Below are 57,005 nucleotides of genomic sequence, written 5' to 3' on the forward strand. Positions count from 1 at the left end.
CGGGCCTGGATCAAGAACAAATCCTGCAAACCCGCAACACTTCCTCAGGAAACCCTCAAGAAAACCGCAGCACCATCGGTGGGGGCCGTGCCGATATACGTTGATTCAATGTGAATCACAGCTGTAGAGTGAGTACGTCGAAAGGGGAACAGCCGTGATCGTGATGGACAATGATCTTGCAGCTCTGCATCGTGGTGCCCTGCAGCGTCAGGCCCGCCAGCGGGTGGACCTGCTTGATGAACTGCGCGCAGTTCACAACGCCTCCTCGCGCGGCATGAACCAGCGCGAGATCGCCGAAGTTCTGGTGACCAGCCAGGCAAAGGTGCACCGGATGCTGAAAGCCATCGAGCGACGTCCGGACGTTCTTTCGGCAGGAGCGCCTGAGGAAATCATCCTTCGGGCGTTTGCGTACGACACCCCCAGGTTGGAGTTGCTCGAACGGTTGAAGTCCCTGAGCTACACGGACGGCGAGGACGCCCCGTACCCGCATGAAGGTCGTATCCCGGGCACATGGGACCAAGTGGTGGGAGCGTTCGCGCAGGACCTCCTGACCGAGCGGGAGTTCAATGAGGTCAGGGCGGCTGTTGGCCGCTGAACGGGGTGCCGTTCACGCGGCACTGACTGAGTTGTACGCCCCGGGCAATGAACTGGAGCGGGCTCCGGATGTTCTGCTGGCCTACTTTGACGACGCCGCCGTGGTTCGGCTGGCGAAGGCCTTCATGGCGCGGCAGCAGGACGTCATGACGGCCGGACGCGCTGTTGTTGTCGCTGCCGGCCCGCCGGGTGCTGGCAAGACTGAAGCGCTGAAAACCCTCGACCTGCGCGGGTATCGCCTCATCGACCCTGATGATGCCAAGGACATGATCCTGGACGACGCCGAACGCCACGGCTTGCTGAGCTACCGGCACAATTACACGCTGCCTGACGGTGAACCGGTGGGGGTGCGGGAGCTGGCCTCCCATGTCCACTCCATCTCTACCAGAACGACCAACTTGGTTCGGCAGATGGCCCTGGCCGCCGGCGAGAACGTTATCATCGATGGCACGTTGTCATGGGAGAAGCTGCCAGACCAGTACATCGACGAGCTCTTCATGTCCCGATACGGGCAAGTCGATGTCGTCGATGTCGAAACCACCCGGGATAGTGCGGTCGAACGGGCCCGCCAGCGCTGGTGGGCCGGCCGCCTGAATGATCCCGTGATGGGCGGACGGTTCGTCCCCGACACCGTTATTGAGCACTGCTACGCCTCCGGTGCCGAGTCCATCTGTGCAGCCAACGCACTGAGGCTGGCACAGATGGCCGCAGATACTGTTGGCCGCGGCACGCTGCGCCGCTTCGACGTCGACCAAACCACTGGTGAGGTCCACGCCAGCAACGTCACCACCTTCGAGTAGCCCCTCCGGCCGTGGCCCAGGCTCCTAAGGCAGGTAGCCCCCGACCGCAGCCGCCCGGGTTGGGGTAATCGAGCAGTTTCGGAGAAGCCCGCAGCCTAGGCCCAGTCGTAGCGTTTTGGTATCGGATAACGACACCAACTGAGGAGACGGGCACATGGCTGGGACAGCAACTGCGGGCAAGAGCAAGTCCTACGAGGGCTTCACGGAGGATGAGCGCGCCGCAATGAAGGAGCGGGCGCAGGAACTCAAGAAATCTCCGCGCAAGAGGGCAAGCGCAGCTGACGGCGAGGCGGATGTGATGGCCAAGATTGCGGAGATGCCGGAGTCCGACAAGGTCATGGCTGAGCGCCTGCACGCCCTTGTCAAGGAACATGCTCCGGAGCTGGCTCCGAGGACCTGGTACGGGATGCCGGCCTACGCCAAGGACGGCAAGAACATTGTCTTCTTCAAGAGTGCGGACAAGTTCAAGTCACGATATGCGACGCTCGGCTTCGAGGAAAACGCCATGCTCGACGACGGGGAGATGTGGCCCACGTCCTTTGCGCTCAAGGAAATCACGCCGGACGTGGAAGCCAGGATCGTGGAGCTGATTAAGAGGGCGCTCGGTCAATAGGTCGGGTCCGGGTTGGGGGTTGGCGGAACGGGACCAGGGTCGGGAACCGGCGAAGGTCCCGGAGTGGGGTTGGGGTCCGGAATAGGGCTCGGAGGAAACGGCGTGGTGGGGTCCGGTGGTGGAGGAACGGGACCGGGATCCGGCGGGAACGGCTCGGGCTCGTGGGTCGGGGGCAACGTCATGATCTCTCCTCTGCGTACTGTGAATGTTGCTCGGGGTAGATAACAGCAGCCTAAACACGGGCCCTCCGATGCGCCACCACTTGGAGGTGGGAAGCACTTTAAAAACTTTTCTACTTTCGCGTAACCCTTTCGGGTGCCCGGACGATTACGTCAGTGAAAGGGCCGAGTTGGAATTTGTCCCCCATCATCTTCCAGCTCGGCTCTTCCATGTCCGGGAGTTACCGCGGCTTGGGGAGTTTCTCCTTTGGCTGGCCCGGCTGAGCAGCTACCCTTGGTGAGGTCGTCCGTTGTGAAAGGCGGATGACCTGGCTCCCAGCCTGGACCAGCCGCCGATCGAAAGTCCCAATTCTGTGACCGACGCATTGACCGACGAAGCGCTTCACGCACTCCAAGGCAATAACGCGGAACTGTTCAGCGCCGTTTACCAGGCGTATGCAGGCCAGGTCTTGGGATATTTGACGGCCAAGGGCGTCGCTGATCCGGAAGCAACCACGCAGGATGTTTTCCTTGCCGTCCTGCCCCGGTTGGATGGGATCAGCGGCGGTGTAAACGGCCTGAGAACCTTTATCTTCTCGGTAGCCCACGCCCGCATGGTGGACGAGCACCGGAAGGAAAGCCGGGCTCCGGATCACCACGAGTTTGAACCTGAGCGGGACGCAAGGGAATCGAGCTCTGCTGAAGCCGAAGCCATGCTCCGGGTCGCGCCCTACGAAGTGATGGCGCTCCTGGAACTCCTGGGCGAAGAGCAGCGGGAAGTCCTGACGCTTCGCATCGTGGCAGGCCTGACCGTGGAGCAGGTGGCCGGGATCATGGGGAAATCCGCCGGTGCAGTGAAACAGCTGCAACGGCGTGCGCTTATTACCCTCCGTGAGCATTCGGCAGTAAAGGAATACGTGTCGTCGTGACATTCAAGGATTTGGAACGCGGGAAGTTGGTGGACGAGCTCCTGCTCGACGCCGATCTTGGCGACGCCCCGGACCTTCGGCAAGCGCTTCTGGCGGTGGGCAATTTCGCCGATGCAGCCGCACCTGAGCCCGGCGAAGAGTTGGCAGCCATGCTCGCCGGACCGTACGATGACGTTTCCAAGCGCCGTTGGCGGCACAAGCACCGTACTGCGGTGGTTGGCGTTGCCGTGGTTGCGGCCATGGGACTCGGGGTAAGTGGCGTCGCCGCAGCGAGCTCCGGATTCACCCGGAGTCCATCTTTCGAGGGACTCTGGGAGGGCCTTGCTTCCCAGAGGGCTGCAAAGACTCCTGTCTTGCTCACCCCGGATGCCCCCAAGGTGGGCACCGTGCCTGCTCCATCTGCCGATCCCGCGGCGATCCCGCTGGACGTGCAGCAAGGCCAGCCGGTTCAAGCAAGCCAGCCCGTTCAACCCAGCCAGGTTCTGGTGGCCGGCAACCAGGATCCTGTCCCGGCGCAGGTGCCGACAGCGGCACCGCAACCAGCCCCACAAAACCCGCAACCAGCCCCACAAAACCCGCAACCAGCCCCACAAAACCCGGGCACCGCCGTCGTACCGGCGGCGCCTGCCTTGGTCGCCGTTTCCGGCCCGGCTGCGCCCAAGCCCGCCCCCCTGCCGCAGAACCAGCCCGTCGCGCCCGGCCTGGCCCTTGCTCCAGTTGCCGAACAGCTGCCCGTGGGGCAGCTGAAAGCCCAGGCCGCAAAATTGAAGCAGCCCAAGAAGCCGGTGGAACGTTAGGGACTGCCACGGGCATCAGCCGTGATTCCTGCGCGTCGCCGGCATTAAGCTGGGCTCATGATGCATGTCAACGATCCTGCCGTCGTCGAGCGGTTGATGCGGACAAAAGGTACGTGGGCCGTGGTTGGCCTGAGCAACAACGAATGGCGCTCAGCCTATGACGTTTCGTTGTATGTGCGGGACAAGATGGGCATGGAGATCATCCCCGTCAATCTCAAGGGCGAGGACGTGCACGGCGAGAAGGGCTACAAAAGCCTGGCCGACATTCCCGCCGAAAAGCACCCGATCGACGTCGTGGATTGCTTCGTCAATTCCGAGCGTGTAGGTGCCGTCATTGACCAGGCCATTGCCGTCGGGGCCAAGGCGGTCTGGCTGCAGCTTGGCGTGTTTGACGACGACGCCACACAGCGCGCCCGGGACGCGGGCCTGGACGTCGTGGTCAACTCGTGCCCGGCACGTGAAGGCTGGCATTACGGCCTGTGATCCGTCGTCGTTTTCTTCTGCTAGATTGCTGCTGACTCATCTCTCTAGCCCCGGGGGAAAGCCGTGTGTGGCGACCATTCTGCAGTGCCCTTTTCCGTTCCCAGCAGAAGGGCCGCCTTCGGTATTTTGGCCGCTTCGGTGGTGGCCGGCCTGACTGCCTGCACGCCGGCTGCAGGGGCGGAAAGTTCGACGGCGGACCCCGCTCCCAGCGATGCGGCAGCATCCACTGCCTCGCCTTCAGCGACGCCCACCCCGTCTCCAACGCCGACCGCGACCAAGCGGATCCGGCGGACGTTCATTCCGGATTTCCAGCTGCCACCGATCACCGGTGGCCTGGCGCCGGTGATTACCAAGATCCCCACCAAGCACCCCGTGGTGTTCCTGACCATCGATGACGGGAACATCAAAACCCCGGAGTCGGTCAAGCTCATGGCCGAGTACGACTACCCGGCTTCCCTGTTCCTGACCAAGGACACCATTGCGGACAACCCGGCGTTCTTCAAGGCGTTCAAGGCCCAGGGCAGCCTGGTGGAAAACCACACGGTGACCCACAACATCAATATGGTGCGGCAGTGGGGATACCAGCAGCAGCTCAACGACCTGGTGGGCATGCAGGAGTACGCCCTCCAGCAATACGGTCGTCGGCCCACCCTCTTCCGTCCGCCAGGGGGCGCCTATTCCACTGTGATGCGACAAGCCGTTGCGGACGCGGGAATGAAAGCGATCATCACCTGGGAAGCCAAAGCAAACGCGGGAAAAATGGACTACCAGGTGGGCAACTCGCTCCGTCCCGGCGATATAGTGCTCATGCATTTCAGGGCTGAGTTCGCCGCCGACCTCGCTGCTTTCCGGGCGGCACAACTGGCCGCGGGGCTGGAAGTTGTGTTGCTTGAGGATTTCCTGGGGGTGGCATAGGAGTGTCTGCGGCGCCAACAAGCCAGTAGGCTCCCTCCATGGACGTTTCCCAGCTCCGTGAAATCTGCCTTGGTTTTCCGGGCGCCTTCGAGGACTTTCCGTTTGGTCCTGAGACGTCCGTGTTCAAAGTGCGCGCGGCCGTAGCCGGTGGTGCCAGGCACGAAGCGAAGATGTTTGCGCTCTCCGCCATGGACCCTGGCAACTGGTCCGTGAGCCTGAAATGCGAACCTGCACTCGCCGAGCAGCTGAGGGCCGCACATCCGGAGATCACTGGCGCTTGGCACCTGAACAAGACCCATTGGAACGGCGTCCGCCTGGATGGCGCCCTGCCGGATGACATGGTCAGGGACATGGTGGAGGACTCCTATGACCTGGTCGTGGCCACCCTGAGCCGAAAGCAACAGGAACAACTCGGGTGGGCCCGGCTGGCACGTCCGAAGGGAAGCTGACACGCCTCCATCGACCCCTCCCCTCGGCGCTGACATGGGACTAGATTGATACTGCGTACCTTGGGACCTCAGCCGGTGGCTGGTCAGGAGCGGTGTGATGCTGGATAAGAAGACGCGGGACCATCTGCGAGTTGTCCTGCGAGTGCACTGAGTCGAAAAACCATGTTCAAAGCCCCGGAACATGCCACCATTGCTGCGAGTGAGCGAAGCAAGCAATGGATGATTGCTTTGCGCACTGCCTCGAAAGTGTTTCCGCGCGGTAAAGGGTGCCTCACGGCGGCAGCTTTAGTGCCGGTCGCCGTCGAAAATCCAGCGGAAAGACAGGGAACTTGGCACTCCAGGGCGCTGGCGCGCCAGACCGGGACCGAGTGTGGCAAGACCCTCGCGGAGGGCCCATGAAAAGATCACGCTTTGACAAATCTTGATCGAAACTGCGGAGAAATATTGATTTTCGATCATCTGTGGTGAAGTATGTCACACGAAGGTTGGTGCTGCCAGAGCGTCAGCCCAGACTGTCCGACTGGACGGCCCCAGCCGCCAGAGTCGGCCTTACGAGTCACAAAAGGGGTATTGAAATGACCATTCAGCACCAGTCCGTCGGCCGCCGTGGATTCCTGCGCGGAGCACTCGCAGCAGCCGTACTCGTGCCCATGGGGGGAACCATTGCATCCTGCGCTGCCGGAGGCGGCAGCACGACCACCGGCCCCACCGGCACCGTCTCTGACACCAACCCGTTCGGAATGGCGGACAAGGCCACTCTGGATGCCGTGATCTTCAAAGGCGGTTACGGCATCGACTACGTCGATTTCGCCGGCAAAATCTTTGAAAAGACGCACTCGGGCTCCACCGCCAAGATAGCCCCGTCCACGGATATCGCCCAGGAACTCCAGCCCCGCTTCGTCGGCGGAAACCCGCCGGACCTGATCGACAACTCCGGCGCCAAGGCCATCGGCTTCAGCACGATCCTGGCCCAGCTGGAAGACCTGACCCCCGTGGTGGAGGCGAAGAACCTCGAAGGAAAGGTCATCAAGGACACCCTGTACACAGGCGTCCTGGCTCCGGGTACTTTCGATGGCAAGCTCGCAGCCCTTAACTACGTGCTCACCGTCTACGCTGTCTGGTACTCCGATTCCCTGCTCAAGGAAAACGGTTGGACCGTTCCGAAGACGTGGGATGAAATGTACACGCTCGGCGAGCAGGCGAAGGCCAAGGGCAAGTACCTGTTCGTGTGGGGCAAGGAAGCCGCCACCTATTACCAGGAACTCGCCATCGCCTCGGCCATCAAGGAAGGCGGGGACGAGGTCCGCCTCGGGCTCGAAAACCTCAAGGAGGGTTGCTGGTCCCACCCGGCCATCCAGTCTGTTTTCACGGCACTGGACAAGATCGTCAAGGCAGGGTTCTTCAAGCCGGGCGGCTCGGGCACCCAGTTCACGGCTGCACAGGCACAGTGGAGCAACGCCCAGGAGGCAGTGTTCTACCCGTCGGGTTCCTGGATCGAAAACGAGATGAAGGATCAAACCAAGGCCGGCTTCAACATGATGGGCGCCCCGGCCCCGTCGGTCACTGCCAGCCCCAAGATGCCGTACACCGCTATCCACAGCGCCGCGGGCGAGCCCTACATTGTCCCGTCCCAAGGCAAGAACGCTGCCGGTGGCAAGGAAATGCTCCGCATCATGCTGTCCAAGGAAGCTGCCACGAACTTCGCCAAGACCAAGTTGGCACCGACCATCGTCAAGGACACCGTCCCGGCCGACGGCTTCGGTTCCACCGCCTTGGTGTCGCAGACCAAGATGCTGGGCGATGCCGGCGACAACGTCTACACCTGGAACTTCATTGACCTCTACGGGACCAACAAGGACCAGCTGGTTGTCTGGAACACCTTCCTGGACGGCAAGTCGGACGTCGCAACCCTGACGTCCGCCCTTCAGAACATCACCGACAAGGTCCGCAACGACAGCTCGGTCAAGAAGATCGAAGTGAAGTGACCGTAGTGAAAACACAGCAGAGCCGGAACGACGACGGCATGGCCGCCGTCGTTCCGGCGATGGCGCCACCGCAGCTGGTCAAGAGGCGGCGGAAGCCGCTGACCTGGGACAAAATCAGTTTCTTCGCGGTATTCCTCGGGCTGCCCCTGGCTATTTACCTCTTGTTCGTGATCTGGCCCTTCATCCAGGCGTTCGGCTATTCGCTGACCGACTGGTCCGGCTTCTCGCCAACGCAGAACTTCATTGGCTTGGAGAATTACACCAAGATCTTCACGGACGACATCTTCATGAAGGCCATGGGGAACAACATCCTCCTGGTCATCTTCCTGCCGATCATCACCATCATCCTGAGTCTCATCCTGGCGTCCTTGGTGACGGTGGGCGGCAGTAGCAAGGGCCAGATCAAAGGCCTTCGGAACTCCAGCTTCTACCGTGTCGTCTCGTTCTTCCCGTACACGATTCCCGCGATTGCCATCGGCATTATGTGGGGGCAAATCTACGATCCCTCGGGCGGCCTCCTGAACGGCATCCTCACCGGGCTGGGCCTGGACCAGTTCAAGGATTTCGCCTGGTTGGGTGATAAGAACACTGCCATGATCGCCACGATGTTCGTGATCGTGTGGGGCTTCGTTGGCTTTTACATGGTCCTCTTCGTGGCGGGCATCAAGGGCATCCCCGCTGAGATTTTCGAGGCCGCAAGGATCGACGGTGCGGGACGCTTCCGCACTGCAGTGTCCATCACCATTCCCTTGATCCGTGACAACATCCAGACTGCCTACATCTACATGGGCATCCTGGCTCTGGACGCCTTTGTCTACATGGCGGCGTTGAACTCCGGCGGCGGCCCAGACAATTCCACGCTGGTCATGGCGCAGCAACTGTTCTTCACGGCCTTCAGCAAGGGGCAGTTCGGCCTCGCCAGTGCCATGGGCGTGGTCCTTGCCATTGCAACGCTGATCTTCTCGGGATTGGTATTCGTGGTCAATCGGCTCACTGGCGGCGATAAGGATGTGAGCTTCTAATGACCACCAAAGTCGAAACCCCGGAGCGGAAGTCCCTGCACTTCCAGCCGAGGACCCCTGCGACATCGACGGGCGACAAGGTAGTCGGAGCGGTGTCACACACCGCGCTGACCATCTGGACGCTCATCGTGATCCTGCCACTCCTGTGGACGTTCATGTCCTCGTTCAAGACCTCCAGCGAGATCTTTGCCTCGCCCTTCGCGTTGCCCGGGGAATGGAAGCTGGACAACTACGTCAAAGCATGGAGCGAGGCGGGCATTGGAAGTGCCTTCCTGAACTCGGTGATCGTTGTGGCCGTGGCGCTGGTGATCGTGATGGTGCTGGGTGCCATGTGTGCCTATGTGCTGGCCCGTTACACTTTCCCGGGCAGCAGGGCCATCTACTACCTGATGCTCGCCGGCCTGACCTTCCCGATCTTCCTGGCCATGGTGCCGTTGTTCTTCGTCCTCAAGAACATGGGCCTGCTGAACACCTTGCCGGGCCTGATCCTGGTGTACGTGGGCTTCGCCCTGCCGTTCACGGTGTTCTTCCTGTTCTCCTTCTTCAAGTCGCTGCCCCATGAAATTACCGAGGCTGCGGCATTGGACGGGGCAGGGGAGTGGCGGACGTTCTTCCAGGTCATGTTGCCAATGGCCAAGCCGGGCCTCGCCTCGGTCGCCATCTTCAACTTCCTGGGCCTGTGGAACCAGTTCCTCATCCCGGTGTCCATCAACGCGGCCGGTCCCCGTGTCCTGTCCCAGGAACTGGCAGCCTTCGCGGGCCAGATGGGGTACGCCGTCGACTACGGCGCACTCTTCGCGGCAGTGAGCGTCACTGTCATTCCAGTGTTGATCGTCTACGTGATCTTCCAGCGCCAGCTGCAGGGCTCGGTCACGCAAGGCACCTCGAAGTAGTACAACTGCGCTAAAAAACAGCGTTCGACGGCGGTCCGCACCTTGGGTGCGGGCCGCCGTCGCGCGTTGATTTACCATGGGCTGATGTTCGAACCCTGCCTGCTGCGCGACGATGTCACCATGCGTCTGCTGCGTCCTACTGACGCCGCCGCCCTCGCGGCCGCGTATGTGCGCAACCGCGACCATCTTGCTTCCTGGGAGCCGGTGCGCCCGGAGGAGTACTTCACCGAGGAGTGGCAGGCTGCCGACATTGCCAAGCGCTTGGCTGCCCACGAGGCAGGGGAGCAGTTCCCGTTGGCGTTGGCGGCAGGCGACGAGATTGTTGGCAGATTCAATCTGGCCGGTATTGTTCGTGGTCCGTTCCAGAGCGGCGGGCTGGGGTACTGGGTTGACAAGAACTACGCCGGCGGCGGGTTGGCGAGTGCCGCTGTCAGGGTGATCGTGGAGACGTCGCGGAGCGAGCTGGGGCTCCATCGACTGGAAGCCGGAACCCTCCTGCACAACGTTGCCTCCCAACGGGTGCTGGTGAAGGCTGGTTTCCGGAAGATCGGCATGGCGCCGAACTACCTCCAGATCGCCGGGGCCTGGCAGGACCACAACCTCTACCAGATCATCCTGCACGACTAAGCATCCTTAGCTTTCTGACAGGATGGTAGGGAACCGTAGTGCAACGAAAGGCAGCAACCGTGATCTTTATTGTGGTCAAGTTCAACGTCAAGCCCGACTGGTCCGACCGCTGGCTGGAGCTGGTGGGCGATTTCACCGAGGCCACACGCGCCGAGCCGGGCAACCTGTGGTTCGACTGGTCCCGCAGCGTGGACAACCCCAACGAGTTCGTCCTGGTGGAAGCCTTCCAGGATGACGCCGCCGAGGCCCACGTCAACAGCGCGCACTTCAAGAAGGCCATGGCCGACATGCCCCAGGCCCTCGCCGAGACGCCGCACATCATCAGCCGCCAGATCGAAGGCAGCGGCTGGGACCGCATGGGTGAGCTGACCGTCGAGGCGTAGGGCGTACAGTCACGACCCACTTTGAACTCGAAACGCCCCCGACGCGCCCTGGTATGGGCGTGCCGGGGGCGTTCGTGCGCCAAAGTTGGTGGTGGAGGCGCAGGCCCCTGGATCGACGCCCACCTGGACTCCACGCGATGGGCGGTCATCGGGTACTAGTCCTCGCTGTGCAGCTCCCGCTGACGCGCGCTGAGCAGCTCAAACTCAGGCCGGGCGGCGACGAACCGTTCAACGGCGTCGAGCATTTGCTGAAGGTGCGCGTGATCGGGAGCCACCAGCGCGACGCCGATCATGGCCCGGCGATGCTGGTCCTGCAGTCCGGTCTCGGCCGCAGAGACCTCGAACCGGCGCTTGAGTTCGGCCACCAATGGGCGCACCAGAGAGCGCTTCTCCTTGAGGCTGTGAACGTCGCCCAGCAGGACGTCGAATTCGATCCACCCGATCCACATAAACCCCATTCAACAGCAACGCGGGGTCACTTAAGGCCCATGTCAGGGGCTTTTATGGGCCATAAGTGACCCCGCGTTGCGTCTTGACGGAATCTTGAGCAAACGCAGCAAGACGTCTTGAGTTCGGCCCGGCAGTGTCTATGAGGTTGGCCCAAAAAGGCCCTTGACTCATCCGCTGCTAGTTACCCAGGACTGACATCGTGACCCAAAGCCCTGCCAGAACCCTTGCCCGATCCCGCACCGCCACCGTCCTGCTGGCGTGCGCCGCGACCCTCGCCGTTTCCGCCGTGACCGCCCCAATGGCTGCAGCCGACACCGGGCAAGGAGCCGTGATCAAGCCGTCATCCAGTGTCTCGGCGATGGCAGGACAGGTGGAGCAAACTGTTGTGGTGCCGGTGACCGCGGGACTGGAACCCACACGGATCAAGGGCAGCATCGTGGTGTCCGGGAAGCCGGAAGGGACGGTCCGCGCAACCGTCAACGGCAGGGTCATCCTGGAAGCCAACGCTGCAGCCACTGTTGCCCTGGACCAGGCAGTCAGCAACGCAGATGTCGTCAACCAGCAACTGACCGTGGGCCTGCAGTTCATTCCCGCCACGCAGACCATGTGTGTCGTCTCCAATGCGACGGCCACCCTTAACAACCTTGCCGTCGACTTCTCCGGAACCGCGAAGGTTCCCACAACGGTGGGTGAGTTCTTCCCGGCGTCCGTGCCCGCCGTCGTGCTTCCCGTCCCGGCGGATCCGGGCACGGATGTTTCCGCGGCGGTCATGACGGCCTCGGCCGCGATGGCTCACCGCTACCCGGACGCCTCCATCAGCGTCGTCCCGGAAAGCGGACTTGCCGCCCGCGCCGCGGGTTTTCCAGCAGGAAGCCGGGTGCTGAGCGTGGTGGGCGACCAAGGTGGAACGAGCACCACGTTGGCCACTGTGGCAGGCCTCCCGCAGCTCATCCTCAGCGGCCACGACGACGAACTACGCACCGCCGCACGTGCGCTGGCCAGCGACAAAACGGCGCTCGCGGTGACCTCGTCCGTGACCGGTCTGACATCCGCCTTGCCTGCTACGCCGGGACTGACGCGAAGCCTCAAAGACCTCGGAAGTACCACTTTGAAGCTGGCCGGTTACGGCACCCCGGAGTCCTACGTCGGCGTTAGCCAGTCGCAGTTCGGCGGGCCGGTCCAGTCGGTGAAGGTGCAGCTCAAAGGGACCCACACGGCTGTCCCCGCGAATGGCCAGGCCCAGCTTTCGGTCTTCTGGAACGATTACCTGCTGAGTTCCAAGAACCTCGACGGCGGTGACAGCTTCTCGCTGGAAGCCGAGGTCCCTGCCGGGCAGCTTCAGGCGAACAACGGCCTCCGGATCCGGCTCGCGGCACTGCCTGCGGGAGGCGATTGCACAGGACCTGCCGGTGTGATGCCCATGGAGGTCACCCTGGACACTGCCGGCAGCACGCTGACCGCCGTCCGGGGTGGTTCCCTGAAGGCCGGGTTCGCCCGCTTCCCCCAGGCACTGGGGCAGAGCGTTCCCGTGGCCTTCGGTGACGGGAACGCACAGGCAAACACCGTCAATGCGGCCACGCTCATCGCATCGATGCAGAAGGAGAGCGCCACACTTCTGGATACCCGGGTGGTGGGTCTGGATGCCCTTGCCGGCTCCAGTGAGTCCGGGCTGGTGGTCGGTGCCACAGGTGAAGTGGCCAAAAAGCTCTCCGCACCGCTGCGGCTGGCTGAGTTCCGCACCATCGCACCGGACGACGTCGAATACGGCGTGGGCACCTCGGCCCCGTTCGGCGTGTTGGAAGCGTTCGAACAGGGCGGCCGCGACCTGTTGCTTCTCGGTGCCTGGGCTCCGGATGGAAACCCGGCAGCAGCTGCTTTGCAGGCCTCGCTGACCTCGCACATCAGCGGTGTTGAAGGTGGTTGGGCGTCGTTGTCGCGCAACCTGCTGGTCACGCAGCCCTCGGGCACACCGGTCCTTTTGGAAAGCAACGTGGTGGTCCCACAAAAGGCGGTAACGGACGACTACCGCCCCTACGCCTGGTGGATCGGTGCCGCCGTGCTGGTTCTGGGCCTCGCGTTCGCCGTGCGGACCGTTCTCCTGCGGCGTCGTGCCAAGGAAGCCCACGCCTACGTGGACGCCGAGGTGAAAGCAACCGAGCCGGGCCATGGCAACTGACCTTGCCACGAGCCGCCGGGCTGCCCATCGGAAGCCCGCGCTGCAGTCCCTGACAACGCGGCTCACGTGGGGCTGGGACAGGCTGGGTGCCCCGGTAAACGGCCGGAAGGTGCCCGGTACCCGGATCGTGGCGGCGGTGTCCGCAGTCGTTGGGTACCTCGCCTGCCTGTACACCATTGGCCACGGGACCAACCTGGATTACTCCGACGCCCAGAGCCACCTGACCATTGCCCGGCGCATCTTCGACAGCAAAGCGCCCGGCTTTGAGCAGCTCGGCACCGTGTGGCTGCCTATGCCGCACCTTCTCCTGGCGCCGTTCGTGCTGAACATGTGGTTGTTCAGCTCAGGGTGGGCCGCCGGGCTGTTGGGCATTCTGGCCCTCTCCGGCACGGCCACCGGGTTGTACTTGATCGCAGCCCGCCTCGGCCTGGACAGGGCCGGGCGCCTGGCAACCACACTGGTGGTTCTGGCCAATCCTGCGGTCCTCTACGTTTACACGACGGCGCTGACAGAGCCCGTGCTGATCATGTGCATTGTGGGAGGCATGGCAGGGCTGGCACACTGGGCCACCAGTCGTCGCCGGATGAGTGCCGGTGAGCTGGCGGTTTTCGCGGGTATCCCGTCGGCGGCGGCCGTGTTGTCCCGTTACGAGGGATGGGCGCTGGTGATGACGGGGACGCTGTTCGTGCTGATCGTCTCCAAGCGACGCACCGGACAATGGCGTGAGGCCTTCACCATGGCCGGCGGCTACGTGATGATTCCTGCTGCGGCGGTGCTTTGGTGGCTTTCCTACAACTGGGCCATCTACGGCAACCCGCTGGAATTCATGTTCGGGCAGTACTCCGCTTACGCGCAGCAGAAAAACATCACCGACGGCGGTCTGTTGCCTACCAAGGGAAACCTGGGACTGACGCTGACTACTTTCCACTGGTCGTTGGTGGAGACCGCCGGTGTGGTGGTCCTCGCGCTGGCGGTGTGCGGCGCCGTCGTCCTGGTCCTGAGGCGGGGCTTCGCCAACAGCACCCTCCTGGTAGCGGTGACCGGCAGCGCCTACGCCTTTGCCTTGTTGAGCCTGTTCCTGGGCCAAACCGCCATCAACAACGACCATTCTCTGCCGACCACGTGGTGGAACAACCGCTTCGCACTGACGGCGCTGCCCCTGGTGGCCATCCTGGTGGCTGTGTTCGTGCATGAACTGGCGCGGCCCATCAGGCTCCGGCCGTGGCTGATCGGGGGCTTGCTGGCCGCATTGGTGGCGCAGAACGTGTGGTGGAGCGACGATCCCACAGGCCGGCTCGCGGTCCTTGCCGAAGGCCGGATGTCCGCTGAATCGACCACCAATTCCACCGCCGCCGCCCGCTGGCTGAACGAACACTACGAATCGGGAGGCATCCTGATGGACGAGAGTGCGCGGGGGAACGCGGTGCTTCCCGTCATGGGCATCCCGCTCAAGGAAATCTACAACAGGGCCTCGGGGGATTACTTCGCTCCGGCGCTGGAGGATCCGGCCAGGTATGCCAAGTGGGTCTTCGTCAACGTTGAGGCCGGTACGGGGGCAAAGGACTCCGGACCCACCGACCTCGTCTACCAGGCCATCCTCAAGAACCCGTCCTTCGGCGTGCGCTATTCCGTGGCGTTTTCCACGCCCACGCACCGGATCTATGAAAGGTCCTTCGATTCATGACGCCCCTTTCCCAAGCCAACGGGCAACTCAACCGGCAGTCCATCGGCCAGACACTGCTGGCCGCCGGCCTGGTGACGCCTGAGCAACTGCAGCGGGCACTGGACCGTGCCGCGAGCGAAGGTGGCCTGCTGGGACGGCACCTGATCCTGGAAGCCGGTTTGGACCGCCGTCGAATTTATGAAGTCCTGGCGCGGCAGTGGGACGCGCCGCTGGTCGACCTGGTTGCCGAGCCGACCGATGACGGTTTGATGGAACAGCTCAACTTCAGCGAACTTGGCGAACCGCAGTGGTTGCCATGGCGGTTCGACGACGGCGTCCTCACCGTGGCCACGGCCGTCGCCCCGTCCGAGCGCATCGCCGCGGAAGCGGCCGCGAAGTTCGGGGCGACCGACGTCGAATTCCGCACCACCACGGACTGGGACATCAACCAGTCCATCCAGCGTTCCTTCCGGCGGCACCTCCTGTACGAATCCGCCGAGCGCCTGGCCGAGGAAAGGCCGGGGGAGTCGGCCCGTATCGCGCTGACGCCATGGCAGCGGTACCTTCCGGTGGTCCTTGTTGCAGCGATCATGGTGGGCTTCGTGATCTCCCCACTGACGGCGGTCATTGTCCTGCTGACGGCCGCGAACCTCGTTTTCCTGATCAGCATCGCGTTCAAATCCTTGGCCAGTCTTCGGAGGCCTTTCGACAAACTTCACGAGGCAGCCGTGGTCCGGGCCCGGAACAGGGAGCGTGCGCGGCGAGGGCTTCCGCCCGTGGCAGCCGAACGGATTCCCAATTCCGAGCTGCCCGTCTACACCATCCTGGTTCCCGTGTTCCGTGAAGCGAACATCATCGACAAACTCCTGACGAACCTCGGGCAGCTGGACTACCCCAGGTCAAAGCTGGACGTCCTGGTCCTGCTGGAAGAAGACGACGCCGAGACCATCGCCGCAGCCAAGGCATCCAGGCCGCCGGAGTACGTACGCATCCTCATCGTTCCCAGGGGCGAGCCACAGACGAAGCCCCGGGCGTGCAACTACGGACTGACCTTCGCCCGGGGCGAGTACGTGGTGATCTACGACGCCGAGGACCGGCCGGACCCGGGGCAGCTGCGGGCGTCCATTGCGGCCTTCAAACAGGACGAGTTCGAGCGGCAGCACCTGAACCCCAACCGCAAACCCCTGATCTGCGTCCAGGCTGCGCTGAACTACTTCAACGCGGACCAGAACGTCCTCACCAGAATGTTCACCATCGAGTACACCCACTGGTTCGATTCGATGCTGCCGGGCCTGGACAACTCCGGGATTCCGCTGCCCTTGGGCGGCACTTCCAACCACTTCGTCACCGCACTCCTCAAGGAAGTCGGCGCGTGGGATCCGTGGAACGTGACCGAAGACGCGGACCTTGGGCTCAGGGCGGCCGTGGACGGTTACCGCGTTGGCGTCATCAACTCCACCACCTGGGAGGAAGCCTGTTCCCAGGTTCCTGCCTGGATCAAGCAACGCACCCGTTGGATCAAGGGCTACATGATCACCTCTGCCGTGAACACCAGGAACTCCTTGAGGTACATGAAGAGCACGGGCGTGGCCGGAACCATCGGCTTCCTGGGGCTGATCCTCGGCACACCCCTGGCCTTCCTTGCCTATCCACTGGTGGTCGGTTTTACTGTGGTGACCTACATCGGGTACGACATCGTAGGGCTGGTGCTGCCGGAGTGGTTGCTGGCCGGAGGAGTGGTGTCCATGCTGTTCGGCAACGCCATGATGATCATCGTTTCCGGGGTGACTACCCTGCACAGGCACGGCTGGCGCATCGCCATCTTCGCTTTGCTGAACCCGTTTTACTGGGTGCTCCACTCGGTGGCGGCGTGGCGCGCAGCGTGGCAGATGCTTACGAGCCCCCACAAATGGGAGAAGACCCCGCATGGGCTGGACGCGGAATTCCACGACGACGGCCACTGGGTGGCGTAATCAACGCACCTGATCTTGAGCAAATCTTGAGCAAATGCCGCACAGAGGTTGAGTAAGCAGCGCCACACTGAATCCAAAGCCGACGGATGACCAGCTGAGGGGGTTGGACACGGTGCTCGATTCGTTTTCGGTAAGAGTTGCCCTGGGCGTGGTCACTGTGACTCTCCTGGTGTTGTTCTGCACCTCCTTCCGCCGCACCCGCTCGCCGTATGCCGGATGGTGGAGCCTGGCTCTCCTGGAGTTCATGGCCGGCAACGCAGCCTTCCTGCTCAACGGGACTCCCCACCAGCAATGGGCCAACCCTGCCGGAAACGTCCTGGTGGTGGCCGGAGCTTTCAGCGTGTGGGCCGGAGCCCGCTCCCTGAGGAACCTCAAGACAGCCCGGTGGCAGTTGGTTGCAGCGCCGGCGGTCACTGCCGTGGCATCCGTCCTCGAAAACCCCGCCACCAACGTCTGGTCCGGCGGTTTCGTGTACCTGGGCATGATGACCGCGGGAATAGCCTTGGCTGCGCGGGACCTATGGCTGATCAAGGCTTCGCACTCGCAAGTCCACAAGGCGTTGTCACTCGCTGCGGGTCTGCTCGCCGTCTATTACCTGGGCCGCTGGGCCGTCTATGCGGTGGAAGGGCCAGGCAGCGAAACCTTTCGGAGCTACTTTGGTCCCGGACCCTCGGGTTTGGTCTCTCTGGTGCTGCTGGTGACGGTGTCGTTCAGCATGACCGCCCTGACCAGTGACCAGCTCATCAAGGGATTGAAGGAACGGGCTGACCGGGACCACCTGACAGGCCTACTCAACCGAGGCACCTTCCTTGAGCTGGCCACCACGGAACTCAACCGGCTGCACTCCACAGGATCGGGCGCCGCCGTGGTGCTGGCTGATCTTGACCACTTCAAGGCCGTCAATGACGAATACGGGCATGGTGCGGGGGACGAAGCGTTGAAAGCCTTCGCCGGAGCCTGCGCCGAATCGGTCAGGTCCACGGACCTCATTGGACGGTACGGCGGAGAGGAATTCATCCTTTTCCTGCCGGGAGCCACCCAGGACCGTGCCGAGAGCATCGCCGTCGAAATCAGCCGCCGGATCGCGGGCATGCGCACGCCGGAGGGTGTCCGGTTCCCCACCATCAGCTACGGGGTGACATCCAGCATCTCTTCGGGAGCCGATCTGCACTTCATGATCGAGGTAGCTGACGCAGCACTTTACAGTGCCAAGGCACAAGGACGAAACAGGATTGTAGGAGCCGACCGCCTCGAGGCGGCCACTATTGCGGATGAGGCACGATCATGACCGTTAACGAACTGACCACCAGGATCCAGGTCCAGCACAACCAGGAATTGTCCGTGTTCAGGCGGGACATCACCAGTGCCCCCTATAAAGCCGGAACGGCCACCTCCTTGAATGCGGACCGGCGCTCGGTGCGGATGGGTCCGGTCCAGTCCGTGGAAGATGGAAACGCCAACCTGACCATCGTGGCCGACGTCGAAGGGCTGGCCTGGTTCACGGCGGACAAGGGCCTCCTGGGCAGCTGCATCACGCTTTCCATTGCCGGCCACCGGCGCAACACCGGCACACGCGTCCACCTTCCTTTGGCTGAATGCGATGCCTGGATCGAGGCGATCTTCGGCGGATCGTGGATCAGCCATGTGTACCGTATGGGGACCATGGCCAAGCCCGACGGCCGGCTGGACATCGCCTCCTACCGCTTGTTCCTGGACGAGCACCGAAACCCCGTTCCCAAGCCCCAGTCCGTAGCCGACATGTCGCTGCGCAGCCTGGATGAATCGTGACCAGCACCGTGCCGCCCGGGCTGGTTTCCACCGATGACGATCCACGAATACGCCGCCTGGAACGGCAGGTCCGGGCGCTCATGGAGGAACTCCACCACGTCCGGAAAGAACAACGCCACGATGCCCTCACCGACTCCCTGACGGGCGTGGGTAATCGGCTCGCCTTGGCACGCGCCTTCAGGGAGGCCACGGAGGCCGCAGCCAAAGGCGGCGCCCCGCCCGCATTGATCCTCCTGAACCTGGACGGCTTCACGTCCCTGAAGAACTCGGCAGGCCACGCGGCGGCGGACCAGGTTCTGGTCACCGTCGCCATGCGCATCCGGTCGGCAGTCCGGGAGAACGACGTCGTCACCCGCCTGGGTGGCGACGATTTCGCTGTTTTGATGCCCGCCACCCCGCAAACCCGGGCCACCGCCGTCGGGAACCGCATCATGGCCGCGCTGGAACCGAACATCGATCTCGGCAACAACAGCGTCCAGTGCGCCGCCAGCATGGGTTTGCGCGTTGCGGAACCGCACCACACCCTGGAGGATTTGCTCCAGGAGGCCGGCTTCGCCCTGGAGGAATCCAAGGCCGAGGGCAGGAACAAGCTCAAATTGTTTAATCCGGTGACCCTCCACTTCCGGCAGCTGCAGCGCCAGATTGTGGGCGACCTCCGGGAAGGGATCCGGTCGGACCAGTTGGTCCTTTACTACCAGCCCATCGTGGACCTTGGCACGGGCAAGCTTGAAGGTTGCGAAGCCCTGGTCCGATGGAATCACCCGATCCATGGCCTGATCATGCCGGATCAGTTCATTCCCGTTGCTGAGGCTACCGGGTTGATCGCAGAACTGGGCCGGTGGGTCCTGCGCACAGCCATGCGCCAGCTCCGTCAGTGGCGGAACAACCCGGCAACGCTGCAGCCGGCTTTTTCCATGCGCATCAACGTCTCAGCCGCGGACCTTCAAAGCCTCGAGTTCGTGGACGACGTGCGCGATGTGCTGATGGAAGAAGGACTGTCCCCGGATTCCCTGGTGCTGGAGCTTACTGAAAGCGCCATCATCCGGAACAACGAGCTTGACCGTTACACCCTGATGAGCCTGCACAGGCTGGGGGTAGGCCTTGAGATCGACGACTTCGGCGCAGGGTATTCCTCGATGGGCTACCTGCGGAAACTGCCGGTGGACCGGGTGAAGGTGGACCGGCAGTTCGTGAAGGACCTGGCGAATGACCCTTCCCAACTGGAGTTCGTGGCAGCGATACAGCAGGTCATTCGTTCGTGCGGGCTCGAGGGTGTCTGGGAAGGAATCGAGACCGCCCAGGAGGCAGAGTTGCTCAGGAGCATCGGCTGCACCAGCGGACAAGGCTATTACTTCGGCAAGCCCGTGCCGGGCCCGGAGTTCACCGGGCTGCTGGAAACCAACCGTAGCTGGCCCGCTTAAACAAACAACGCGGGGTCACTTATGGCCCATCCCGGAGGGATTTACCGGCCATAAGTGACCCCGCGTTGCTTCAGGAGCTAGCCGAAGTACTTCGGCAGGGTTGCTTCGTGGGCTTCGCGGAGGGCATCCAGCGAGAGCTCGTCCACGCCGTTGATCTCCAGCTTTCCACCGGCAGCGTCAACAACGCCGATCCGGAGGTGGGCGAAGCCGCGGGCCGTGCACATGTCCTTGAAGCGGACTTCCTCGGAGCGCGGCACGGACACGATCGCCCGGGCCTGGGACTCGGAGAACAGCGCCGTGAACAGGTCCACGCCGTCGCGCTCCATGAGTTCCTCAAGGGCGATGCGGGCGCCGACGCCGTAACGGAGCGAGGACTCGACCAGGGCAGCCGCGAGGCCACCTTCGGAGAGGTCGTGCGCTGCGTCAACCATGCCGTCGCGGGAAGCGTTGATCAGGATCTGGCCCAGTTCACGCTCCGCTGCGAGGTCGACCTTCGGCGGCAGGCCGCCGAGGTGTCCGCGCAGGTTGGACCACTCCGAGCCGTCCAGCTCAGCTGCCGTGGTACCGAGCAGGTAGATGGCCTGGCCATCTTCGCGCCAGCCCGACGGCGTACGGCGGGCGACGTCGTCAAGCTTGCCCAGGACTGCCACGACAGGGGAGGGGTGGATCGGCGTGGTGCCGGTCTGGTTGTACAGGGAAACGTTGCCGCCCGTGACAGGGATGCCGAGTTCCATGCAGGCGTCCGAGAGGCCACGGATGGCCTCGGCCAGCTGCCACATGACATCCGGGTCCTCGGGGGAGCCGAAGTTCAGGCAGTCGCTGACGGCCATCGGCACAGCGCCGGAGGTGGCGACGTTGCGGTAGGCCTCGGCCAGGGCAAGCTGTGCACCCTGGTAGGGCTCGAGGTAGGTGTAGCGGCCGTTGGCGTCGGTGGCCAGGGCAACACCCAGGCCGGTTTCTTCGTCAACGCGCACCACGCCGGCGTCGTCCGGGAACGCCATGGCAGTGTTGCCGCCAACGTAGCGGTCGTACTGCTTGGTGATCCAGGACTTGCTGCACATGTTCGGCGATGCAACGAGTTCGGTCACGGCTGCTGCCAGTTCGGACGGAGCCGACGGGCGGCCTGCGTCCTCGACGGAACCGGTGAAGGAGTTCGACTGGACCGAGTCCTGCCACTCCGGGCGTGCGAACGGACGGTCGTAGACCGGGCCGTCGTGCGCTACGGTGCGGGGGTCGACGTCGACAATTACTTCGCCTTCCCAGGTGATGATGAGGCGGCCGGTGTCGGTGACTTCACCCAACCAGGAGTACTCAACGGCCCACTTGTCCATGACGGCTTCGAAGGCTTCGATGTTCTCCGGGGTGACCACGGCCATCATGCGTTCCTGCGACTCGGACATGAGGATTTCGCCCGGAGTCAGCGTGGGGTCGCGCAGAAGCACGGAGGTCAGTTCAACCTGCATGCCGCCGTCACCGTTGGAAGCGAGCTCGGACGTGGCGCAGGAGATGCCTGCCGCGCCGAGGTCCTGGATGCCTTCAACCAAAGAGCCCTTGAAGAGCTCCAGGCAGCATTCGATGAGGACCTTCTCAGCGAAGGGGTCGCCCACCTGGACTGCGGGGCGCTTGGAGGGCTTGGTGTCGTCGAAGGACTCCGAAGCCAGCACCGAAGCGCCGCCGATGCCGTCGCCACCGGTGCGTGCACCGAAGAGGACCACCTTGTTGCCCTTGCCGGAAGCGTTGGCCAGGCGGATGTCCTCGTGACGCATGACGCCCACGGCCAGCGCGTTAACCAGCGGGTTGCCCTGGTAGACGGAATCGAAGACCATTTCGCCGCCGATGTTCGGCAGGCCGAGGCAGTTGCCGTAGCCACCGATGCCGGCAACGGCACCGTGCATGACGCGTGCGGTGTCCGGGTGGTCGATGGCGCCGAAGCGCAGCGGGTCCATCACGGCAACCGGGCGGGCGCCCATGGAGATGATGTCGCGGACGATGCCGCCGATGCCGGTCGCCGCACCCTGGTAAGGCTCAACGAACGACGGCGAGTTGTGGGACTCGATCTTGAACGTCACGGCCCAGCCGTCGCCCAGGTTGGTCACGCCGGCGTTTTCGCCGATGCCCACCAGCATGTCCTTCTTCATTTCCTCGGTGACCTTCTCGCCGAACTGGCGGAGGTGGTTCTTGGAGGACTTGTAGGAGCAGTGCTCGCTCCACATGACCGAGTACATGGCCAGTTCGGCACCGGTGGGGCGGCGGCCAAGGACCTTGACGATCTCGTCGAATTCGTTCTGCTTCAAGCCCAGCTCGGCCCAGGGAAGTTCCGTGTCCGGGGTCTTGGCAGCGTGCTCAACGGTGTCGATGTTGAACTTCTTGGTGGTTTCCGTGGTCACTTGTCGCCTCCCACAATCTTGGTCAAAACGGAGGTGAAGAAACCGAGGCCGTCGGTGTCGCGGGGAGCACCATCGAGCGACTCGGGACCGAAGCCGGCTTCAACAGCGTGCTCGGGGTGCGGCATGAGGCCCACGACGTTGCCGGCGGCATTGGAGATACCGGCGATGTCGCGGCGGGAGCCGTTCGGGTTGAAGCCCACGTAGCGGAACACCACGCGGCCCTCAGCCTCAAGGGCATCCAGGGTCTTCTCGTCGGCGATGTACTGGCCGTCCTGGTTCTTCAGCGGCACGATGATTTCCTGGCCATCGGCGTAGTCCACGGTCCAGGCGGTGTTGGCGTTTTCCACGCGCAGCGTCTGGTCGCGGCAGATGAACTTCAGGTGGTCGTTCTTGATCATGGAACCGGGCAGCAGGTGCGACTCGGTCAGGATCTGGAAGCCGTTGCAGATGCCCAGGACAGGCAGCTTGGCGTCGGAGTTGGCGGCGTCGATGATCTTGGACATCAGCGGCGCGAAACGCGAGATGGCGCCGGCGCGGAGGTAGTCGCCGTAGGAGAAACCACCGGGGATGATGACAGCGTCAACGTCGCCGAGGTTTTCGTCCGCGTGCCAGAGCGACACCGCCGTGCCACCGGCAAGACGCACTGCACGTGCGGCGTCGCGGTCGTCAAGGGTGCCGGGGAAGGTGACGACGCCGATCTTGGCGCCTGCCAATCGGGGCTCCGCGGCGACGGCCACGGCCTCGCCAATCAAGGGGATGGAAGTCATATCAGGCCTCAACGACCTCGACGTTGACGACATCCTCGATCACCGGGTTGGACAGGAGGGTCTCGGCTGCTTCGCGGGCCTGGGCCAGGATAGCGTCGGTCACCTCGCCGTCGACGGTCAGTTCGAAGCGCTTGCCCTGGCGGACTGCGCTGAAGCTGTTGAAGCCGAGGCGGGGCAGTGCACCCACGATGGCCTTCCCCTGGGGGTCCAGAATCTCGGGCTTGGGCATGACGTCAACGACGATCCGGGGCATCCGGTAACTCCTGTGCGTGAGTTGGGTGAACCTTAAATAAGGCTGCCGCGGAGGTGCCGTCTCACGCCGTTCAGCCGCGTTCAAACATCGTGATCAACACAGGGTTGACCGCGGTTGTGAACAGCATTGTTTGAACGGCATGAGGGCGCTCCGCGAGCTTGCACAACCATTCTACCGGGAGGTGCGCTCATACCCTATTCAGCATGATTCTGCGAGGACACCCCGCCGTCGCGCCGGAAATTGGGACATTTTGAATGCCCGACGGCGGCCCTTGGGGGCGGCTGTCGGCGCTGGCCGCGCAGGGCTCGCGTCACTAGGATTGGCCCATGGCTGAGAAACCGAAATCGATGGTGCTGGGCGTCGTGGCCGCTGCCGTTTTTGCGGGCTTGGGCCGCATGGTGATCCAAAAGATCAAGGCTGACCTGGCTGCCCGCGATCACCGGGTCACCGCCCCTTTGGATGCGGAGACTCGGGCGAAAATCAGCGAGGCCCTGCGCGGGCCCCGATGAGCACTGCGACAGCCTGGGAATAGCGCACGTACAAATGCGCTATTCCAACCGGTTAAACACCGCGAATCCGGCGTATTTTGGAGTTACATGCGGGGGTTCACCCCCCTGGTAAGACCAAGAAAACCAGGAGGAACGATGACCGATCACATTGCAGAAGTATCCGCCTGCAGCGTTGGCAGTTGCGGATTCAACCACGACGGCTGTACAGCTTTTGGAATCACCATTGGCGGTACCCAGGACCACGCTTCCTGCGCAACGTTCATTGACACCAATGCCATGGGCGGACTTCCCAAGGTCTTGGCCCACGTTGGCGCCTGCCAGCGGTCCGAGTGCGTCCACAACAACAACCTCATGTGCGAGGCCCACGATGTCAGGGTTGGGCCGGGCCGTGAAGCCGCCGACTGCCTGACCTACGAGCACGCCTGATTCTTCCGACAACCCGAAAGCGGGCCCGCCCTCCTGAGGAGGACGGGCCCGCTTTTTGGTGCGGGTGCTACTTCTCGGCCGACGCGGACGTGGTGTCCTTGGGGTTGTCGGCCTCCTTCATTTCCTGCTCTGCCGTGGCCTGGATCAATGCCAGCAGCTCAGGGTCGAGGCCCGGCGCAAACTCTTCCTTGCGTTCGGGGGACATGGTCATGGGGAAGCCGTCCGGCATTGTCTCGGTGCTGAGCTCGGTTCCGTCGTTGGACGGCGAAGCTCCGCGGTAGAGCTTGCCCGCTTCGCTGAGGTTGTCAGCGCTGAAGGTGTACTGGATGCTCTGAAGCCCCAGGTCCAGGAGTTTCTTCACTTCCGGGAACTGTTCAGCATTGGTTTTCGGGATGGGGAGCACCTTGCCCCAATTTACGCCCAGGCTTTCCAATGCCTTGGCATAGGCATTCTCGTGCGCTTGGTCGCGGACAATCAGGTACGCGATGGTTGAGCGCGCCGTCTTGTTTTCCGTCATTTCATAGATGCGGCACTTCTGGAGCCGGCCCGTGGATTCGAGCATCAGGTTGTACAGCAGATCCAGAACCAGGTTGCCGCTGTTGTAGACATAGGAGCCACTCCACGGATTTCCCGCCGCATCCACGGGCAGCGCGCCTTGGGCTCCCACGAGGTAGTGGTGGATGTTGCTGGTATCGAGGGCGATGTTCAGGGGAGTTGCGCCACCGGCCCCGGGCTGGTCCACGGGGTCGTTCTTCTTGCCTTGATAGCGGGGTGAGCCATCAAGAAGCTGTGCAATGGTGGTTCCAATGAGCTCCACGTGGCTGATCTCTTCGGTACCGATGCCCTGGAGGAGGTCCTTGTAGGGCTTTGATGCGGGATCGCCGCGGAAGTTCATGCTTTGGAACAGGTACTGCATCATGGTCCGCATTTCGCCGAACTGCCCGCCCAGGCCTTCCTGGAGGGCGTTGGCTGCAGCGGGGTCTGGCTCGTCAGCGGCGATTTCGTTGATGAGAAGTTGGGTGTGCAGATACATTGCGATTCCTCACGGTGTTCATGCTGCGTCCGTGGGATGGAAACCCACTGCTGGCCACCCCGGAGTGCCTACCATAAGCATGCTTACTATATGGGCGCAAGGGATATTCGCTACCCGGCCACTTGGTTCGTCAGTGGCTTTCCTTCCTTCAGCGCATTGACGTTGGCCGTGACCAACGGACCTGCACCCTTGGGCCGGTTGCCCGCAACGTGGGGCGTGATGATCAGGTTCGGAGCGGTCCACAGCTCCGAATCGGCGGGCAGTGGCTCCACCTTGGTCACGTCCAGGGCGGCAGCGCGCAACCGTCCCTCCCGCAAAGCCGCGAGCAGCGCGTCCTCGTCCACAGTGGCACCGCGGCCCACATTGACGAACACCGCGCTCGCCGGGAGCTGACGCAGAACCTCTTCATTGAGGGCGTCGGCGGTTTCCGGGGTTGCGGGCAGGATCGAAATCAGCACATCCGTGGATCCCAGGACTTCGTGGAACTCATCTGCCGCCACCATCGGGAAACCGTAGCGTTCGCCCTTGGAACTTGCGACGCCGGTGACCTTCGCCCCCAGTGCGGCCAGCAGGGGAGCCAGCCGCCCCGCGATGGAACCGAAGCCCCAGATGGTGACCTTGGCGCCGTCGAGCGTGTAGAGCTGTTCGGTGGCGGGATCGGACTGGGCTGTGTTGTACGGCTGGTTCCACGTGGCGGCTTTTTGGGATTCCAGGAGGGCGTCCAAGCGCCGGACAGCTGCCAAAACCAGGGCGAGGGCGTGTTCCGCCACGGGTCCGTCGTGAAGCGAGCGGCCCGAGGTAATGGCCACGGAGTCGGCGAACCCGGCGGCCAAGACGGAGTCCGGTCCTGCCGCGAGAGTTTGGACCAACCGCAGGGAGGGCATCTCCTTGGCGGCGCCGGCGAGGTTCTCCGTGGTGTTGCGCCAGACCACCAGGACTTCCGCGTCACGGTGCGCGCTGGGGATGGGCTGGTCCACCTGGTACACCACGATGTCCTCTCCTGAAGCGTCGAGGCTGGCGAGGTCGAGGTCGATGGTGTCCGGGACGAGGATTTTCACTGCGGCTCCATGGGTTCGAGGCGGTTTTGGCTCTGTCCCGAGGCTACAGCTTTGCCGGGCCCCGAGCTTTCCCGTGCTTCATCCCTAGCAATGTGACGCCGAGCACCCTATGGTTGTAGGACGTTCGACGTAGCACGTAATACGAACGTCCTGCTTGTATTCGAGAAAGGACCCTGGATTTGAGATCCTCATCCCCCGCACCGCTCGCCCGCTTGGTAGTGGCCGGAGCCCTTGGCGTTGGCCTGCTGGCCGGGCTGGGACTGCCTGCGACCGCCGCACCCCTTCCGCCCGCCGACCCCTCGGCCGCACCAGGGTCTTTCGCCGAGGCCAACATCGCAGCGGACCGCACCGCTGCCAACTTCTTCTACCGGATCCCCGCACTGACTTACCTGGGCAACAACGTGGTCCTTGCCGCCTGGGACGGACGTCCCGGCTCGGCCGCCGATGCGCCCAACCCGAACTCGATCGTCCAGCGGCGCAGCACCGACGGGGGCCAGACGTGGGGACCCGTGCAGGTCATTGCCGCCGGTCATGTGGGAGACGCCAGCGGGCCAAAGTATGGCTACAGCGACCCCTCCTACATTTACGACGCCGAGGCGAACAAGGTCTTCGCATTCTTCGTCTACTCCAAGGACCAGGGCTTCGGCGGCAGCCAGTTCGGCAACGACGACGCCGACCGGACGGTGATCTCTTCCGCGGTCATCGAGTCCTCCGATGGCGGACTCACCTGGAGTCAGCCCCGGCTCATTACCAACGTCACCAAGCCCGGCACCAGTAAAACCAGCCCGGTGGCGGGGGATGTCCGTTCCAACTTCGCTTCCTCAGGCGAAGGTATCCAGCTCAAGTACGGGCCCTACAAAGGACGCCTGATCCAGCAGTACGCCGGTGACGTCCGCCAGGCCGATGGCACCAATAAGATCCAGGCGTACAGCGTCTACTCGGACGATCATGGCGTGACGTGGAAAAAGGGTTCCAACGTCGGTGACCGGATGGACGAGAACAAGACCGTGGAACTCTCCGACGGGCGGGTGCTCCTGAACTCCCGCGACAACGCCAACCAGGGTTACCGCAAGGTGGCCGTTTCCACCGACGGCGGGGCCACCTACGGCCCGGTCACGCAGGACACGGAGCTTCCGGATCCCGCCAATAATGGCTCCATCGCGCGAATGTTCCCGAATGCGGCGCAGGGTTCGGCAGATGCGAAGAAGCTCATTTTCACCAACGCCAATTCCAAGACCGGCCGGGAGAACGTCTCGGCGCGCGTGTCATGCGATGACGGTGCAACGTGGCCCGGTGTGCGGACCATCCGCTCCGGCTTCTCTGCCTACTCCACTGTTACCCGCCTTGAGGAAGGCAAGTTCGGCGTTCTTTACGAGGGCAACTACACGGACAACATGCCCTTCGCTAAATTCGACGACGCCTGGCTGAACTACGCCTGCGCGCCGCTGTCCGTCCCCGCGGTCACCACTGCGCCGGGGGCTACCCAGCAGGTTGCCGTCACCGTGACCAACCAGGAAACCACCACGCTCAGCGGTGCCAACGCGACTATCTACACGCCAACAGGTTGGTCAGCCACCACGGTGCCTGTTCCTTCCCTGGCTCCAGGCGCCTCGGTCACCGTCAATGTGGCCCTGACGGCGCCTGCAAATGCCAGCGGCCCGCAGAACCTCAACGCAGCATTCACGACGACGGACGGCCGGGTTTCGCAGTACACCTTCACCGCCACGGTGCCGGTGGCGCCGCAGGTAGGCCTGACCATTACAGGGACGGCCCCCACCCGCGATGTTCTCGCCAACCCGTACCAGGTGGGCGAGCAGCTCAGCTACTCGCTGAACGTCAAGAGCACCTCCAACGTCACAGCCAATTCGGTGCCACTTTCCGGGACGTTCGACTCCGGCTTCCTGCCGCCGTCGGCCCCCAACTGCCGGTACAACAACCTTGCCGCCGGTGCCAGCTACAACTGCACCACCGCCAAGCACGTGATCACGGCAACGGACCTCGAGCGTGGCTACTTCGTCCCGGAGGCGAGCTTCAGCATCACCTCAAGCACGACGCCGTCACTCACCAAAACGGTGCCGTTCACAGGCGCTGCGGTCGCCTTGCGCGACGGGTTGGTAACGGCCGACATCAGCGGGGCGAGGGCCGACGTCGGACGTGACCTCGCAACCCAGCCCTATGCGGCAGGCGACCTTGTCCCGTACACGTTCACCGTCAAGAACACGGGCCCACTCACGGAGAAAGTAGTACCTACGGCCGGCAACTTCAGCCCGTTCCTGCCTGAAGGCCCGGGCAACTGCCGCTACCTTTCCCTGGCGGCCGGGCAGGGCTACCAGTGCACGACACCACGGCATACAGTCACAACCCAGGAGGCCGCGCAGGGCTTCTTTGTTCCGGACACGACGTGGGAGGTCAGTGCCCCGGGCCAGAGCACCAAAACGTACCAGCTCAACGGGGGCGAGGTGGACCTCAAGGTCCGGGATGCCGCGCTTTCTGCAGCAGTCTCCGCCGAGTGGAAGGACGCGGACGGCGACCGCTTCGCCAGTGTCGGCGACCCCGTGACGTACACCTACACCGTGGGAAATGCGGGCAACGTGGACGTGAATGGGGTTGAAGCTCCCGCGGCCGGGATCTCGCTTGCTTCCCTTGCTGCCGGTGAAAGTGTGACCGCGACGCGTGAGCATGTGCTGACGGCCGGCGACGTCGCTGCCGGGTCACTCGCTGCGGTGGCTTTCGAAGCGAGTGGGAACAATGGTTCCAAGGAGGTGGCAGCGACGGCCGAGGCCGATGCCCTGGAGTTGAAGGTCCAGCCTGCCCGGCCGTCGGGTGAACCGCAGCTGACGGTGCAGGACTTCGATGGCCAGACGGCTCCGTTCGACCTGGGGACCGCGTACAAATACCGCAACGGACAAAAGGTGGCTCTTGAGGGCCTGGAGTACGGGCAGTGGTATTACGTGTACCTCAACAAGAACAGTTACCGTTTGGGCTGGATTTTCCCGACGACGGACAACACCGTGGAATTCATTCTTCCCTCGGACGTGAAGAATGGCCGGGATGATGTTGTGGTGCTCGATAAGGACGGCAAGCAGGTTTCCTTTGACCGCTTGCAGGTGACGCCCAAGGGCTGATTCTTGCGTGCGGGAATGGCAACGGGCCGCAGGGTTGATCTCTGCGGTCCGTTGCTGCTTTCTGTGACGGCACGCTGGGGCGTGACAAGACAAATTAATCAAAATGTGCTTTATGTCATATTCGGCTCTCACTAGATACTCTATGACTCGGCTGGTTGCGCGGTTTTGACAAGAACTGTCAAAGGTTCAACCATCTGAAAGTTGACAGGCCTTGGCGATGGAGCCCGGGCCTCCTCAGTGAAAGGTGCAACCACTCGTGAAATCACAAGGAAAGAGCTTCGTCAGAAGCGGGGGACTCCGGAAGGCCGCGGCGCTCGCCGTCGGCTTGCCGTTGCTTCTCTCGTCCATGGCGACGCCGGCCCAGGCCGCCCCAGCCCCGGCGGCGCCTGGAAATGTTGCAGGCGTGGCCAAGAAGAACCTTGACCCCGGCTCCTACAAGGACGGCCGCTACATGGTGGTCCTCGCCGAAAAGCCTGCGGCAACCTACGACGGCGGTACGGCGGGTCTTGCGCCTACCAAACCGGAAGAAGGCAAAAAGCTCGACGCCGACAGCGCCGAGGTGAAGCAATATCAGCAGCACCTGCAAAAGAAGCAGCAGGAAGTCGCGCAGCAGGAAAACGTCACCATCAAGCGCGAGTTCACCACCGCCGTCAACGGTTTCAGTGCCAACCTCACAGCAGACCAGGCCATCAACCTGGCCAAGGATCCCAAGGTCCTGATGGTCGCGCCCGACACCCAATACGCGCCGGACTACTCCACCACCGATTTCCTGAAGCTCAGCGGCCCCAACGGCACCTGGGCCACACAGTATGGTGGTCAGGAAAACGCCGGCAAGGGCACCGTCGTAGGCGTCATCGACACCGGTTACACGCCCTCGAACCCGTTCTTCGCGGGCGAGCCCGTCGGCCCGCTCGTGGGCAACCCCCAGGTGGGCGTCCCTTACCGCACCGCTGATGGCAAGATTGCCATGCTTAAGGCCGACGGCGACACTTTCGTCGGCGAATGCCAGCCGGGCACCGGAACAGGCGCCGACTACGACGGCAGTGCCTGCAACTCCAAGGTCCTGAGCACGCACTACTTTGCCGATGCCTTCCTGGAGACTGTCCCGCCGGCAAACCGTGCCCCGGAGGAAGTCATTTCCCCCGTTGACGTGGACAGCCACGGCACGCACACCGCCAGCACGGCGGCCGGCAACGGCAACGTCGACGCCGTTGTGGACGGCCGAAGCTTCGGAACCACCAGCGGCATCGCACCGGCCGCGAAGCTCTCCATCTACAAGGTTTGCTGGGAAGACACCGATCCGTCAACAGGTGGTTGCTACGGCTCCGCCTCGGTGGATGCGATCGAGCAGGCCATCCTGGACGGCGTGGACGTGCTGAACTACTCCATCTCAGGCTCCACCACCTCCACCACCGACCCCGTATCGCTGGCATTCCTGTCCGCGGCTTCCGCGGGGATCTTCGTGGCTACCTCGGCCGGCAACTCCGGCCCGACCGCCAGCACCGTCAACCACGGCGCTCCCTGGCTGACCACTGTTGCCGCGACGTCGTTCTCCCAGGAACTCCAAGGCACGGTGGAATTCTCCGATGGCAGCAAATTCCGCGGAGCGTCCATCATGAACCGCGAGGTGAGCGGGGCCGGCGTCGTGCTGTCCACCAACGCTGCCAGCGGCACCGGCAACGCAGCCCTCTGCGCCCCCGGCTCCCTGGACCCGGCCAAGGTGGCCGGCAAGGTTGTGGTGTGTGACCGCGGGGTCGTTGACCGCACTGCCAAGAGCGCCGAAGTCCTGCGCGGCGGCGGCGTCGGCATGATCCTGGTAAACCTGACGGAGTCGTCGCTGGACACAGACAAGCACGCCGTTCCCACCGTCCACGTGAACCCGCCCGCGACCCAGACCATCAAGGACAAGGTCACGGCCAACCCGGCCATCACCGTTTCCCTGGTCAACCGCGACACCACCGGTTTGCCGCTGGAAGCACAGCCGCAGATCGCCGGGTTCTCCTCGCGCGGGCCGCTGCTTGCCACCGACTCAGACCTGTTGAAGCCGGATGTCTCCGCACCCGGCGTCGCCATCCTCGCAGGTGTTTCCCCGATCGGAACCGGTGGAGACAACTTCGGCTTCCTGTCCGGAACCTCCATGGCTTCACCGCACGTGGCCGGCTTCGGGGCACTCATCCTGTCCAAGAACCCGCAGTGGTCTCCGGCCACGGTCAAGTCCGCAATGATGACCACCGCCGGCCCGGTCAAGTTGGCCAACGGAGCCGTCAACAAGGATGTCTTCGCTACCGGCGCCGGACAGGTTGATCCTGCTAAGGTCCTGAACCCGGGCCTGGTCTACGACGCCAGCACCGAGGATTACCTGAAGTTCATCCAGGGCACCGGAATGGACCTGGGCATGGAAGGGCTCGGCACCACAGCTGCGCGCGACATGAACGTTCCTTCCTTCGCACTGGGCAACCTGGCCGGAAAGATCGAGGTGACCCGTACCCTGACGGCACTGACCGCCGGCACGTACAGGGCCTCCGTTGATGTTCCCGGCGTCAACGTCAAGGTGACGCCGTCCGTGCTGACCTTTGGTGCTCCCGGTGAGAAGAAGACCTTCAAGGTCCAGTTCGAGAACAAGAACGCCGAACTCGGCAAGTTCGCCATGGGCTCGTTGAGCTGGCAGGGTGCCAACAAGACCGTCACCTCCCCGATCGCCGTCCGTCCCCAGTCCGTGATCGCGGACAAGGCGCTGGCGTTCACTGGAACCGGTCCCAACGGCTCGGGCACCATCAACATCACCTCCGGCACCAACCTGCCGGTGGGTGTGACCATTGACGGGCTGTCCAAGGCTGATTCGTCAGCCATCGAACTGGTCCCGGGCCCGTTTGCCGGTGAGACGAACGCGTCCAATTACGTGAAGAAGGTAACCGTGGGCGAGGGCAGCGCCCTTGCAAAATTCTCGGTGATCTCCTCCGATGAGGCTGCTGACTTCGACATGTTGGTCCTGACGCCCTCAGGCCAGCAGCTTCCGGCCGCAACAGCATCGGCCAGCGAAACCCTGTCCGTGCCCAACCCGGCACCCGGCGATTACTACGTCTTTGCCAACCTCTACGCCAGCCCTAACAACCAGGCCACCAAGGCCACTGTCGATGCTGCCGTTCTGGGTGCCAACCAGGGCAACGCCAGTGTGACGCCGAATCCGATCCGCCTGCCCAACGGCAAGACGGGGCAGATCTCGCTGAACTGGAAGAACCTTGAACCCGGTTCCTACATTGGCCGCCTGACCTTCGCGGGAACCAGCGAGCCGAGCTTCGTCACGGTCCTGGTCAACCCCGGCGGGGCGGTAGTGGTCCCGGACGAGGAGGACCCCAAGAAGGACAAGAAGGACAAGAAGCCGAAGGGCAAGATCCGCGCTGACGAGCCGACGCAGAGCAACAACGCCGGCTAAGTCCTTCCCGCACTAACAACGCGGGGTCACTTATGGCCCGTTCGGGCATCCCTTATGGGCCATAAGTGACCCCGCGTTGCGTTTAAACGGCGCCCGTCGAGCCTCCGGTGTTGCCCAGCAGCGCCGATACGGCCTTCCAGCGCGCAATCTCGCAGCCGTCGGTCCTGCTGAAGTGGCTGTGCACCTTGCGGCCACGGAACCAACCTGTCACTTCGGCCACCTGGGGGCCGCCGTATTGCTGGGTGCAGATCCGGTCCAGCCGTGGTTCCGGGAAGAAGATCTCCTCTCCGAACTGCTCGACGGCGGCAAGCGCCGCAGGCGCGTCCGGCAGGTTTGAGTCCACTGAGTCCGGGTCCGGCGAGAGGACGCCCCCGGCGGACCGAAGGTGGAAAACCCTGCTTTCAGCGTCAGGCGACTCTGTCAGCCTGACGGTGAGGTCGACGTCGTACTCGGTGGGGTTCGGGGAGACCATGGTGACCTTTCGCTGGTGGCGTCGGGTGCTCAGGCAGCCAGGCCGCTCAGCTCGTCCAAGAGCGGGCCTATTGCCTGGAGCACGCGGGCCCGCAGCTCCTGGGATTCGGCTGCGAAAGCCCGCTGGTATTCAACGTACTCGGCTTTGCCCTGCGGTGTCTCGATCCTGATGGGCGGGTAGCCCCATTCTTCGAGGTCGTAGGGCGACGCCTGCATGTCCATGGCACGGATCCGCCATGACAGTTCGAAGCAATCCATCACCAGTTCACTGGGCAACGCCGGAGCCAGCTTGTAGGCCCACTTGTAAAGGTCCATGTTGGCGTGCAGGCATCCTGGCTGTTCCATGGTCCGTTGGTTTTCGCGGGTGGGCGTGAGCTCGTTCAGGGGAACGGCGTCGGGAGTGTAAAAGCGGAAAGCGTCGAAGTGCGAGCAACGGATGCGGTTCTCTTCCACCACGGTGTCCGTGCCCTCGCCGCCGAGCCGCAGCTTCAGGTATTCGTGGCGCAGCTCGAACTTCTCCTGCCGGTACACCATGGCCCACTCATGCAGCCCGAAGCATCCGAACTGCGCAGGGCGCTTTGCCGTGCCGGACAGGATGATCCCAGCGAAGCGGACTGCTTCGGCGCGGTCGGCCAGGAAGCCGGCCCGGTCGAAGGTGACCGCAGGCGTGCCCGCAGGGAGCCCGATGGAGGCGAGTTCGCCGTCGGCGAGCATGTTGTAGAACTTCCAGCCACTGCGTTCCATGGCCTGTGGGCCACTGAGGACCACACCATCCCCAGGGTGCCAGCGCAGCAACTGCCCTGGCTTCTGCGTGTAGTACGTGAAGAGGAAGTCCTCCACAGGGTGCTTCTTGCCTGCCGAACGCCGGACAAGGTACGGGTCCGAGTACTGCGCGACCCGGGCATGATGGGCGGCCTCCAGCCCAAGCCATTGCTCTGGGGGGAGGTGCCGCAGCCTAGAGCCCGCCATCGGATCCGAGGACACTCTTGGCGGCGTCCCACATGCCGATCTGGCAGCCATCAGTGCGGCTGAAGGCAGCGTTGACTTCCTTGCCGTCCACCGAGCCGGTCACCTTGGCGGTTGCGGGGCCGCCGTATTGCATGGTGCAGGCGCGGTCGGCCCGCGGGGGAGCGGGGCTCAGCATGGCTGGGTTGCTCTTGATCGCGGCACAGGCCTCGGCAGGGGACGGATGCTTGCTCTCCGCGGCGGGGACGCCTCCGGAGCAGACCAGCGTGAAGTTTTGGGGCGATGCCTCGGGGGTTTCCAGGAGCGTGATGGACAGTTGGGCGTCGCCTGGACCGGCTGCGGCGGACGTGCTGCTGGGGGCCGGGCTGCTGCTCGGGCTGCTGGAGGCGGACGACGACGGCGATTGGCTGGTGCTGCCCGAAGTGCCTGGGGCGGAGGTGCTTGAGCATGCGGCGAGACCAGCGACAGCAAGAACTGCCAGTAGGGGTCGGACAAATCGCAGGCGCATGGAATCTCCTAGGTTGCTCCCATTTTACGTGGCTCTGGTGGAGGTGCGCTGAGTGGCAGAAATAAGGCCGGTCATTGCTTGGTGGAGTTCGGCGACTTCTTCGCGCGTGAGCTGCAGGCGATCACGGATTTCGCCGGGTACCTCGGTGGCCTTGGCGCGGAGTGCCGCTCCCTTGTCAGTGAGTGTGATGGCAAGTGCGCGCTCGTTGCCCGCGACGCGCTCGCGGGTAATGAGCTGTGCCTCTTCCAGCCGCTTCAGCAGGGGCGAGAGCGTGGCGGGATCGTGGAGAAGGCTGTCGCTGATGTCCTTCAACGTCCGGGGGCTGCGCTCCCACAAGGCCAACATGACGAGGTACTGGGGATGCGTCAGTCCCAGCTTTTCGAGGACCGGCTTGTAGACGCCCACGACGCTCCGCGAGGCAACTGTCAGGGCGAAGCACAGCTGGCGTTCCAACAGGAGGTCGTCGGTTTCCTGCGTGGTTTCGCTGACGGTTGTCATTTGCTTCCTCCTGCTCGCTGCACTGACGAGGTTACACCTTTGAGTGGGTGGATTAGTTAGTGCACTAATTATTAGCGTACTATGAAGGTATTGAACCGTCGAACACCGAGGAGTCGATCAGCGTGGCAAAGGAATCCTTCACCCGGAAATTCATGCGCGCAACGGGGAAGTTCCGTGTCATTTTTGGACCGGCGCACAGCAGCTCCCTCGACCACGAGATGACCGAGGCGAACCGGAAGCTGCTCGCCCAGCGCCAGGCTGAAACCCAGCAGTGGGAAACCATCCGCCGCCCCGATGGCAGCACCTACGTGGTTCCCCGGAACCCCGAGGACAAGTCCCTGCGCTAAACCCGGCCCCCGCCGTCGAGTTGGCATTTGATGACAGTCCTGCGGGCCCGGACTGTCATTAAATGCCAACTCGGCGGTGCCTTGGTCCGGAGCCTTTTTGGGCCTCCGGGCGTAAAATTGCCTCACTGAAGGGCGCGCGCTCCTTCTGTCTCCAGCACGGGAGGAGGTGGAAGAATATGGGACGCAAATTGGATAGCTTCCAGCATGTGACCGAGCGGTTGCAATACGTCTTTGGGCCGGCAACCCACGGCGATACGGATGCTCCGGTGGTGCACAAGCATGACGATTTCGAAACCGCTTCTGAGGAAGATCTCAAGAATTTCGATATCGAGACCGACTCTGAAGGCCATCACTACGCTGTGCGGAACAATGATCCCGGCGCGACATCCACTGACTACTCCCTCTGAGAGAACCCTGTTGCGGCAATAATCAGCATGCTTATTATATGAATGCACCATGCACGCTAAAGCCGCAGCTTAAGGGGGCAGTCACATGAGTTTTCACGATGATGCCGCAAGAATGCCGGTCGGGCCGGACCGCGAGGAGCGCGGGGCGCCGCCGCCGCTTGCCTCAAGCACCAGGCCGACGCGGACCGCGGCGCTGTGGGTGGCGGTAGCCGTAGGCCTGGTGGTCTTGGTGATGCTGATCATTTTCTTTGTCCAGAACCAAGACATGACCACCGTCCGCTTCTTCGGGCTGGAGGGGACACTGGCTCTGGGCACCACGCTGTTTATCGCAGCGGTGGGTGGGGGAGTCCTGGTAGCCCTTGCCGGCGGCGCGAGGATCCTCCAGTTGAGGATCGCCGACCATCGGCGCCGGAAGATTCCCGGCGGGCCAGGAGCAGCACCTTAGATTAACTGCGGAAGGACCGGAGCGTGGCTCCGGTCCTTCCGCAATTTAATCCCGACGGCGGCACTCCCTGACGACGTTCAGTCCGCCGGGGTGGTGGGTCGTCTTAGCCTTCGCAGTCGGTGCAGTAGGCGACGCCATCTTTTTCGCGCGCAATCTGCGAGCGGTGGCGGACCAGGAAGCACGAGTTACAGGTGAACTCGTCGTTTGCCTGCGGGATGACCTGAATAACCAGTTCCTCGGCGACAATTTCGCCGCCGGGGCCGTTGGCGTCAAGGCCGTCGGTTTCGTCCAGTTCCAGCACGACGCTCTTGGCCGTGGGGGCGCTGGCAGATTGAAGAGCCTGGAGGGACTGCTCCTGGTTCTCTTTTACATCGGTACGGAGTTCGTCGTAATCGGCTGCCACTTTTTAAATGCCTCTTCGTGTTAGGGGGTTACCGGGTATGCAACGTACAGCATGCCATGAAAATTCCATACCATACCCCAGTTCTACAGCTTGTGGCGAAAACCACGTCGGTGACGCCCCAAAAAGCCGTCAACCGCGCCATTTCACCCCTGTATTAACGCAGATCAACGTCCTAAGTCTGTAATTCGTTCACCGAGGGCGGAAGGACCCTCGAAGGAGCGCAGTGGACTCAACCGCGGAAGCCCCCGTCCCACGGCGGGACCGGGACTTCCGGGAAGGTAAACCTCGACGGCGGTGACCGTCGCCAAAGTGCCTTAGCGGCCGGTGCCGCCGTAGACGGTCGCCTCGGCTTCGCCGTCGAGCTCAAACGCATTGTGGATGGCGCGTACGGCGTCATCCAGGGCGTCAGCGCTGGTGACGACGGAGATACGGATCTCCGAGGTGGAGATCATGTCGATGTTGATGCCGGCGTCGGAGAGTGCCTTGAAGAAGGTGGCCGAGACGCCCGGGTGCGAACGCATGCCTGCGCCGATGAGGGAGAGCTTGCCAACGTGTTCGTTGTATTCAATGCTCTCGAAACCGATCTGCCCCTCAGCGGCACGCAGGGCGGCCAGTGCGTCGGCGCCTTCGACGATGGGGAGGGTGAACGAAATGTCCGTGCGGCCGGTGCCGTGGGTTGACACGTTCTGGACGATCATGTCGATGTTCGAGTGGGCATCGGCGATCACCTGGAAGATCGCGGCAGCCTTGCCGGGAATATCCGGGACCCCCACAACGGTGACCTTGGCTTCGGACCGGTCGTGCGCAACGCCGGAGATGATTGGCTGCTCCAAGGCAACTCCCTCTTGAATCGTGAACTTTTCGTCGGCGCCCGGGATGACCCAAGTGCCTTCCTTGTGGCTGAATGAAGAACGGACGTGCAGGGGCACACCGAAGCGGCGCGCGTACTCCACGCACCGGAGGTGGAGGATCTTGGCACCGGAAGCGGCCAGTTCCAGCATTTCCTCGCTGGAAATGCGGTCGATCTTTTGGGCCGAGGACACCACACGGGGGTCGGCAGTGTAGATGCCGTCAACGTCCGTGTAGATTTCGCAGACGTCCGCTTCCAAGGCTGCAGCCAACGCGACGGCGGTGGTGTCCGAACCGCCGCGGCCGAGGGTGGTGATTTCGTTGGTGCTGCGGCTCATGCCCTGGAAACCCGCGACGATGGCGATGTGCCCCTTGTCCAGGGCCGTGCGGATGCGGTGGGGATCGACGTCGATAATCCGCGCCTTGCCGTGGATACCGTCGGTAATCATGCCGGCCTGGGAGCCTGTGAAGGACTGCGCCGAGGCGCCGAACTTGTTGATCGCCATGGCGAGCAATGCCATGGAAATGCGCTCACCGGCGGACAGCAACATGTCCATCTCACGGGCGGGCGCGGAGTCCGTGACCTGTCCGGCCAGGTCCAGAAGTTCATCAGTTGTGTCGCCCATTGCTGAGACAACCACCACAACCTCGTTGCCGGCCTTCTGCGCATCCACGACGCGCTGTGCGACCCGCTTGATGCCATCAGCATCGGCAACCGAGGAGCCGCCGAACTTTTGGACGATCAGCTGCTTGGTAATGGCTGCCCCGCCTGCGAGCTCGTCGATCTTCACTTCGGTAGTGGGCATAGTCATGCGCGCACCCTCACTGCATCAATAGGGTTCGAACGCGGCATGCTGAATTCCAAATTGGAGCACGCCTGCGTAGCTTATTTGCCCAGTTTATCGCCGGGCGCAGTGCTGGCAGGAATTGTGACCACATACCGGCCGGAGCATCCCGTCCACGGCACCGGAGCCGTCACCAACCAGAGGTGGCTGGTCCACCCTTGAACGGTCCCACAATCCGCCCCGTGATCCACCCGCCGTAGAAGCCGCCTTCCTGGAAAGTCACCTGCTCGCCGTCGACTTCGCAGGAATCCAGGTGTGCGGGGTAAAGCGCTACCCGGCCACTCAGGGCCTCATATCCGCGGGCCGGATGCGGGTAGGTCCAGCCTCCTCGCGGAACGACGACGCCGCCGCTCACGACGTCGAAGTAGCTTGCCTCGCCCTTGAATTCGCAGAAAGTGGTGCCCTCGGTGGGGATCAGCACGTCCGCCGGGAAGGCTTCCATGGGCAGGTAGTACACGGGCGGGTGGCTGGTCTCCAGAACGCGCACGGAGTCGGTTGTATCAACGATCACCTGGCCGCCGAGCCGGACCACAATCCTTTCCGAACTTGGTTCAACCCGCGGCGGGCGGGGGTAATCCCACACGGATTCCTGCCCGGGTTTGGGCTTTATGGGCCGGGGGCGCTTGGTGCCGGGGAACCCGGGGAAAGGGGCCATGTGACCATGGTGCCACCTTCTTCCGGAAACGGATGTTGGTACTGGCCTTCCCGGCGTACCATCCACCTCATGAGGTCTGCGAGTGGCGATGGTCCGCGTTCCTGAACATCGGGACCCGGATGCCGGCTGGGATGAGACCGGATACGAGGTCATCGGAGGTGGGCTGGTAGACGATCAGCCGCGTGTGGCCTCCCGCGACGACGACTCGGATCCGATGCAGGACACTCCGTTCGCGGAGGCAGTCCGGGCTGCCTGGCGGGTAGCTGAAAAGTCCTTCACGTCGTGGTTGTTTTGGTTCTCGTGCTGCATGGGCGTTGCGCTTTCGTGGGGAGGGGCGGCGCTCCTGTTCGCTTCGGCGCAGCTGAATGGCTGGGTCCGGGACGAGCTGCCCTTGGCCACGTTCATCGTCACCGCGCTCCTCTTGGCTTTCGCGGCCGCGGTCCTGGGAGTCAGCTGGGGATTCCGCGAGAGTCCTGGAAGCCTCCCAATCACGCTACTGGCGGGGGCCATGCGGGGATGCGCCTTGGCTGCACCGGCCGCGCTGGTACTGATCGTGGTGGGCAGCAGTTTCGGCGGGCCGATCGCGCTGGCGGGTGCCGCCGTCGTCGTGATTGTCCTCGAAGTGGCGCTGTTCGGGCTCCTTGGGGCCGGCACGCGCGCCTGCTTCGCGGCGAAGGCCCCCGGCGTTGCCCTGGCTGCAGTGCTGGTGGCCTTCTTCTGCGTGGGAAATGTGGTGCTCACCGTCCTGTTGCTGCCCGGGACGTCGGATGTGGCCGCCGCCTCAGTTCCTGTTAACATGCAGCGCGATGACGCCGGGAGGGTAACTTCCTATGAGTGCGTTGGCGATCTCCACCCCGTGGAGGTGGCACACACGGACAGGGTTGCCTGGCTGGCTGCTTCCAATCCGGCGTTGTTGCTGGGCAGCGTCGGGGCAGGATTCGTTCCGCCTGACGACGACGTCGCTTGGGTGCTGTCCGGGTTGCAGTTCGCGGTCGACGGGCCCTCCGCGGAAGTCCTTTGCCTCAACGGGGTGGCAAGTGACGGGCTGCCACCGTCCATGCCCGTGGCCCTGATGGGGTTCGCGATGCAGGCCGGCGTCGCTGTCCTGGTTGCGCTCCTGGGACGTTGGCTGGCGTCCCGTAGGGCGGCCGCCACGTCCGGGGCTTGAAGGCTAAAGCAGGGCGTTCCGCCGGCCTTCAAAGGCGCGGCCCAACGTGACCTCGTCGGCGTACTCCAGGTCTCCGCCGACGGGCAGCCCCGAAGCCAGCCGCGTCACGGCGACGCCGATCGACTTGAGCATCCGGGCCAGGTACGTGGCCGTGGCTTCGCCTTCAAGGTTGGGGTCGGTGGCGATGATGATTTCCTGGATTGCGCCGTCATTGAGGCGCGTAAGGAGTTCGCGGATACGCAGCTGCTCGGGGCCAATGCCGGCGATGGGGTTGATGGCCCCACCGAGCACGTGGTACCGGCCACGGAACGACCGCGTCCGTTCCACGGCCAGTACGTCCTTGGACTCCTCCACCACGCAGATCACCGACGGATCACGACGCGGATCGCGGCAGATATTGCACGTTTCCTGCTCGGTGACGTTGAAGCAGACGGAGCAGAACTTCACGCGTTCCTTGACGGTGGTGATCGCCGTGACCAGGCGTTTCATGTCCTCGGGGTCGGCCTCCAGAATGTGGAACGCCAGGCGCTGCGCTGATTTCGGGCCCACGCCGGGGAGGCGGCCGAGCTCGTCAATCAGCTCCTGAACTGCACCTTCGTACACAATGTCCTCGTTTGTTTGAAATCAATGCTGGTGTCAGCGGGTTTGCAGTGGAGAACCGTCCAAGGCGCGCTCTTCGATCAGCTTCCCGCCCAGAATACGCTCGACGGCAGCCCGCCCAAAGACCCTCGATTCCTCGATGGTTTCGTCCTCCGGACTTGGAATATCTTCCGGGGCAGCAACCGGGGCCGCTTGCGTCCGGACGGGTGCCTGGACCCGCCCTGCCTGGGCCTCGGGGCTGTTGGTCAGCCGTTGGTACAGGCTCTGGCGGCCGTTGGAATTGCCCGACGGCGCGTCCTCCTCGAGCGTGGCAACGGAACCGTGCGCTTCGTCGGGTTGCGTCGCCAAGGAAGGCCAGGTGGGGACGGGGCTGGGCTGGCCGGTTCCGGGTGCCGGGGCGTTGCTTACGGCGGCGGCTTGGGTACCTGGCCAGCTCGACGCCGGTGCGACGTCCCAGCTGGAGCTTGGGTTCTGCTCGGCGTTGGTTGGGTGACCGTAGGATGCGGTTGCCGTCTCCGGGACCTGGGCTGCGGCGGGCTCGTACTCGGGGGCAGCCACTGACGGTGTGGGGGCTTCCTCGGGAGTTGACCTTGCCTTGCCCACGTTGGATTCGCTTCCAACCACCCATGTGCCTGGGGCCTGCTCTACTGCGCGGGACCACGGGTCGTCGGACGGTGTGGGCGCGGCGGGGGCTGTAGGTGCGGCGGGTGCTCCAGCTGTGACGGGTGCCTGCGCCCGTGCTGATGACGCAGCGGGGCCGGTTGCAGGGGAAGCCTGGGGGTACCCCTGAGACGGAGTTCCCCGGCCGTGGCCGGCCGGTGGTTCCCAATCAGCCGGTGGTTCTTCATCCAACGGCGGGGCGTCCTCGTCCAATGGCGGTCCCCAGTCGTCATCGGGGTAGGAATAGTCGCCATCGGAAGCGGCCGAAGCGGCGGGTGCGGCCGCTGCGGGAGCTGCTGCTGCGGGTGCTGGGGCAGAAGGCGCTGCGGGAGTTGCCTGGTTGGCGGGCAGGGGACGTGCGGCACCCCGGATTGTCGGGGACACTGCAGTGGAAGAGGCCTGGACCTCTGCGTGGCTCGGTTCCGCTGGTGCTGGGGCCACTGGTGCCGCAGGCGCCAAACCCCATGCGGAGTCAACCGCCGACACCTGTGCCGGGGCTGATACCTGTACCGGGGCCGATGACTCAGCCGCCGACGAGTCAACAGGAGTGCCCGGTGTGGATGGGGCAGCCGGGGTTTCCCGGCTAGTAGGCGCTTTTGGGTTTGGCTCAGAGCTCGCTGAGCTGTTGCCGCCAACCACTGCGACGATCTGGCAGTCAATGCCGATGGTCTTGTGGATTGCTTGGCGTAGGTTCTCGGAATGGTCTGCGCGTCCAAAAGCACCGGCAAGGCCGCCGGTAGTGAACGCGAGGGTAAGCACCTGTCCGTCGAACTGGGCGACCTGTGCGTTGGGCTCAACGAGTGCCCACGTACTGCGCTTGATCTTGGTCAGTGTCTGCAGCACGTCCGGCCACGCCCGGCGAAGGGCCTCGACGTCGCCGCCACCTGCGGGAGCGGGGCCCGGAGTCGCAGCTGCCGGTGCCGCGGCCGGGGTTGCCTGCGGAGCCGCGTGCTCTGTCGGTTGGGTGGCCCGCTGATGGACGGCGTCCTGCTTGGCGGGTGCCTGCTGTGCCGGAGCCTGCTGGGGAGCGGCTGTTTGGGCCGTGCGGTCGGCGGCAGGGCGATCCTCGACTGGCCAGTCGTTGGTCGAAACGCGCGGGGCTGTCAGCCCTTCGCGTGCTGTGGCATCGGTAGACGGCGCCTGGGCAGGAGCGGCCGATGGGGCAGCACCAGCAGAAGCCGGGCTTGCTTCGGTACGAGTGCCCGCAACCTCCGGAACCGATGCTGCTGCTTGGGCGGGAGCTGCAGCGGGCGCCGCCTGTGCCGGCGCAGTAGCAGAAGGAGCTGCCGCCGTCGGGACCGCAGCAGCAGGCGTCGTTGCAGCAACGACCGGTGTACCGGCGTCGCCCGCGTAATTCAGGCGACGTTCCACGCGGTCTATGCGTGCGGCGATTCCCCGCTCGGTTTGCTCGGAGCTGGGCAGCAGAATGCGCGCGCAGAGCAGCTCAAGGTGCAGCCGCGGTGACGTGGCGCCGGTCATCTCGGTGAGGGCGGTGTTGGTGACGTCGGCAGCGCGGGAGAGCTCGGCGGCACCGAGGTTGGTGGCTTGGTTGCGCATCCGGGCGATCTGGTCCTCGGGCATCCCGCGGAGGATCGCCTGGGCACTTTCGGGCATGGCCTGGACGATGATGAGATCGCGGAACCGCTCCAGGAGGTCTTCGACGAAGCGTCGGGGATCGTGGCCGGTTTGTATGACCCGGTCAACTGCCCGGAAGACCGTGGCGGCATCGGCGGCCGCAACGGCGTCGACGATGTCATCGAGCAGGGACGCGTGTGTGTAGCCGAGCAGCGCCACCGCGAGTTCGTAGTCCAAACCGTTGGGGCCGGCGCCCGCCATGAGCTGGTCGAGCACCGAAAGGGTGTCACGGACAGAGCCGCCGCCGGCGCGGATCACCAGGGAGAGCACACCCGGGGCGACAGGAACGTTTTCCTGCCTGCAGAGCAGCTCAAGGTACTGCATGAGCGGCTCCGGCGGCACCAACCGGAAGGGGTAGTGGTGCGTGCGGGAGCGGATGGTGCCGATGACCTTGTCCGGCTCCGTGGTGGCGAAGATGAACTTGATGTGTTCCGGCGGCTCTTCGACGATCTTGAGGAGCGCATTGAAGCCAGCCGACGTGACCATATGGGCCTCGTCGATGATGAAGATCTTGTAGCGGTCGCGGACCGGGGCGAACGTAGCGCGCTCGCGGAGGTCGCGGGCATCGTCCACGCCACCGTGGCTGGCGGCATCGATCTCGATCACGTCCAGCGAACCCGAACCGCCGCGGGCCAGTTCGACGCAGCTGGGGCACGTGCCGCAGGGGGTGTCAGTGGGGCCCTCGGCACAATTCAGGCAGCGTGCAAGGATGCGGGCGGAGGTGGTCTTGCCGCAGCCGCGCGGGCCGGAGAAGAGGTAGGCGTGGTTCACGCGGTTCTTCCGGAGCGCCGTCATCAGCGGCTCCGTGACGTGTTCCTGCCCGATAACGTCCGCGAAAGAGTCCGGGCGGTACCTTCGATACAGGGCAGTTGTAACAGTCACAAGTGAAACCTACCTATAGGGACTGACATTTAAATAAGAGACCCCTCATGCACCCGCCAGAGCCCATCTACCCTTGCTACCTTCCGGTCCTGGGGGAGTTCAACAGGATGACGCCACATGAGGGGCCGTCGACAAGCTTACCCGAACTTGGTTCGGCGTTCGAATCGGCCTCAGCCGGTGTGGAAAACGCTCGACGGCGGGTGGTTGTGCCGGCTTTTATGTCGGGGCCCGCTGGTAGACACATTGATACTTGCCACATTCGTCGGAGAGGTCTGCAACTGTGAAGTGTCATGGGTAGCGGTGATTGGTTGGACCCTCGCAGTGTCTCCGGGGAGATACACAAAGATGTACTCGCCGTTGTTCGACTGTTGGCTGAGTCGGGGTGGCGGTTGAGACGCCAGGGTCACAAGTTCTATTTGTACTGCCCTTGTGGGCCGACCGGAGCCCAGCTGAGGGTTGACGGTACGCCGAAGAACGCAACGCTACGCGCCAAGGTTCTATTGCGGGACGCTCGCCGATGCCCGGGGCAGCATGATCTTCTAAGGAGTCGACGATAGCTGTTGTCACTTGTCAACAGGTTCGATAATGTGGGGCTATGACAATGGACCAGACGTTTGAGGTACGCCTCCGCCTCAAGGCGCTCTCAGAAGAGGTTGAGGACTCGCTGGTGGAGTATCTGGGCGCCCTTGTGTCGCGGTTTTCCGGGGTTCCTTACGTGACGATTTTTCAGGACGCCACTAGCGGCTTGGAGGCTGCCCACCGCCTTTTGGGGCGAGTTAAGGATTTCGGATGTGAGGTCGTTTCCGTAGATCCGGACTTTGTAACCCGGACCGAGATTGCTGAACGGCTGGGTGCGTCCCGGCAGGCTGTGTCGCATTGGGTCTCCGGGCAGCGCCAGGCGGAATTCCCGTTTCCGCTTCCCGCCATTCAGACCGGCATCTCACTATGGTGCTGGTCGGACGTTGTTGACTGGGCCCGGGCCTCGAAACACCTCGCCGACGAAGAGGATGTCTCACTTTTGTCGGCTGACGAGATTGCTGTTGTTAATGGGGAGTTGGCGGCCGGTCGAACGCCCGTATTCGCTTGAGGGCTGTGGGTCTCACCGCCACCCACTAACCGGCCACGTCATGAAAGCCGGTTCCTCGTAGGGGTGCGCCGCCCGCAGGGCCAGCACTACGCCGTCGAGCGCTGCTTCCCCAACCACGCACTCAGCGCGGATTTCCGGCACCTGCTCCTCTATCCCCACCTCTCCTATGAACGGCTGGGCGCCGGGCTGGGGAGTGAACCGGCCAGTGCCTGGGGAAGTGTAAAAACAGTGGGAGTAGTCGCCGATCCGACCCGCGCCTGCGTCTCCCATGGCCAACAGAACTTCTTCGATATGCGTCTCCGGGACGTAAACCACCAGTGCATGAAGCTGCGTCATGCAGACATCTTGTCACCAAATTTGGCTACAAAGCGGTCTCAACCATTGCAAAAGAAGGAACAGCGGCGGACCATGTTTATGTACACCGATTGGGGCAATCTCAAGGTTGTGAGCTGCGGGGCCTGGGGGCGAGGGGCCGGACCCGGTAGCTCAACGGTAGTGCCGCAAGAATGGGCGCGTTGGGGGCGTCCATTTTTCCGTTAAGGGGACCTTCTTCGCGCGTGCCAGGCAGTGCCGATTTCCCTCGATTACACGATGCCGAAATTCTCGGGTACAGTAGTATCTGCTTTCGAATCGGAAGCAAGGAGAATTCGCCTAGCGGCCTATGGCGCACGCCTGGAACGCGTGTTGGGTTAACGCCCTCGGGGGTTCAAATCCCCCATTCTCCGCGTTTGGCCCCAGTCTTCGGACTGGGGCCTTTTGCGTTCCTAGGAAGCTACCTCGGCGTCCGCTTGCTGCTCCGCATCCTGCTGCTGCGCTTCGGCCACCCGCTCCAAGACCTCGCGGCACGCTGCGGTTGCCGGGTGGATCCTGCCCGCGGTCCTGGTGGAAGTGAACACGGTTCGCTTGGGCAGGCCCGGAAGATCCAGCAGTTGGACTGTCCGGCTCCGGCCCGTCCAGACGAGGTCCGGCATGAGGGCCACGGCATTGCCCGATTCGATGAGTCGGATTTGCGCTTGGAGGTCGGCGGTTTCGTAGCGCACGTCAGGTTCGAAGCCAGCCGATCGGCATGCCTGCTCGGCCCAGTGGCGGGAGGCGGCACCCCTCGGCTCCATGACCCACGGCATGGACGCGGTGTCCGCGAGCGAGGAAACAGTCTCCCCACCCAACCCGACCGGGGGAGTGGCCAGGCGAATGGCGTCGCTGGTCAGCGTGACGCGGTCCAACCCGCTGTGGTGCGGCGCAGCATGTCCGGGGTACTGCTCGGCCACCACCAGATCGAAGTCCCGCGCCCACGTTTCGTAGAGGGCTGTCTCCGGTTCACGCTGGGTCATTTCCACCCGCACTTCCGGGTACTCCTCGCGCATGATGCTGAGGAAGCCGGGCAGAAGCGCCAGTGCGGCTGATTGGAAGACGGCCAGCCTGACTGTTCCCGTCACCATGGACAAGGAAGCGGCGAGTTCGGTTTCGGCCCGCTCCAGGGTCTCCAGCAGGGCCGCGGTGTGGGCGACCAGGATCTCTGCCTGCGGCGTGAGCTGCACCCGGCGTCCGGCCTTGCGCAGCAGTTCCACCCCGGCTTCCTTCTCCAGGAGCGTCAATTGCTGGGACACGGACGAGGGGCTGTACTGCATCGCGTCGGCCACTTCGGCGAGGGTGCCGCGGATCTTCAATTCGTGCAGCAAACGCAGCCTGCGGACGTCCAGCACGATGGCCTCCAAAGGTTCGGGATGGGTAATGAATATTCGTCAGAAAAGATCGCTTTTCCTAATGAGATTGTAGATCCATACTGATGGAAACAAACAAACTTCTCCGTCTTAGAAGGAGCCCCCATGACCAGCACCCTCCCGGATGCCACAGCCCCGCGCACCCAGGATTCCGGGCAGTTCGATGCTCTGGCCCACGAAGCCATTGCCTTGGTCCGCCACTGGTTGACCGAAGCCAGCAAGATTCCCGTCGACGTGTCCGCCCAGCGCCTCGCCGGCGTCCTGAAGGACCCGAACGGCCTGGAATTCACGGTTGGATTCGTCGACGGCGTCATCCGCCCCGAGGATCTGTCGGTTGCCGGCCGTAAGCTCGCCGAGCTCGCCCCCAAGGTGCCCAAGTTCCTTCCTTGGTACATGCGCAGCGCTGTCCGCGTAGGCGGCGTCATGGCTCCGATCCTCCCGCAGGTGGTCATCCCGATCGCCCGGCGCGTTCTCCGCGAAATGGTGGGCCACCTGATTGTTGATGCCACGGACGCCAAGCTTGGCCCGGCGATCGCGAAGATCAAGCAGGACGGCGTGCACCTGAACGTGAACCTCCTCGGCGAAGCCGTCCTGGGGGAGCACGAAGCACAGCGCCGCCTGGAAGGCACTCTGAAGCTCCTGGCCCGCGACGACGTCGACTATGTCTCCATCAAGGAATCCTCCACCGTCGCACCGCACTCGCCGTGGGCCTTCGACGAAGCCGTCGACCACGTGGTGGAGAAGCTCACCCCGCTCTACCGCCTCGCAGCATCCTTCCCCAAGCCCAAGTTCATCAACCTGGACATGGAGGAATACAAGGACCTGAGCATGACCATCGCCGTGTTCAAGCGCATCCTGGATATGCCCGAGTTCAAGAACCTCGAGGCCGGCATCGTCCTCCAGGCCTACCTCCCCGACGCCCTCGGCGCCATGCAGGAACTGCAGGAGTGGGCCACGGCCCGTCGCGCCCAGGGTGGCGCACCCATCAAGGTCCGCGTGGTCAAGGGTGCCAACCTTCCCATGGAGCAGGTTGAGGCCTCGCTGCACGATTGGCCGCTGGCAACGTGGGGCACCAAGCAGGACTCGGATACCAGCTACAAGAACGTCATCAACTACGCCCTCACCCCGGAGCACGTTGACGCTGTCCGGATCGGCGTCGCCGGCCACAACCTCTTCGACGTCGCGTTCGCCTGGCTCCTTGCCAAGCAGCGGGGGGTCACGGAGGGCATCGAGTTCGAGATGCTGCTGGGCATGGCAACCGGACAGGCAACGGCTGTCCGCAAGGACGTCGGCAGCCTCCTGCTCTACACACCGGTGGTCCACCCGGGCGAGTTCGACGTCGCCATCGCCTACCTGATCCGCCGCCTGGAAGAGGGCGCAAGCCAGGAAAACTTCATGTCCGCGGTCTTCGAGCTGAGCGAAAACGAAGCCCTGTTCAAGCGCGAGCAGCAGCGCTTCCTGAACTCCCTGGCCAACATGAAGGACGAGGTTCCGGCCCCCAACCGCCAGCAGGACCGCCGTCTCGCGGCCGAGCCCGCACCCACTGAGGGCTTCCGCAATACCCCGGACACCGACCCCGCCCTGCCGGCAAACCGCGCATGGGGCCGTGACATCCTGGCGCGCATCCCCGGCTCCACGGCAGGCAACAAGATCGTGGAGTCCACCAAGGTTTCCGATGCCGCCGAGCTCGAGCAGATCATCACGACGGCGGTCGAAGCCGGCAAGGCGTGGGGCGCACGCCCCGCCGCGGAGCGTGCAGCCATCCTGCACCGCGCCGGTGAAGTCCTGGAGGCCCGCCGTGCCGAACTCCTGGAGGTCATGGCCTCTGAAACCGGCAAGACCATCGACCAGGGCGACCCCGAAGTCAGTGAAGCAATCGACTTCGCGCACTACTACGCCGAGCGCGCCAAGGACCTGGAAACGGTCGACGGCGCCACGTTCGTCCCAGCCAACCTCACCGTCGTGACACCCCCGTGGAACTTCCCGGTGGCGATCCCCGCTGGTTCGACCCTCGCGGCACTGGCCTCAGGTTCCGCCGTCGTCATTAAGCCTGCAAAGCAGGCCCGCCGCTCCGGTTCCGTCATGGTGGATGCCCTCTGGGAGGCCGGCGTGCCGAAGGACGTGCTGGCACTCGTCCAGCTCGAAGAGCGTGACCTCGGTACCCAGCTGGTCTCGCACCCCAGCGTTGACCGCGTCATCCTGACCGGTGGCTACGAAACGGCCGAGCTTTTCCGTTCCTTCCGCCAGGACCTGCCCCTGCTCGCGGAGACTTCCGGTAAGAACGCGATCATCGTGACCCCGAGCGCCGACCTTGACCTCGCCGCGAAGGACGTTGTGTACTCCGCGTTTGGACATGCAGGACAGAAGTGCTCCGCTGCGTCCCTGGTGATCCTGGTCGGTTCGGTGGCCAAGTCCGCCCGCTTCCACAACCAGCTCATCGACGCCGCCCGCTCCCTGACCGTGGGCTACCCGGAAAACGCCACCACGCAGATGGGCCCGATCATTGAGCCCGCCAACGGCAAACTCCTCAATGCCCTCACCACCCTGGGCGACGGCGAAACGTGGGCCATCAAGCCCGAGCGCCTCGACGAGACCGGCCGTCTGTGGTCCCCGGGCATCCGTTCGGGCGTCAAGCGCGGCTCCTACTTCCACCTCACCGAGTTCTTCGGCCCGGTACTCGGCGTCATGACCGCTGAAACCTTGGAAGAAGCCATCGCCATCCAGAACGAGATCGAATACGGCCTGACCGCCGGCCTGCACTCCCTGGACTCCGCTGAAATGGGTGTCTGGCTGGACAAGATCCAGGCGGGAAACCTGTACGTCAACCGCGGGATCACCGGTGCGATCGTGCAGCGCCAGCCGTTCGGTGGGTGGAAGAAGTCGGCCGTCGGTGCCGGAACCAAGGCTGGTGGACCGAACTACCTGATCGGTCTGGGCAGCTGGGTTCCCGCCGAAGCCAAGGCCAAGCGCGGCACCGTCCTTGAAGGTGCAGCCTCGCAGATCCTCGCCGCGGCCAAGTCCGCAGACGTCACCGCCGAGGAATACGGGACCCTTCAGCAGTCGCTCTTCAGCGATGCCGAGGCTTGGGCAACCGAGTTCGGCACCCGCAAGGACGTCTCGGCCCTGACCGCCGAGCGCAACGTCTTCCGCTACCGCCCCTTGCCCGTAACTGTCCGCCTCTCCGAAGGCGAGCGGCTCGCCGAGCTGCTGCGCGTTGTGGCAGCCGGTGCTGTGGCCGGCTCGAAGCTCTCAGTGAGCTCTGCCGTCGTCCTTCCTGACGCTGTGGTGACCGCGTTCGCAGGTCTTGGCGTCAACGTGCGGATCGAGGACGACGCCGCGTGGCTGGCCCGGGCGGCATCGTTCGACGGCGGCCGCATCCGCCTGATCGGTGGCGACTTCGCCGCGCTGAGCGCAGCGATGGGTGGGCGTCCCGACGTCGCGGTCTACCACGGCGCCGTGACCCAGGCAGGCCGGATCGAGATGCTCCCGTTCCTTCGCGAGCAGGCAGTGTCCATCACGGCCCACCGCTTCGGCACTCCGAACCACCTCTCGGACCAGCTGATCTAGCGTCCCGCTTCAACGACTGAAAGCCAGCCCTTCGGCGCAACCCTCACTATTTGGGTCCGCGCCGAGGGGTTGGCTTTCTGCTTTCCGGTCAAACGTCCGCGTAGCCCAGCCGTTGCAACCTGCGTCGTGCCGCTTGTTCGCTGGGTCCATGGGATCCGAGGGCGAACCGGACCATGGCCAGCACAACCCTCGCGGCTGTGATCACCGGCAAGGGGACAGGGCCGAACCGCGGACGTTGAAGGCCCAGCAAGTCCCTGTATTTTGGCTCAAGACTGGCGATGGCTGCCCCGAAAAGGATGCTGTAGCCGGGCTTGAGAAGGGGGCTCAGGGGCGGATGTTGAATGAACGAGACTGTCTCGGCCAGCCGTTCATCAGCCCGCAGAATCCCGGAGGCGTACCAACCTTCCAACTCATCGCGGACCTCTGCTTCGGTGAGGGGCGGGTCCTGCACTCCCATCAGCTGCCCGGCCGCTGCCCACTCGCGGACGTAGGCATCAGCTCCGCCGGGGATCGAAACGCCCCAGATCCGGTTGGCCGTCAGGAACGAGTCCGCATAGGTCACGTGGACCCAGCGGAGGAGCTCGGGATCGTTGGCGGCGTACTCATGAACCGCGCCGTTCCCATCCACGTAGGTGCCGCGGACGCGTTCGTGGATCCTGCGTACGACGGCGGTGGCAGATTCTGCAGCTTCGGTTGAGCCATAGGTCACCGTGAAGATCCAGCGCACCGTGTTGGCCAGGCGGCCCAAAGGATCCTTCTGGAAACCGGAGTGCTCGTAGACCCCGGCCAGCGCGCCGGGGTGGAGCGCCTGCATCAGCAGCACCCTGATCCCCGCCACGATGGTGGCAACGTGACCATGCACCGCCCAGACGGCCGACCCCGGAAGGTGGTATCCGGCGTCGTTCCCTTCCGCCAAGCGCGGCACCCACTCAGGCGGCGTCCCCGACGTCCCGGTGAACGTGCGCTGGAGTTCGTGGCGGTACTCGGTGAGGTAGTTCCTCATGCATCCTATGAGACCGCACATCCGCCACACCGTACAGAGGGAGTTAGCGGGTGGTGCGGCGTCGGGAAGGTGCCGCTGCCACCAGCAGGGCGGCAATTGCGACGGCGGCACTCAGGATGAGTCCCGGACGGTACTGTTCCAGCATGGCTTGGGCGCTGACGGTACCGCCGCCTTGGCCGTGGCCACTGACCAAGGCCGTGGTGACGGCGAGGACCAACGCGGCACCCACCTGTGTGCTGGTCTGGATGAGCCCTGCGGCCAGGCCTTGCTCGGAATCCTTGATGCCTGCCGTGGCCTGCACGTTGATGGACGGGAAGGCCAGGGCGAAGCCGATGCCTAGAAGGACCACCGAGGGCAGGATGTCGAGCGCGTAGTTCGGGGTGGTGCCCACCCTGAGGAAGAGGACGTAGCCCAATCCAAGCGCGGTGAGGCCCGTGAGGATCAGCTGCGTGGCTCCGAATTTCTCAATGAGCCGGTCAGCGAACGGTGCGCTGGTGGCCACCAGCAGGCCGGCGGGCAGCAGGGCCAACGCCATTCCCAGAGGGGTCCAGCCGAGCACGGACTGCAGGAACATGGTGACGATGAACTGGAAGCTCAGGTAGGAACCGAAGAGCCCCACTGCGCTCAAGTTGGCCCGCGCAACCCAGCCTTCCTTGAGGATGCCGAAGCGGATGAGCGGGTGCTTGACCTTGTTTTCGATGATCGCGAAGGCTGCCAGCACGGCGGCAGAAACTGCGAATCCGGCGATTGTTGCCACAGATCCCCAGCCCTGCTCAGGTGCTGAAACCAAGGTGTACACCAGGCCGAGCATGCCCAGGGCGAGCGTCACGGCGCCCCAGATGTCGTGCCCGCTGTTTTCCGCGGACGGCTTGTCCTTGGGGATGAATTTCATGCCCAGCAGGACCACGATCACGGCGATCGGCACGGATACCAGGAATGTCCAGCGCCAGCTCAGGCTGGTCATCAGGCCGCCGACCACCAGGCCCAGGGAGAACCCGCTGGCACCGAACGTAGTGAAGATGGAGAGTGCCTTGTTGCGCTCGCGGCCCTCGGCAAAGTTCGTGGTGATGATGGAGAAGCCGGTGGGTGCGGTGAAGGCGGCTGCGAGGCCCTTGACAAAGCGGGTGGCGATCAGGATTGCGGGGTCGTCCACCAGGCCGCCGAGGAGCGACGCGGCTGCGAACACGGTCAAGGCAATGAGGAAGATACGACGGCGGCCCAACAGGTCCGCGAGCCGTCCGCCAAGGAGCAGGAGGCTTCCATAACCCAGGACGTAGGCGGAGACGATCCACTGCAGGGAATCGGTTCCGAGGTGGAGTTCCTGTCCGATGGAGGGCAAAGCCACGCCGACCATGGAGACATCCAGCCCATCGAGGGCAAGGACGGTGCAGACAACCATCAGAAGAAGCCACTGGGCCCGCGTCCAGCGGACCACTGTTGACGCTGTTGCCAAGGGTTGCTCGGCAGACGTTTTGAGGGTGGTGGGTGAGGTCATGCGATCAATCTATATGACGCGTCATTCAATGACAAGGAATATGACGCGGAATCTTATGACGTGGATTTTAATGCCTCCATGGCCTAGGATAGGGGCATGGCAACGACGCGTGACCGCCAGCTGGAAGACCGGGAATTGGTTGAGCAGTGGCGCGACATCCAGAGCTCCTACTTCCGTACCGCCGGAGCAATCGACCGCGCCCTTGAGGCCAAGTTCGATATCGGGCTGAACGAGTTCGAGATCCTGGACCTCGTGGCCGAAAGCGAAGAGTCGTCGTGCCGCATGAAGTCGTTGGGGGAGCGGACACCCATGACCCAGAGCGCCGTGTCCAAAGTGGTGGACCGCCTCGAAAAAGCGGGCCTGGTTACCCGGCAGACCTGTGCCGAAGACCGCCGTTCGCTGTTTTTGGAACTGACCGAAGCCGGCCGCGAGCTTCACTCAACGGCCGCCGTCGAACACCGCGCGCTGCTGAAGGAAAACCTGGGCTGACCCAGGTCACGGAGGCTGCGGTGAACTTGTAAGGACAAGGCCGTGGAGTGCCAGTGGGATGCTTCCGGACCGTCGAGCCACGGACCACTAACGCACGCGAGCCATCATTCTTGAGGGATCTGCTAGTTCGGTGAAGCCATATTGGGCGTATAGCCCGTGAGCATCAGCGGTAGACAGTAATATCCGTGACAGATCCAACGGTTCGAGGTCTGCCACGATACCCGCAGCGAGCATTTTGCCGATACCTTGGCCGCGGGCCGTGGTCGCTACAAAAACATCGCACAGCCAGGCGAACGTTACGCCGTCAGTCACCACGCGGCCGTATGCAACCTGTTCTCCCGTTGCGGTGTTGTAGACCCCGTAGTTCCGGGAGGCGTCGATGGCTGCATCTTGCTTCTCACGCGGTCTGCCTTGCGCCCAATAAGACTGTTCACTCAGCCATGCGTGTACGAGCCCGCGATCGACTCTGTCGGTGTCGGCAGAGAAGAAGAAAGGTTCATTCATGACAACACCCTAGAGGAACCTGACGGGCTCGTTTGCCCCGCTGTTGAACATCGCGCGCTGCTGAAGGAAAACCTGGGCTGAAGGGCTTGCCCTCACGATCTCGGCCCACACACTTGGCACCAATCTTCCCGCCGCGTATAGTGGAGAACGCAGACCCCCCCGCACACGCGGAGCCGGGGGTCTAGCTGTTTAACACGCTATATCTCCCGTGGAAGGCGGGCAGGGTCTCTGGAGCTGAGGTACTTCTCATACCAGTCCCAGGCGAACTCATTTCTACTGTGCTTATCGACATGTGCATTGGCGCTCCAAGCCACCAGGTCGGCCATTTGCACCAGTTGCGAGCTGCCCGAGTCCAAATGTATGGCGTCTTCGATGACCCGTCGCTGGGCCAGTTCCAGTGTTCGGTGAGTGCTCCTGTAAGAGGTGTCGCTTCCATCACCATCCATGAATACCAAGGCCAGTGAGTTTGATTTGTTGAGCTCGGCTTCGAATCGATCAACAAGCGCGGCATACGCTTGCTGCCGGGTCTGAGCTATATCTTCTGGATCCCCACGACGGTACACGGCTCCAAGGCGTAGCCCTTCTGTGCTCTGCAAGGTCTGCAAACACTCGATTGCAACCTCGCGGCCAAAGTCCTTCCAGTATTCAACCCCCTCATGGACGTGCCGGTCAGGCATCTTGGTTGAAATGCGCCCCCGCCCGTTTACATATTCCGTGGTGTGCAGTTCCTGTGTGACTGGGATTTTGTGCTCCCGCCATAACCGCTTCCGTGTTTGGAGCCAGCTGCTTAAGGCCGAAGACCAGCGGTCCGGAGCGAACTCTATCCAACCGTATACAACCAACCCGGATTGGGGGTGGCCGGAATCGTCAACATAGATCATTCTGTTCAGCGGCAAGGTCACAGTTCACTTTACTCAGCTTCGCCGCGGTAGCTTTGCGGACTGCGGACCGGACATCAACGCAGCCGCAACAAACCTCAAGACATCTTGAGCGAAAACTGATCCAACCTTTCGCTGTACAGCTCCCGGGAAGCCTTTATTTCTGCTTCAATTCCCGCAAGAATGGTGCTTGCACGCCAGGCTGGGGTTTGGTGCCGCTGGCTTTGGGGAGTGTTTGTGGGCAAGCATCATGAAACAGACCGGGCGATTGACCTGATCCGCACCGAAAAATTCCGTCGCGTTATGATCGCCGGATGCCTTGCGGTCTTGGCTTTCTTCGCTTTCGGATTCCAACCTCTGACCGCCGTTCCGGCTGGAACAGTGGATCCGATGGTGGCTCAAGGAGTCGTGGGGCCCACAGCGTTGGGGAGCCTGACCCCGCCGGAAGCCGAAACAATGGTCATCGACCCCAGCCAGGCACCCCCTGAGCAACTGCCCGGAACGCCCATGGTCTTCTTTGACCGGGCGATGGTCCGGACGGTCAGCAAAGATGGTTCTACTGGCTTGACGGTTGCCTCGGCCGGGATGTCCCGTCCCCCTGCGGGCAGCCTGTACGCGCCCCTTGAAGTACTCAACCCAAGCTCGCCCTACGGCTACCGCTACAGCCCGCTGACGGGCCTGGCCGGCGAGTTCCACTGGGGCCAGGACTACGCGGCCCCCTGTGGAACACGGGTTTACGCCGCCGACGCCGGTGTAGTCCGCGCCGTTGGTTGGCACATCTGGGGCGGCGGCAACCGTGTGGAAATTGAGCACGGCAACGGCCTGGTCACCACCTACAACCACCTGCAGGACATCGGTGTCACACAGGGGCAGTCGGTCCGCGTTGGCGAAGTCATCGCCGAAGTCGGCACCACTGGCTGGTCCACGGGTTGTCACCTCCACTTTGAGACCATCGTCAACGGCCTCCACACCAACCCGAACGGCTGGACGTATCTGCCCATCAAGCAGGTTGATCCGCTGCAAACCATGACTTTCGTGAACTACCAGCCGGGAGTCGGCACGGGCAGCTCCGCACCGCAGTGGGCAGTGCCCGTGGCCGACGGCACCAACCGCGCCGTCATCGGCGGCGAGCACGAAGAAGAAGTCGCTCCGCCGGTCGTGGTACCGCCCGTCACTTCGGTGGACACGCCCGGCCCGGTTGTCACGACACCACCTCAAACCACGACGCCGGTCCAGTCGCCGTCCGTAACGGCCACGCCGACGCCGACCGTGACCCCGACGCCGAGCGTCACCCCGACGCCGAGCGTCACCCCGACGCCGACAGTCACCCCAACGCCGAGCGTCACTCCGGTGCCTACCACGGCTCCCGGGACCACGGCTCCTGGGACCACGGTTCCGGTGGCGCCACCCGTGCAGACCCCGCCTGTCCAGGCGCCGACGGTCGAGGCCCCTGTCATCCAGGCACCAACCGTCCAGTCCGCCGTCGCACCGCCCGCACCGGTCGCTCCGGCGCCGGTGGTGGTCGAACCCGCGCCAGTAGTGGTGCCAACGGTGACGCAGCCTGTTGCGCCCGCCCCGGCCCCCGTAGCCCCCGCACCCGCGCCGACACCCGTGGCGGTCCTGCCATCGGCCCTTCCGGTTGTGACGCTCCCGCCCGGTTATATCCTCATCGCTCCGGACCTGGTCCAGAGGCCGGACGGCGTGATCGTGCCGCTGTCCACGCTCATCCTTCCTGCGCCCTAAAACGCCATAAAGCCGGGCGTTTTCGCGGCCCCAAGCCAGCTCCCGTAAGCTCGATGGCGGCGATCCCGC

General features: G+C 63.6%; 53 protein-coding genes, 1 tRNA gene and 1 other RNA gene. 32 read left to right on the forward strand and 23 right to left on the reverse strand.

Annotated features, from left to right (window positions below):
- Positions 1–154: 154 nt before the first annotated feature.
- The 6 genes from FDP28_RS10560 to FDP28_RS10590 all read left to right on the forward strand — a co-directional run bounded on the left by FDP28_RS10560 (position 155) and on the right by FDP28_RS10590 (position 4,374).
- Positions 155–595 carry a hypothetical protein gene (locus FDP28_RS10560; RefSeq protein ID WP_144661402.1) on the forward strand — a complete coding sequence of 147 codons (441 nt, stop codon included), beginning with the start codon at positions 155–157 and terminating at the stop codon, positions 593–595.
- A complete protein-coding gene (locus FDP28_RS10565; RefSeq protein WP_144661403.1) occupies positions 567–1,394 on the forward strand; it encodes a zeta toxin family protein in 828 nt (275 codons plus the stop codon). Before FDP28_RS10560 ends, FDP28_RS10565 begins: the two co-directional genes overlap by 29 nt.
- Positions 1,395–1,548: 154 nt before the next feature.
- A complete protein-coding gene (locus FDP28_RS10570; RefSeq protein WP_144661404.1) occupies positions 1,549–2,007 on the forward strand; it encodes an iron chaperone in 459 nt (152 codons plus the stop codon).
- 532 nt (positions 2,008–2,539) lie between these two features.
- The gene (locus tag FDP28_RS10580) at positions 2,540–3,094 is read left to right on the forward strand and encodes an RNA polymerase sigma factor (protein ID WP_144661405.1); all 555 of its coding nucleotides are present in this window, start codon (positions 2,540–2,542) and stop codon (positions 3,092–3,094) included.
- Positions 3,091–3,891, forward strand: coding sequence for a hypothetical protein (locus FDP28_RS10585; RefSeq protein WP_144661406.1), 801 nt, complete (start codon positions 3,091–3,093; stop codon positions 3,889–3,891). Before FDP28_RS10580 ends, FDP28_RS10585 begins: the two co-directional genes overlap by 4 nt.
- 57 nt (positions 3,892–3,948) lie before the next feature.
- A complete protein-coding gene (locus FDP28_RS10590) occupies positions 3,949–4,374 on the forward strand; it encodes a CoA-binding protein (RefSeq protein ID WP_144661407.1) in 426 nt (141 codons plus the stop codon).
- A gap of 44 nt (positions 4,375–4,418) precedes the next feature.
- Here the strand turns inward: FDP28_RS10590 and FDP28_RS20770 are convergent, their stop codons facing one another.
- Positions 4,419–4,736, reverse strand: a complete 318-nt coding sequence (locus FDP28_RS20770) for a hypothetical protein (RefSeq protein ID WP_260842424.1) — start codon at positions 4,734–4,736, stop codon at positions 4,419–4,421.
- On the opposite strand from FDP28_RS20770, the gene FDP28_RS10595 reads away from it, so the two are divergent.
- From FDP28_RS10595 to FDP28_RS10625, 7 genes are all read left to right on the forward strand, one after another.
- Positions 4,717–5,289 carry a polysaccharide deacetylase family protein gene (locus FDP28_RS10595; RefSeq protein ID WP_260842425.1) on the forward strand — a complete coding sequence of 191 codons (573 nt, stop codon included), beginning with the start codon at positions 4,717–4,719 and terminating at the stop codon, positions 5,287–5,289. The two genes, FDP28_RS20770 and FDP28_RS10595, sit on opposite strands and share 20 nt — an antisense overlap.
- 38 nt (positions 5,290–5,327) lie before the next feature.
- Positions 5,328–5,738: an MmcQ/YjbR family DNA-binding protein gene (locus tag FDP28_RS10600; protein WP_144661409.1), complete on the forward strand. Its 411-nt coding sequence runs from the start codon at positions 5,328–5,330 to the stop codon at positions 5,736–5,738.
- Positions 5,739–6,313: 575 nt separating this feature from the next.
- Positions 6,314–7,723: an N-acetylglucosamine/diacetylchitobiose ABC transporter substrate-binding protein gene (ngcE, locus tag FDP28_RS10605; RefSeq protein ID WP_144661410.1), complete on the forward strand. Its 1,410-nt coding sequence runs from the start codon at positions 6,314–6,316 to the stop codon at positions 7,721–7,723.
- Between the two features lie 5 nt (positions 7,724–7,728).
- On the forward strand, positions 7,729–8,745 hold the full coding sequence (locus FDP28_RS10610; RefSeq protein WP_144661640.1) for a carbohydrate ABC transporter permease: 1,017 nt from the start codon (positions 7,729–7,731) through the stop codon (positions 8,743–8,745).
- The gene (locus FDP28_RS10615) at positions 8,745–9,638 is read left to right on the forward strand and encodes a carbohydrate ABC transporter permease (protein WP_144661411.1); all 894 of its coding nucleotides are present in this window, start codon (positions 8,745–8,747) and stop codon (positions 9,636–9,638) included. The genes FDP28_RS10610 and FDP28_RS10615 overlap by 1 nt, the downstream gene beginning before the upstream one ends.
- Before the next feature lie 84 nt (positions 9,639–9,722).
- Positions 9,723–10,265 (forward strand): GNAT family N-acetyltransferase, encoded by a 543-nt coding sequence (locus tag FDP28_RS10620; RefSeq protein ID WP_260842426.1) that lies wholly within the window; start codon positions 9,723–9,725, stop codon positions 10,263–10,265.
- A 59-nt stretch (positions 10,266–10,324) separates the two neighbouring features.
- Positions 10,325–10,648: a putative quinol monooxygenase gene (locus FDP28_RS10625; protein ID WP_144661642.1), complete on the forward strand. Its 324-nt coding sequence runs from the start codon at positions 10,325–10,327 to the stop codon at positions 10,646–10,648.
- 155 nt (positions 10,649–10,803) lie between these two features.
- Here the strand turns inward: FDP28_RS10625 and FDP28_RS10630 are convergent, their stop codons facing one another.
- On the reverse strand, positions 10,804–11,097 hold the full coding sequence (locus FDP28_RS10630; RefSeq protein WP_144661412.1) for a DUF503 domain-containing protein: 294 nt from the start codon (positions 11,095–11,097) through the stop codon (positions 10,804–10,806).
- 200 nt (positions 11,098–11,297) lie between these two features.
- Between FDP28_RS10630 and FDP28_RS10635 the strand changes: the two genes are divergently transcribed.
- The 6 genes from FDP28_RS10635 to FDP28_RS10660 all read left to right on the forward strand — a co-directional run bounded on the left by FDP28_RS10635 (position 11,298) and on the right by FDP28_RS10660 (position 20,119).
- On the forward strand, positions 11,298–13,274 hold the full coding sequence (locus FDP28_RS10635; RefSeq protein ID WP_144661413.1) for a cellulose biosynthesis cyclic di-GMP-binding regulatory protein BcsB: 1,977 nt from the start codon (positions 11,298–11,300) through the stop codon (positions 13,272–13,274).
- Positions 13,264–14,958, forward strand: a complete 1,695-nt coding sequence (locus tag FDP28_RS10640; protein ID WP_144661414.1) for an ArnT family glycosyltransferase — start codon at positions 13,264–13,266, stop codon at positions 14,956–14,958. Before FDP28_RS10635 ends, FDP28_RS10640 begins: the two co-directional genes overlap by 11 nt.
- Positions 14,955–16,910 carry a glycosyltransferase gene (locus tag FDP28_RS10645; protein WP_144661415.1) on the forward strand — a complete coding sequence of 652 codons (1,956 nt, stop codon included), beginning with the start codon at positions 14,955–14,957 and terminating at the stop codon, positions 16,908–16,910. The genes FDP28_RS10640 and FDP28_RS10645 overlap by 4 nt, the downstream gene beginning before the upstream one ends.
- Before the next feature lie 103 nt (positions 16,911–17,013).
- A complete protein-coding gene (locus tag FDP28_RS10650) occupies positions 17,014–18,198 on the forward strand; it encodes a GGDEF domain-containing protein (RefSeq protein WP_144661416.1) in 1,185 nt (394 codons plus the stop codon).
- Positions 18,195–18,698 carry a hypothetical protein gene (locus tag FDP28_RS10655; RefSeq protein WP_144661417.1) on the forward strand — a complete coding sequence of 168 codons (504 nt, stop codon included), beginning with the start codon at positions 18,195–18,197 and terminating at the stop codon, positions 18,696–18,698. Before FDP28_RS10650 ends, FDP28_RS10655 begins: the two co-directional genes overlap by 4 nt.
- Positions 18,695–20,119 carry a putative bifunctional diguanylate cyclase/phosphodiesterase gene (locus FDP28_RS10660; RefSeq protein ID WP_144661418.1) on the forward strand — a complete coding sequence of 475 codons (1,425 nt, stop codon included), beginning with the start codon at positions 18,695–18,697 and terminating at the stop codon, positions 20,117–20,119. Before FDP28_RS10655 ends, FDP28_RS10660 begins: the two co-directional genes overlap by 4 nt.
- Before the next feature lie 77 nt (positions 20,120–20,196).
- Here the strand turns inward: FDP28_RS10660 and purL are convergent, their stop codons facing one another.
- The 3 genes from purL to purS are packed head-to-tail and all read right to left on the reverse strand — an operon-like array spanning position 20,197 to position 23,526.
- Positions 20,197–22,506 (reverse strand): phosphoribosylformylglycinamidine synthase subunit PurL, encoded by a 2,310-nt coding sequence (gene purL / locus FDP28_RS10665; protein ID WP_144661419.1) that lies wholly within the window; start codon positions 22,504–22,506, stop codon positions 20,197–20,199.
- Positions 22,503–23,273 (reverse strand): phosphoribosylformylglycinamidine synthase subunit PurQ, encoded by a 771-nt coding sequence (purQ, locus tag FDP28_RS10670; RefSeq protein ID WP_144661420.1) that lies wholly within the window; start codon positions 23,271–23,273, stop codon positions 22,503–22,505. The genes purL and purQ overlap by 4 nt, the downstream gene beginning before the upstream one ends.
- 1 nt (position 23,274) lies before the next feature.
- On the reverse strand, positions 23,275–23,526 hold the full coding sequence (gene purS, locus FDP28_RS10675; protein ID WP_011773385.1) for a phosphoribosylformylglycinamidine synthase subunit PurS: 252 nt from the start codon (positions 23,524–23,526) through the stop codon (positions 23,275–23,277).
- Between the two features lie 326 nt (positions 23,527–23,852).
- On the opposite strand from purS, the gene FDP28_RS10680 reads away from it, so the two are divergent.
- Complete coding sequence (locus tag FDP28_RS10680) at positions 23,853–24,035, forward strand: hypothetical protein (RefSeq protein ID WP_144661421.1); 183 nt, start codon at positions 23,853–23,855, stop codon at positions 24,033–24,035.
- A gap of 135 nt (positions 24,036–24,170) precedes the next feature.
- A complete protein-coding gene (locus FDP28_RS10685; protein WP_144661422.1) occupies positions 24,171–24,461 on the forward strand; it encodes a DUF1540 domain-containing protein in 291 nt (96 codons plus the stop codon).
- A 67-nt stretch (positions 24,462–24,528) separates the two neighbouring features.
- Here the strand turns inward: FDP28_RS10685 and FDP28_RS10690 are convergent, their stop codons facing one another.
- Both FDP28_RS10690 and FDP28_RS10695 read right to left on the reverse strand, forming a co-directional pair.
- On the reverse strand, positions 24,529–25,494 hold the full coding sequence (locus FDP28_RS10690) for a manganese catalase family protein (RefSeq protein ID WP_144661423.1): 966 nt from the start codon (positions 25,492–25,494) through the stop codon (positions 24,529–24,531).
- A 110-nt stretch (positions 25,495–25,604) separates the two neighbouring features.
- A complete protein-coding gene (locus tag FDP28_RS10695) occupies positions 25,605–26,552 on the reverse strand; it encodes an NAD(P)-dependent oxidoreductase (RefSeq protein WP_144661424.1) in 948 nt (315 codons plus the stop codon).
- Between the two features lie 179 nt (positions 26,553–26,731).
- Here FDP28_RS10695 and FDP28_RS10700 point away from each other — a divergent pair, with 179 nt between their 5' ends.
- A complete protein-coding gene (locus FDP28_RS10700) occupies positions 26,732–29,677 on the forward strand; it encodes an exo-alpha-sialidase (RefSeq protein WP_144661425.1) in 2,946 nt (981 codons plus the stop codon).
- A 256-nt stretch (positions 29,678–29,933) separates the two neighbouring features.
- Positions 29,934–33,110, forward strand: coding sequence for a S8 family serine peptidase (locus tag FDP28_RS10705; protein WP_464597411.1), 3,177 nt, complete (start codon positions 29,934–29,936; stop codon positions 33,108–33,110).
- Between the two features lie 82 nt (positions 33,111–33,192).
- On the opposite strand, the gene FDP28_RS10710 is transcribed toward FDP28_RS10705, so the two are convergent.
- Genes FDP28_RS10710 through FDP28_RS10725 form a run of 4 tightly spaced genes read right to left on the reverse strand, consistent with a single transcriptional unit; the run spans position 33,193 to position 35,553 of the window.
- Entirely contained in the window at positions 33,193–33,582 is a 390-nt protein-coding gene (locus tag FDP28_RS10710) for a serine protease inhibitor (protein ID WP_144661426.1), read from the reverse strand.
- Positions 33,583–33,611: 29 nt separating this feature from the next.
- Positions 33,612–34,550 (reverse strand): 3-methyladenine DNA glycosylase, encoded by a 939-nt coding sequence (locus tag FDP28_RS10715; RefSeq protein WP_186313592.1) that lies wholly within the window; start codon positions 34,548–34,550, stop codon positions 33,612–33,614.
- A complete protein-coding gene (locus FDP28_RS10720) occupies positions 34,537–35,055 on the reverse strand; it encodes an SSI family serine proteinase inhibitor (protein WP_144661428.1) in 519 nt (172 codons plus the stop codon). Before FDP28_RS10720 ends, FDP28_RS10715 begins: the two co-directional genes overlap by 14 nt.
- Positions 35,056–35,079: 24 nt before the next feature.
- Complete coding sequence (locus FDP28_RS10725) at positions 35,080–35,553, reverse strand: MarR family winged helix-turn-helix transcriptional regulator (protein ID WP_144661429.1); 474 nt, start codon at positions 35,551–35,553, stop codon at positions 35,080–35,082.
- A 122-nt stretch (positions 35,554–35,675) separates the two neighbouring features.
- Between FDP28_RS10725 and FDP28_RS10730 the strand changes: the two genes are divergently transcribed.
- The 3 genes from FDP28_RS10730 (at position 35,676) to FDP28_RS10740 (ending at position 36,752) form a co-directional block, all read left to right on the forward strand.
- Positions 35,676–35,900 carry a hypothetical protein gene (locus FDP28_RS10730; RefSeq protein WP_144661430.1) on the forward strand — a complete coding sequence of 75 codons (225 nt, stop codon included), beginning with the start codon at positions 35,676–35,678 and terminating at the stop codon, positions 35,898–35,900.
- A 176-nt stretch (positions 35,901–36,076) separates the two neighbouring features.
- Positions 36,077–36,307, forward strand: coding sequence for a hypothetical protein (locus tag FDP28_RS10735; protein ID WP_144661431.1), 231 nt, complete (start codon positions 36,077–36,079; stop codon positions 36,305–36,307).
- 85 nt (positions 36,308–36,392) lie between these two features.
- Positions 36,393–36,752 carry a LapA family protein gene (locus FDP28_RS10740; protein WP_144661432.1) on the forward strand — a complete coding sequence of 120 codons (360 nt, stop codon included), beginning with the start codon at positions 36,393–36,395 and terminating at the stop codon, positions 36,750–36,752.
- Positions 36,753–36,855: 103 nt separating this feature from the next.
- Here the strand turns inward: FDP28_RS10740 and FDP28_RS10745 are convergent, their stop codons facing one another.
- The 3 genes from FDP28_RS10745 to FDP28_RS10755 form a co-directional block, all read right to left on the reverse strand.
- The gene (locus tag FDP28_RS10745) at positions 36,856–37,155 is read right to left on the reverse strand and encodes a DUF4193 domain-containing protein (protein WP_018778105.1); all 300 of its coding nucleotides are present in this window, start codon (positions 37,153–37,155) and stop codon (positions 36,856–36,858) included.
- Positions 37,156–37,469: 314 nt separating this feature from the next.
- The gene (locus FDP28_RS10750; RefSeq protein WP_144661433.1) at positions 37,470–38,816 is read right to left on the reverse strand and encodes an aspartate kinase; all 1,347 of its coding nucleotides are present in this window, start codon (positions 38,814–38,816) and stop codon (positions 37,470–37,472) included.
- A gap of 163 nt (positions 38,817–38,979) precedes the next feature.
- Positions 38,980–39,504: a DUF427 domain-containing protein gene (locus FDP28_RS10755; RefSeq protein ID WP_186313593.1), complete on the reverse strand. Its 525-nt coding sequence runs from the start codon at positions 39,502–39,504 to the stop codon at positions 38,980–38,982.
- Between the two features lie 88 nt (positions 39,505–39,592).
- Here FDP28_RS10755 and FDP28_RS10760 point away from each other — a divergent pair, with 88 nt between their 5' ends.
- Positions 39,593–40,672 carry a hypothetical protein gene (locus FDP28_RS10760; RefSeq protein WP_144661435.1) on the forward strand — a complete coding sequence of 360 codons (1,080 nt, stop codon included), beginning with the start codon at positions 39,593–39,595 and terminating at the stop codon, positions 40,670–40,672.
- A 3-nt stretch (positions 40,673–40,675) separates the two neighbouring features.
- Here FDP28_RS10760 and recR read toward each other — a convergent pair whose 3' ends face one another.
- The 3 genes from recR to ffs form a co-directional block, all read right to left on the reverse strand.
- Positions 40,676–41,275 carry a recombination mediator RecR gene (gene recR, locus FDP28_RS10765; protein WP_144661436.1) on the reverse strand — a complete coding sequence of 200 codons (600 nt, stop codon included), beginning with the start codon at positions 41,273–41,275 and terminating at the stop codon, positions 40,676–40,678.
- A 33-nt stretch (positions 41,276–41,308) separates the two neighbouring features.
- Positions 41,309–44,449, reverse strand: coding sequence for a DNA polymerase III subunit gamma and tau (locus tag FDP28_RS10770; RefSeq protein ID WP_144661437.1), 3,141 nt, complete (start codon positions 44,447–44,449; stop codon positions 41,309–41,311).
- Positions 44,450–44,482: 33 nt separating this feature from the next.
- An RNA gene (gene ffs / locus FDP28_RS10775) (signal recognition particle sRNA small type) lies at positions 44,483–44,579 on the reverse strand.
- 465 nt (positions 44,580–45,044) lie between these two features.
- On the opposite strand from ffs, the gene FDP28_RS10780 reads away from it, so the two are divergent.
- The gene (locus FDP28_RS10780) at positions 45,045–45,536 is read left to right on the forward strand and encodes a helix-turn-helix transcriptional regulator (RefSeq protein ID WP_144661438.1); all 492 of its coding nucleotides are present in this window, start codon (positions 45,045–45,047) and stop codon (positions 45,534–45,536) included.
- 12 nt (positions 45,537–45,548) lie between these two features.
- On the opposite strand, the gene FDP28_RS10785 is transcribed toward FDP28_RS10780, so the two are convergent.
- Positions 45,549–45,872 carry a YqfO family protein gene (locus FDP28_RS10785; RefSeq protein ID WP_144661439.1) on the reverse strand — a complete coding sequence of 108 codons (324 nt, stop codon included), beginning with the start codon at positions 45,870–45,872 and terminating at the stop codon, positions 45,549–45,551.
- 304 nt (positions 45,873–46,176) lie between these two features.
- Here FDP28_RS10785 and FDP28_RS10790 point away from each other — a divergent pair.
- Positions 46,177–46,261 (forward strand) — tRNA-Ser (locus FDP28_RS10790).
- A 39-nt stretch (positions 46,262–46,300) separates the two neighbouring features.
- On the opposite strand, the gene FDP28_RS10795 is transcribed toward FDP28_RS10790, so the two are convergent.
- Positions 46,301–47,239, reverse strand: a complete 939-nt coding sequence (locus tag FDP28_RS10795) for a LysR family transcriptional regulator (RefSeq protein ID WP_144661440.1) — start codon at positions 47,237–47,239, stop codon at positions 46,301–46,303.
- A gap of 123 nt (positions 47,240–47,362) precedes the next feature.
- Between FDP28_RS10795 and FDP28_RS10800 the strand changes: the two genes are divergently transcribed.
- A complete protein-coding gene (locus FDP28_RS10800; RefSeq protein ID WP_144661441.1) occupies positions 47,363–50,824 on the forward strand; it encodes a bifunctional proline dehydrogenase/L-glutamate gamma-semialdehyde dehydrogenase in 3,462 nt (1,153 codons plus the stop codon).
- 88 nt (positions 50,825–50,912) lie between these two features.
- Here FDP28_RS10800 and FDP28_RS10805 read toward each other — a convergent pair whose 3' ends face one another.
- Positions 50,913–51,827, reverse strand: coding sequence for an oxygenase MpaB family protein (locus FDP28_RS10805; RefSeq protein WP_186313594.1), 915 nt, complete (start codon positions 51,825–51,827; stop codon positions 50,913–50,915).
- A 43-nt stretch (positions 51,828–51,870) separates the two neighbouring features.
- Complete coding sequence (locus tag FDP28_RS10810; protein WP_144661442.1) at positions 51,871–53,322, reverse strand: MFS transporter; 1,452 nt, start codon at positions 53,320–53,322, stop codon at positions 51,871–51,873.
- A 96-nt stretch (positions 53,323–53,418) separates the two neighbouring features.
- On the opposite strand from FDP28_RS10810, the gene FDP28_RS10815 reads away from it, so the two are divergent.
- Positions 53,419–53,811: a MarR family winged helix-turn-helix transcriptional regulator gene (locus FDP28_RS10815; protein WP_144661443.1), complete on the forward strand. Its 393-nt coding sequence runs from the start codon at positions 53,419–53,421 to the stop codon at positions 53,809–53,811.
- Between the two features lie 87 nt (positions 53,812–53,898).
- Here the strand turns inward: FDP28_RS10815 and FDP28_RS10820 are convergent, their stop codons facing one another.
- Positions 53,899–54,315, reverse strand: coding sequence for a GNAT family N-acetyltransferase (locus FDP28_RS10820; RefSeq protein WP_144661444.1), 417 nt, complete (start codon positions 54,313–54,315; stop codon positions 53,899–53,901).
- Between the two features lie 197 nt (positions 54,316–54,512).
- A complete protein-coding gene (locus FDP28_RS10825) occupies positions 54,513–55,217 on the reverse strand; it encodes a DUF3800 domain-containing protein (RefSeq protein ID WP_144661445.1) in 705 nt (234 codons plus the stop codon).
- A gap of 213 nt (positions 55,218–55,430) precedes the next feature.
- Here FDP28_RS10825 and FDP28_RS10830 point away from each other — a divergent pair, with 213 nt between their 5' ends.
- Positions 55,431–56,936 carry a M23 family metallopeptidase gene (locus FDP28_RS10830; protein ID WP_144661446.1) on the forward strand — a complete coding sequence of 502 codons (1,506 nt, stop codon included), beginning with the start codon at positions 55,431–55,433 and terminating at the stop codon, positions 56,934–56,936.
- Positions 56,937–57,005: the final 69 nt, after the last annotated feature.

It is taken from the genome of Paenarthrobacter nicotinovorans (assembly GCF_007670255.1).
Classification (GTDB): Bacteria; Actinomycetota; Actinomycetes; order Actinomycetales; family Micrococcaceae; genus Arthrobacter; species Arthrobacter nicotinovorans_B.

What these genes read in the sequence shown, in the direction of transcription:
- FDP28_RS10565 (WP_144661403.1), top strand. Translation starts at nt 567, where the DNA reads ATGAGGTCAGGGCGGCTGTTGGCCGCTGAACGGGGTGCCGTTCACGCG.
- FDP28_RS10570 (WP_144661404.1), top strand. Translation starts at nt 1,549, where the DNA reads ATGGCTGGGACAGCAACTGCGGGCAAGAGCAAGTCCTACGAGGGCTTC.
- FDP28_RS10590 (WP_144661407.1), top strand. Translation starts at nt 3,949, where the DNA reads ATGATGCATGTCAACGATCCTGCCGTCGTCGAGCGGTTGATGCGGACA.
- FDP28_RS10600 (WP_144661409.1), top strand. Translation starts at nt 5,328, where the DNA reads ATGGACGTTTCCCAGCTCCGTGAAATCTGCCTTGGTTTTCCGGGCGCC.
- ngcE (WP_144661410.1), top strand. Translation starts at nt 6,314, where the DNA reads ATGACCATTCAGCACCAGTCCGTCGGCCGCCGTGGATTCCTGCGCGGA.
- FDP28_RS10615 (WP_144661411.1), top strand. Translation starts at nt 8,745, where the DNA reads ATGACCACCAAAGTCGAAACCCCGGAGCGGAAGTCCCTGCACTTCCAG.
- FDP28_RS10620 (WP_260842426.1), top strand. Translation starts at nt 9,723, where the DNA reads ATGTTCGAACCCTGCCTGCTGCGCGACGATGTCACCATGCGTCTGCTG.
- FDP28_RS10630 (WP_144661412.1), bottom strand. Translation starts at nt 11,097, where the DNA reads ATGTGGATCGGGTGGATCGAATTCGACGTCCTGCTGGGCGACGTTCAC.
- FDP28_RS10640 (WP_144661414.1), top strand. Translation starts at nt 13,264, where the DNA reads ATGGCAACTGACCTTGCCACGAGCCGCCGGGCTGCCCATCGGAAGCCC.
- FDP28_RS10645 (WP_144661415.1), top strand. Translation starts at nt 14,955, where the DNA reads ATGACGCCCCTTTCCCAAGCCAACGGGCAACTCAACCGGCAGTCCATC.
- FDP28_RS10655 (WP_144661417.1), top strand. Translation starts at nt 18,195, where the DNA reads ATGACCGTTAACGAACTGACCACCAGGATCCAGGTCCAGCACAACCAG.
- purQ (WP_144661420.1), bottom strand. Translation starts at nt 23,273, where the DNA reads ATGACTTCCATCCCCTTGATTGGCGAGGCCGTGGCCGTCGCCGCGGAG.
- purS (WP_011773385.1), bottom strand. Translation starts at nt 23,526, where the DNA reads ATGCCCCGGATCGTCGTTGACGTCATGCCCAAGCCCGAGATTCTGGAC.
- FDP28_RS10680 (WP_144661421.1), top strand. Translation starts at nt 23,853, where the DNA reads ATGGCTGAGAAACCGAAATCGATGGTGCTGGGCGTCGTGGCCGCTGCC.
- FDP28_RS10685 (WP_144661422.1), top strand. Translation starts at nt 24,171, where the DNA reads ATGACCGATCACATTGCAGAAGTATCCGCCTGCAGCGTTGGCAGTTGC.
- FDP28_RS10690 (WP_144661423.1), bottom strand. Translation starts at nt 25,494, where the DNA reads ATGTATCTGCACACCCAACTTCTCATCAACGAAATCGCCGCTGACGAG.
- FDP28_RS10710 (WP_144661426.1), bottom strand. Translation starts at nt 33,582, where the DNA reads ATGGTCTCCCCGAACCCCACCGAGTACGACGTCGACCTCACCGTCAGG.
- FDP28_RS10715 (WP_186313592.1), bottom strand. Translation starts at nt 34,550, where the DNA reads ATGGCGGGCTCTAGGCTGCGGCACCTCCCCCCAGAGCAATGGCTTGGG.
- FDP28_RS10720 (WP_144661428.1), bottom strand. Translation starts at nt 35,055, where the DNA reads ATGCGCCTGCGATTTGTCCGACCCCTACTGGCAGTTCTTGCTGTCGCT.
- FDP28_RS10725 (WP_144661429.1), bottom strand. Translation starts at nt 35,553, where the DNA reads ATGACAACCGTCAGCGAAACCACGCAGGAAACCGACGACCTCCTGTTG.
- FDP28_RS10735 (WP_144661431.1), top strand. Translation starts at nt 36,077, where the DNA reads ATGGGACGCAAATTGGATAGCTTCCAGCATGTGACCGAGCGGTTGCAA.
- FDP28_RS10740 (WP_144661432.1), top strand. Translation starts at nt 36,393, where the DNA reads ATGAGTTTTCACGATGATGCCGCAAGAATGCCGGTCGGGCCGGACCGC.
- FDP28_RS10750 (WP_144661433.1), bottom strand. Translation starts at nt 38,816, where the DNA reads ATGACTATGCCCACTACCGAAGTGAAGATCGACGAGCTCGCAGGCGGG.
- FDP28_RS10755 (WP_186313593.1), bottom strand. Translation starts at nt 39,504, where the DNA reads ATGGCCCCTTTCCCCGGGTTCCCCGGCACCAAGCGCCCCCGGCCCATA.
- FDP28_RS10760 (WP_144661435.1), top strand. Translation starts at nt 39,593, where the DNA reads ATGGTCCGCGTTCCTGAACATCGGGACCCGGATGCCGGCTGGGATGAG.
- FDP28_RS10780 (WP_144661438.1), top strand. Translation starts at nt 45,045, where the DNA reads ATGACAATGGACCAGACGTTTGAGGTACGCCTCCGCCTCAAGGCGCTC.
- FDP28_RS10785 (WP_144661439.1), bottom strand. Translation starts at nt 45,872, where the DNA reads ATGACGCAGCTTCATGCACTGGTGGTTTACGTCCCGGAGACGCATATC.
- FDP28_RS10800 (WP_144661441.1), top strand. Translation starts at nt 47,363, where the DNA reads ATGACCAGCACCCTCCCGGATGCCACAGCCCCGCGCACCCAGGATTCC.
- FDP28_RS10805 (WP_186313594.1), bottom strand. Translation starts at nt 51,827, where the DNA reads ATGAGGAACTACCTCACCGAGTACCGCCACGAACTCCAGCGCACGTTC.
- FDP28_RS10810 (WP_144661442.1), bottom strand. Translation starts at nt 53,322, where the DNA reads ATGACCTCACCCACCACCCTCAAAACGTCTGCCGAGCAACCCTTGGCA.
- FDP28_RS10815 (WP_144661443.1), top strand. Translation starts at nt 53,419, where the DNA reads ATGGCAACGACGCGTGACCGCCAGCTGGAAGACCGGGAATTGGTTGAG.
- FDP28_RS10820 (WP_144661444.1), bottom strand. Translation starts at nt 54,315, where the DNA reads ATGAATGAACCTTTCTTCTTCTCTGCCGACACCGACAGAGTCGATCGC.